52 protein-coding genes (2 of these 52 only partly in view) are annotated in these 56,845 nt (G+C 72.1%); 25 read left to right on the forward strand and 27 right to left on the reverse strand.

Going from position 1 to position 56,845, the window contains the following annotated elements:
* A protein-coding gene (locus CP975_RS32990; RefSeq protein WP_055534434.1) for a M13 family metallopeptidase crosses the window boundary here: on the forward strand, positions 1-552 show its end. Its footprint begins 1,413 nt before the window's first position; only the last 552 of its 1,965 coding nucleotides appear in the window; its start codon lies beyond the left edge, outside the window; it ends in the stop codon at positions 550-552.
* A 45-nt stretch (positions 553-597) separates the two neighbouring features.
* Here CP975_RS32990 and CP975_RS32995 read toward each other — a convergent pair whose 3' ends face one another.
* Positions 598-1,227, reverse strand: coding sequence for a PIG-L deacetylase family protein (locus CP975_RS32995; RefSeq protein ID WP_055534436.1), 630 nt, complete (start codon positions 1,225-1,227; stop codon positions 598-600).
* A gap of 52 nt (positions 1,228-1,279) precedes the next feature.
* Entirely contained in the window at positions 1,280-1,921 is a 642-nt protein-coding gene (locus CP975_RS33000) for a helix-turn-helix domain-containing protein (RefSeq protein WP_055534437.1), read from the reverse strand.
* 140 nt (positions 1,922-2,061) lie between these two features.
* Here CP975_RS33000 and CP975_RS33005 point away from each other — a divergent pair, with 140 nt between their 5' ends.
* The gene (locus tag CP975_RS33005) at positions 2,062-3,048 is read left to right on the forward strand and encodes an alpha/beta fold hydrolase (protein WP_150477655.1); all 987 of its coding nucleotides are present in this window, start codon (positions 2,062-2,064) and stop codon (positions 3,046-3,048) included.
* A gap of 347 nt (positions 3,049-3,395) precedes the next feature.
* Here CP975_RS33005 and CP975_RS33010 read toward each other — a convergent pair whose 3' ends face one another.
* The 6 genes from CP975_RS33010 to CP975_RS33035 form a co-directional block, all read right to left on the reverse strand.
* Positions 3,396-5,675, reverse strand: coding sequence for an FUSC family protein (locus tag CP975_RS33010; protein ID WP_246201712.1), 2,280 nt, complete (start codon positions 5,673-5,675; stop codon positions 3,396-3,398).
* A 136-nt stretch (positions 5,676-5,811) separates the two neighbouring features.
* The gene (amaB, locus tag CP975_RS33015; RefSeq protein WP_150477656.1) at positions 5,812-7,341 is read right to left on the reverse strand and encodes an L-piperidine-6-carboxylate dehydrogenase; all 1,530 of its coding nucleotides are present in this window, start codon (positions 7,339-7,341) and stop codon (positions 5,812-5,814) included.
* Positions 7,342-7,390: 49 nt separating this feature from the next.
* Positions 7,391-8,779, reverse strand: a complete 1,389-nt coding sequence (hglS, locus tag CP975_RS33020) for a 2-oxoadipate dioxygenase/decarboxylase (RefSeq protein WP_150477657.1) — start codon at positions 8,777-8,779, stop codon at positions 7,391-7,393.
* Positions 8,780-8,827: 48 nt separating this feature from the next.
* Positions 8,828-10,030 carry an NAD(P)/FAD-dependent oxidoreductase gene (locus CP975_RS33025; protein WP_150477658.1) on the reverse strand — a complete coding sequence of 401 codons (1,203 nt, stop codon included), beginning with the start codon at positions 10,028-10,030 and terminating at the stop codon, positions 8,828-8,830.
* 93 nt (positions 10,031-10,123) lie between these two features.
* Entirely contained in the window at positions 10,124-11,062 is a 939-nt protein-coding gene (locus CP975_RS33030; protein WP_150477659.1) for a CPBP family glutamic-type intramembrane protease, read from the reverse strand.
* Positions 11,063-11,207: 145 nt separating this feature from the next.
* Positions 11,208-12,587 (reverse strand): helix-turn-helix domain-containing protein, encoded by a 1,380-nt coding sequence (locus tag CP975_RS33035; RefSeq protein ID WP_150478040.1) that lies wholly within the window; start codon positions 12,585-12,587, stop codon positions 11,208-11,210.
* Between the two features lie 277 nt (positions 12,588-12,864).
* Here CP975_RS33035 and CP975_RS33040 point away from each other — a divergent pair, with 277 nt between their 5' ends.
* On the forward strand, positions 12,865-14,199 hold the full coding sequence (locus CP975_RS33040) for a M64 family metallopeptidase (protein WP_055536098.1): 1,335 nt from the start codon (positions 12,865-12,867) through the stop codon (positions 14,197-14,199).
* 66 nt (positions 14,200-14,265) lie between these two features.
* Here CP975_RS33040 and CP975_RS33045 read toward each other — a convergent pair whose 3' ends face one another.
* Positions 14,266-15,342: a LacI family DNA-binding transcriptional regulator gene (locus tag CP975_RS33045; RefSeq protein WP_150477660.1), complete on the reverse strand. Its 1,077-nt coding sequence runs from the start codon at positions 15,340-15,342 to the stop codon at positions 14,266-14,268.
* A gap of 279 nt (positions 15,343-15,621) precedes the next feature.
* Here CP975_RS33045 and uriH point away from each other — a divergent pair, with 279 nt between their 5' ends.
* Together uriH and uriT are read left to right on the forward strand one after the other, a co-directional pair.
* Entirely contained in the window at positions 15,622-16,569 is a 948-nt protein-coding gene (uriH, locus tag CP975_RS33050; protein ID WP_055536099.1) for a uridine-preferring nucleoside hydrolase UriH, read from the forward strand.
* Positions 16,566-18,020 (forward strand): uridine transporter UriT, encoded by a 1,455-nt coding sequence (gene uriT, locus CP975_RS33055; protein ID WP_055536100.1) that lies wholly within the window; start codon positions 16,566-16,568, stop codon positions 18,018-18,020. The genes uriH and uriT overlap by 4 nt, the downstream gene beginning before the upstream one ends.
* Here uriT and CP975_RS33060 read toward each other — a convergent pair.
* The 5 genes from CP975_RS33060 to CP975_RS33080 all read right to left on the reverse strand — a co-directional run bounded on the left by CP975_RS33060 (position 18,010) and on the right by CP975_RS33080 (position 23,559).
* Positions 18,010-20,268 carry a terpene synthase family protein gene (locus CP975_RS33060; protein ID WP_055536101.1) on the reverse strand — a complete coding sequence of 753 codons (2,259 nt, stop codon included), beginning with the start codon at positions 20,266-20,268 and terminating at the stop codon, positions 18,010-18,012. The genes uriT and CP975_RS33060 overlap by 11 nt on opposite strands.
* A 137-nt stretch (positions 20,269-20,405) precedes the next feature.
* On the reverse strand, positions 20,406-21,818 hold the full coding sequence (locus CP975_RS33065; protein WP_055536102.1) for a family 2B encapsulin nanocompartment shell protein: 1,413 nt from the start codon (positions 21,816-21,818) through the stop codon (positions 20,406-20,408).
* A 296-nt stretch (positions 21,819-22,114) separates the two neighbouring features.
* A complete protein-coding gene (locus CP975_RS33070; protein ID WP_055536103.1) occupies positions 22,115-22,384 on the reverse strand; it encodes a hypothetical protein in 270 nt (89 codons plus the stop codon).
* Positions 22,385-22,459: 75 nt separating this feature from the next.
* Entirely contained in the window at positions 22,460-23,332 is an 873-nt protein-coding gene (locus tag CP975_RS33075) for an MBL fold metallo-hydrolase (RefSeq protein ID WP_055536123.1), read from the reverse strand.
* Between the two features lie 26 nt (positions 23,333-23,358).
* Positions 23,359-23,559 carry a DUF4236 domain-containing protein gene (locus tag CP975_RS33080; protein ID WP_030775935.1) on the reverse strand — a complete coding sequence of 67 codons (201 nt, stop codon included), beginning with the start codon at positions 23,557-23,559 and terminating at the stop codon, positions 23,359-23,361.
* A 200-nt stretch (positions 23,560-23,759) separates the two neighbouring features.
* Between CP975_RS33080 and CP975_RS35235 the strand changes: the two genes are divergently transcribed.
* Both CP975_RS35235 and CP975_RS33085 read left to right on the forward strand, forming a co-directional pair.
* Positions 23,760-23,933, forward strand: coding sequence for a hypothetical protein (locus CP975_RS35235; RefSeq protein ID WP_167532771.1), 174 nt, complete (start codon positions 23,760-23,762; stop codon positions 23,931-23,933).
* A gap of 48 nt (positions 23,934-23,981) precedes the next feature.
* Complete coding sequence (locus CP975_RS33085) at positions 23,982-24,251, forward strand: hypothetical protein (RefSeq protein ID WP_055536104.1); 270 nt, start codon at positions 23,982-23,984, stop codon at positions 24,249-24,251.
* A 31-nt stretch (positions 24,252-24,282) separates the two neighbouring features.
* Here CP975_RS33085 and CP975_RS33090 read toward each other — a convergent pair whose 3' ends face one another.
* A complete protein-coding gene (locus CP975_RS33090; protein ID WP_167532772.1) occupies positions 24,283-24,936 on the reverse strand; it encodes a prenyltransferase/squalene oxidase repeat-containing protein in 654 nt (217 codons plus the stop codon).
* A gap of 174 nt (positions 24,937-25,110) precedes the next feature.
* Positions 25,111-27,954 carry an AfsR/SARP family transcriptional regulator gene (locus CP975_RS33095; protein ID WP_055536106.1) on the reverse strand — a complete coding sequence of 948 codons (2,844 nt, stop codon included), beginning with the start codon at positions 27,952-27,954 and terminating at the stop codon, positions 25,111-25,113.
* Between the two features lie 191 nt (positions 27,955-28,145).
* Here CP975_RS33095 and CP975_RS33100 point away from each other — a divergent pair, with 191 nt between their 5' ends.
* The 6 genes from CP975_RS33100 (at position 28,146) to CP975_RS33125 (ending at position 34,468) form a co-directional block, all read left to right on the forward strand.
* Positions 28,146-29,384 (forward strand): cytochrome P450, encoded by a 1,239-nt coding sequence (locus CP975_RS33100; protein WP_055536124.1) that lies wholly within the window; start codon positions 28,146-28,148, stop codon positions 29,382-29,384.
* A gap of 97 nt (positions 29,385-29,481) precedes the next feature.
* Positions 29,482-30,147, forward strand: coding sequence for an HAD family hydrolase (locus CP975_RS33105; RefSeq protein ID WP_055536107.1), 666 nt, complete (start codon positions 29,482-29,484; stop codon positions 30,145-30,147).
* Between the two features lie 420 nt (positions 30,148-30,567).
* Positions 30,568-31,413: a SigB/SigF/SigG family RNA polymerase sigma factor gene (locus CP975_RS33110; protein ID WP_055536108.1), complete on the forward strand. Its 846-nt coding sequence runs from the start codon at positions 30,568-30,570 to the stop codon at positions 31,411-31,413.
* A 99-nt stretch (positions 31,414-31,512) separates the two neighbouring features.
* Positions 31,513-32,982: an aminotransferase class I/II-fold pyridoxal phosphate-dependent enzyme gene (locus CP975_RS33115; protein WP_055536109.1), complete on the forward strand. Its 1,470-nt coding sequence runs from the start codon at positions 31,513-31,515 to the stop codon at positions 32,980-32,982.
* 41 nt (positions 32,983-33,023) lie between these two features.
* Positions 33,024-33,320, forward strand: a complete 297-nt coding sequence (locus CP975_RS33120) for a hypothetical protein (protein ID WP_246201713.1) — start codon at positions 33,024-33,026, stop codon at positions 33,318-33,320.
* Positions 33,321-33,439: 119 nt separating this feature from the next.
* Positions 33,440-34,468 (forward strand): PHP domain-containing protein, encoded by a 1,029-nt coding sequence (locus CP975_RS33125; RefSeq protein WP_055536110.1) that lies wholly within the window; start codon positions 33,440-33,442, stop codon positions 34,466-34,468.
* A 24-nt stretch (positions 34,469-34,492) separates the two neighbouring features.
* Here CP975_RS33125 and CP975_RS33130 read toward each other — a convergent pair whose 3' ends face one another.
* The 7 genes from CP975_RS33130 to CP975_RS33160 form a co-directional block, all read right to left on the reverse strand.
* Positions 34,493-36,598 (reverse strand): xanthine dehydrogenase family protein molybdopterin-binding subunit, encoded by a 2,106-nt coding sequence (locus tag CP975_RS33130; RefSeq protein WP_055536111.1) that lies wholly within the window; start codon positions 36,596-36,598, stop codon positions 34,493-34,495.
* A gap of 38 nt (positions 36,599-36,636) precedes the next feature.
* On the reverse strand, positions 36,637-37,632 hold the full coding sequence (locus CP975_RS33135) for an FAD binding domain-containing protein (RefSeq protein ID WP_055536112.1): 996 nt from the start codon (positions 37,630-37,632) through the stop codon (positions 36,637-36,639).
* Positions 37,629-38,162 (reverse strand): 2Fe-2S iron-sulfur cluster-binding protein, encoded by a 534-nt coding sequence (locus CP975_RS33140; protein WP_055536113.1) that lies wholly within the window; start codon positions 38,160-38,162, stop codon positions 37,629-37,631. The genes CP975_RS33135 and CP975_RS33140 overlap by 4 nt, the downstream gene beginning before the upstream one ends.
* Before the next feature lie 382 nt (positions 38,163-38,544).
* The gene (locus CP975_RS33145; RefSeq protein ID WP_055536114.1) at positions 38,545-38,802 is read right to left on the reverse strand and encodes a hypothetical protein; all 258 of its coding nucleotides are present in this window, start codon (positions 38,800-38,802) and stop codon (positions 38,545-38,547) included.
* A 285-nt stretch (positions 38,803-39,087) separates the two neighbouring features.
* Complete coding sequence (locus tag CP975_RS33150) at positions 39,088-40,635, reverse strand: alpha/beta hydrolase (protein WP_055536115.1); 1,548 nt, start codon at positions 40,633-40,635, stop codon at positions 39,088-39,090.
* A 79-nt stretch (positions 40,636-40,714) separates the two neighbouring features.
* Positions 40,715-41,128, reverse strand: coding sequence for an ATP-binding protein (locus CP975_RS33155; protein ID WP_150477663.1), 414 nt, complete (start codon positions 41,126-41,128; stop codon positions 40,715-40,717).
* Between the two features lie 136 nt (positions 41,129-41,264).
* Positions 41,265-41,957 carry a ribonuclease H family protein gene (locus CP975_RS33160; RefSeq protein ID WP_055536116.1) on the reverse strand — a complete coding sequence of 231 codons (693 nt, stop codon included), beginning with the start codon at positions 41,955-41,957 and terminating at the stop codon, positions 41,265-41,267.
* An 83-nt stretch (positions 41,958-42,040) separates the two neighbouring features.
* Here CP975_RS33160 and CP975_RS33165 point away from each other — a divergent pair, with 83 nt between their 5' ends.
* The 3 genes from CP975_RS33165 (at position 42,041) to CP975_RS33175 (ending at position 44,740) form a co-directional block, all read left to right on the forward strand.
* A complete protein-coding gene (locus CP975_RS33165) occupies positions 42,041-42,565 on the forward strand; it encodes a MarR family winged helix-turn-helix transcriptional regulator (protein ID WP_055536117.1) in 525 nt (174 codons plus the stop codon).
* On the forward strand, positions 42,562-43,848 hold the full coding sequence (locus CP975_RS33170) for an MFS transporter (RefSeq protein ID WP_055536118.1): 1,287 nt from the start codon (positions 42,562-42,564) through the stop codon (positions 43,846-43,848). Before CP975_RS33165 ends, CP975_RS33170 begins: the two co-directional genes overlap by 4 nt.
* A 151-nt stretch (positions 43,849-43,999) precedes the next feature.
* On the forward strand, positions 44,000-44,740 hold the full coding sequence (locus tag CP975_RS33175; protein WP_055536119.1) for an iron-containing redox enzyme family protein: 741 nt from the start codon (positions 44,000-44,002) through the stop codon (positions 44,738-44,740).
* A 23-nt stretch (positions 44,741-44,763) separates the two neighbouring features.
* Here CP975_RS33175 and CP975_RS35240 read toward each other — a convergent pair whose 3' ends face one another.
* Positions 44,764-44,919, reverse strand: a complete 156-nt coding sequence (locus CP975_RS35240) for a DUF6131 family protein (RefSeq protein ID WP_167532773.1) — start codon at positions 44,917-44,919, stop codon at positions 44,764-44,766.
* A gap of 101 nt (positions 44,920-45,020) precedes the next feature.
* The gene (locus CP975_RS36285; protein ID WP_281292896.1) at positions 45,021-45,149 is read right to left on the reverse strand and encodes an LPFR motif small protein; all 129 of its coding nucleotides are present in this window, start codon (positions 45,147-45,149) and stop codon (positions 45,021-45,023) included.
* Positions 45,150-45,432: 283 nt separating this feature from the next.
* Here CP975_RS36285 and CP975_RS33185 point away from each other — a divergent pair, with 283 nt between their 5' ends.
* A complete protein-coding gene (locus CP975_RS33185; RefSeq protein ID WP_055536120.1) occupies positions 45,433-45,660 on the forward strand; it encodes a DUF5133 domain-containing protein in 228 nt (75 codons plus the stop codon).
* Positions 45,661-45,918: 258 nt separating this feature from the next.
* Positions 45,919-48,138, forward strand: a complete 2,220-nt coding sequence (locus CP975_RS33190; RefSeq protein WP_055536121.1) for a catalase — start codon at positions 45,919-45,921, stop codon at positions 48,136-48,138.
* Between the two features lie 72 nt (positions 48,139-48,210).
* Here the strand turns inward: CP975_RS33190 and CP975_RS35245 are convergent, their stop codons facing one another.
* Positions 48,211-48,354, reverse strand: a complete 144-nt coding sequence (locus CP975_RS35245) for a hypothetical protein (protein WP_167532774.1) — start codon at positions 48,352-48,354, stop codon at positions 48,211-48,213.
* Between the two features lie 348 nt (positions 48,355-48,702).
* Between CP975_RS35245 and CP975_RS33195 the strand changes: the two genes are divergently transcribed.
* From CP975_RS33195 to CP975_RS33215, 5 genes are all read left to right on the forward strand, one after another.
* On the forward strand, positions 48,703-50,559 hold the full coding sequence (locus CP975_RS33195) for a sensor histidine kinase (RefSeq protein WP_150477665.1): 1,857 nt from the start codon (positions 48,703-48,705) through the stop codon (positions 50,557-50,559).
* Positions 50,560-50,678: 119 nt separating this feature from the next.
* Positions 50,679-51,098: a roadblock/LC7 domain-containing protein gene (locus CP975_RS33200; protein WP_030776012.1), complete on the forward strand. Its 420-nt coding sequence runs from the start codon at positions 50,679-50,681 to the stop codon at positions 51,096-51,098.
* Entirely contained in the window at positions 51,095-51,457 is a 363-nt protein-coding gene (locus tag CP975_RS33205; protein ID WP_055530981.1) for a DUF742 domain-containing protein, read from the forward strand. The genes CP975_RS33200 and CP975_RS33205 overlap by 4 nt, the downstream gene beginning before the upstream one ends.
* Entirely contained in the window at positions 51,438-52,052 is a 615-nt protein-coding gene (locus CP975_RS33210; RefSeq protein ID WP_030776018.1) for a GTP-binding protein, read from the forward strand. Before CP975_RS33205 ends, CP975_RS33210 begins: the two co-directional genes overlap by 20 nt.
* Entirely contained in the window at positions 52,049-53,317 is a 1,269-nt protein-coding gene (locus tag CP975_RS33215; protein ID WP_055530979.1) for a cytochrome P450, read from the forward strand. Before CP975_RS33210 ends, CP975_RS33215 begins: the two co-directional genes overlap by 4 nt.
* Positions 53,318-53,362: 45 nt before the next feature.
* Here CP975_RS33215 and CP975_RS33220 read toward each other — a convergent pair whose 3' ends face one another.
* Positions 53,363-54,589: a cytochrome P450 gene (locus CP975_RS33220; protein WP_055530977.1), complete on the reverse strand. Its 1,227-nt coding sequence runs from the start codon at positions 54,587-54,589 to the stop codon at positions 53,363-53,365.
* 188 nt (positions 54,590-54,777) lie between these two features.
* On the opposite strand from CP975_RS33220, the gene CP975_RS33225 reads away from it, so the two are divergent.
* Both CP975_RS33225 and CP975_RS33230 read left to right on the forward strand, forming a co-directional pair.
* Complete coding sequence (locus tag CP975_RS33225; protein WP_055530975.1) at positions 54,778-55,590, forward strand: alpha/beta fold hydrolase; 813 nt, start codon at positions 54,778-54,780, stop codon at positions 55,588-55,590.
* On the forward strand, positions 55,590-56,845 hold the 5' portion of the coding sequence (locus CP975_RS33230) for a PP2C family protein-serine/threonine phosphatase (protein ID WP_055530973.1). Its footprint extends 121 nt past the window's final position; only the first 1,256 of its 1,377 coding nucleotides appear in the window; it begins with the start codon at positions 55,590-55,592; its stop codon lies off the right edge, out of view. Before CP975_RS33225 ends, CP975_RS33230 begins: the two co-directional genes overlap by 1 nt.

Here is a 56,845-nt window from a genome sequence, read left to right on the forward strand (position 1 = left end):
TCGCCCGACGCCGACCCGGCGGAGAACTACGGCGGCATCGGCGCGGTCATCGGCCACGAGATCGGCCACGGCTTCGACGACCAGGGCGCGCAGTACGACGGCGCGGGCAACCTCAACGACTGGTGGACCGCCGCCGACAAGACCGCGTTCGAGGCCAAGTCGAAGGCCCTGATCAAGCAGTACGACGCCTTCTCGCCCCGCAACCTCCCCGGCGAGTTCGTCAACGGTTCGCTGACGGTCGGCGAGAACATCGGCGACCTCGGCGGCCTGACCATCGGGCACACCGCCTACCTCATCTCGCTCGACGGGGCGCCGATGCCCGAGAGCGAGGAGGGCACCGGCTCGCAGCGGCTCTTCAAGAACTGGGCCTACTGCTGGCGCACCAAGCGCCGCAAGGAGCAGGAGCAGCAGTACCTCACGATCGACCCGCACTCGCCGCCGGAGTTCCGCGCCAACATCGTCCGCAACCTCGACGAGTTCCACGAGGCGTTCGGCACGGCCGAGGGCGACGGCCTGTGGCTGGACCCGGCGGAGCGCGTGCGGATCTGGTGAGCCCCCGCGGGGCGCCGCGGCCCTCGACACGCGGCGCCCCGCGGTTCAGTCCAGTTCCGGCCCGGGCGCGGGGGCGAGACCGTGCCGGATGTACCACTCGGTGGCCAGGAGCCGTTCGCGGGCGGCCTGCGGGAGGCTCGCGATCAGGCCGGGTACGGCTCCGCGTGCCACCTCGGAGCGGTGGGACAGCACGGCGGCGATCTTCCGGTCCAGCCAGGGGCCGACGTCGATGGCCGTGGTGACCTGCTCGTCCGGGACGCTGCGCACCGCCTTGCGCGCGCCGACCACGGTCACCCGGTGGGTATGCACGTGGTCGGGGTGGCCGCTCAGCCCGCCGTAGGCGTCGTGGGTGACCACGATCTCCGGGCGGACGTCCCGGACGTGCGCCACCAGCCGCCGCACCGCCTCGTCGAGCAGCGCGTCGCACAACCGGGGCTCCCCCGGGGCCGATTCCGGCACGCGCGCGTCGGCGAAGCCGAGCAGGCGCGGCTCGCCCGAGCCGAGAATCCGTACCGCTTCCGCCAGTTCCGCGGCACGCCGCGTGCCCGGGGCCCAGGTCGCGGTCACGACGGCGGTACGGGCGCCCCCCGCCGCGTGCCGGGCGAGCACGCCGCCGGCGGCCAGGGATTCGTCGTCGGGGTGCGCGAAGACCGCGAGCAGACTGGGCGCCGTCATCGAGCTGCCACCTGCCGGTACGCCGGTACGGGTGTTGCCCTGTCGCACGGGCTCATTCGGCAGCCTTTCTGTCGCCAGTCCCGCCACCAGGGGCTGGAGCGGTGCGCGGCCGCAGACGTTCTCCCTGAGGCCCGAACATGATCAGATACTCGACCGGTCCGTCGGAACCGGCGTTCGCGACTCCGTGAGGGACGCGGGTGTCGAACTCGGCGACATCCCCGGCGGCCAGGACGAGGTCCTGATAACCGAGTGCGAGCCACAGCCGCCCGTACAGGACGCACAGCCACTCGTAGCCCTCGTGGGACACCTGCCGGGGCCGGCCGGGCGGCTCCTCGACAGCAGGCAGGACATGCTTGTGGGCGTGCAGGCCGCCGACGTACCGGGTCAGTGGCAACACCGCCTTGTCGTCGCCGAAACGCTGGAGCGCGGAGGTGCGGCGCTCGGTGGCGGGGGCGGTGGGGGCGACGGGGGCGGCGCCGGCCAACTCGTCCAGGGAGACTCCGTATTCCTTCGCCAACTGCAACACCACCTCCAGGGTGGGCTTGCGCCGGCCGGTCTCGATCCGCGAGAGCGTACTGGGCGAGATACCGGTCGCGCCGCTGACATCGGCGAGTGTGACGCCACGCCGCTCGCGCAGGACCCGCAGCCGGGCCCCCATCGCCGCCAGTGTCCGGGCCACGTCGTCCCCCGCCACCGTCCCTGTTCCTTTCCGCAGTGCCGCTTCACCTCGCTGTCCTGCAAGCTTGCCCGAATGGCAACGCCGATGGCGCCAAGTGACCGTTGCGCCGCATGATCGATCGGAACCCGGCCGCCCGCGAACCGAGGAGAAGCCCCATGCCATCCGAGCCGACCGCCGCGCTCCGCCCCCGCACCGTGCAGGCCCCTGCCGGGCGCCTGCACGTGGCCGAGCAGGGGGCCGGCCCACTGGTCCTGCTCGTGCACGGCTTCCCCGAGTCCTGGTACTCCTGGCGCCGCCAGCTCCCGGCCCTCGCCGCGGCCGGGTACCGGGCAGTGGCGATCGATGTACGCGGCTACGGTCGCTCCTCCAAGCCCGCCGCGACCGACGCCTACCGAATGCTCGACCTGGTGGAGGACAACGTCGCCGTCGTGCGCGCCCTCGGTGAGGAGAGCGCGGTGATCGTCGGCCATGACTGGGGCTCCAACATCGCCGCCGCCTCCGCACTCCTCCACCCGGAGGTCTTTCGCGCCGTCGGCTTGCTGAGCGTCCCGTACGCACCGCCCGGCGGCCCCCGCCCCACCGACATCTTCGGCCGGATCGGCGGCCCCGAGCAGGAGTTCTACGTCTCCTACTTCCAGGAGCCCGGCCGCGCCGAGGCGGAGATCGAGCCCGACGTACGGGGCTGGCTCGCGGGCTTCTACACGGCACTGTCCGCCGACACCATGCCGGCCGAGGGCGAGCCCGACCCGCACTTCGTCTCCCTGGGAGGTCAGCTGCGCGACCGTTTCCCCGCCGGCCCGCTCCCGGCCTGGCTGACCGAGGACGACCTCGACGTCTACGCCGGAGAGTTCGAACGCACCGGCCTGACCGGCGCCCTCAACCGCTACCGCAACATGGACCGCGACTGGGAGGACCTCGCTCCCCACCGCGGCGCCCCGATCACACAGCCCGCCTTGTTCGTCGGCGGCGCGCTGGACGCCTCCACCACCTGGCTGGCCGACGCCATCGACGCCTACCCCACCACCCTCCCCGCCCTGTCCGCCTCCCACCTCCTGGACGGCTGCGGCCACTGGATTCAGCAGGAACGCCCCGACGAGGTCAACAGCCTGCTGACCGGCTGGCTCGCCACCATCGAGGGCTGAACCAGGCGGGGCGCCCGGTCATCGCCCTGTGGTGCTTCCGCGGAGGACGTTCCCTGATCGCGCTCGTCCGCCGACGGCTCAGGCGCGGCCGATGAGTTCTGCCGGTGGGGGCAGGGCCCGCAGTCTGATGGGTTGGGCCAGGCCCTCGGCGTCGCCGGAAGCAACCCAGTGCGCTGGTGAGATCCAGTTCGACGCCGAGGGGCCGGGTTGCTGGACATCGTCAGCCCGCCGGTCCTCGGGAGCGGTGGCCCAGACGGCGCGGGTCGGCCGATCTGCACCGAACCCCCTGCCAGGCCGGAGCACGGCACCATGGCCGTGAAGGGGAACCCCGGCTCGCCCGGGGCGCCTCAGAGCCCCTTCCCCGCACCCCGCGCCCCCGCCGCCTTCTCCTCCCGCACCGCGAGCGGGACGCCCAGTGGGCGGGCCAGGCCGACGATTCCCTCGTCGAGGCGCTGGAGATGCCGCAGTACGCGGAACGTCACCGAGCCGGTGCGCAGCACCTCGTGGCGGCCGCTGTCCAGCATCGAGGCGATGCTGGCACCCGACTCGATCTCGCCGTCGGTCTCCTCGTCGCGCACGTGCGCGGCGATCAGATCGATGTTGTGCGTGATGCGCCGCCCCGCGAGGGCAAGGCGCGCGTCGGCCGCCACACTCTTGCTGGAGGGCACCAACTCGGCCGTCGCCGCGAGGGAACGCGCGTGGTAGGCGGAGGTCTCCAGGAGCGCCACCACATAGCGGGCGTTCTGCCGCCGCGCCCGCAGCGGAGCGATCGGATGGGTCAACGGCTTCGTGGAGCTGCGCAGAGCGTCCAGCGCCGTGTCCAAGTCCCGCGCCAGGTCCACGAGATCGACCGCGGGCCCGCCACTGAGCTGCGCCACCGCTGCCGAGACGACGTCCCGAAGGCGCGCGAGGACGGTGCCCAGTTCCTCGTCCGTACGGTGTGACGTCCGCACCGGCAGCACGAGGACCGCCGCGATGATCCCGCAGGCCGCGCCGAGCGCCGTCTCCTCCACGCGCAGCACAAGGACGTCGAGGCTGTAGGTGTTGAGCAGCGTGTAGAGCAGGCCCAGCATCGCCGTGACGAAGAACGACATCAGCGCGTACGACAGGGGCGCGGTGAAGAACATCCCGAAGACGCAGAGCAGGACCAGGGCGAACGCGATCCACGTATGGTTGCCGACGGCGCCGGCCAGCGCCACACCGGCCACCACACCGAGTACCGTGCCGAGCAGCCGGCGGTAGCCCTTGACCAGGATCTCTCCGGTGGACGCGGTGTTGAGGAAGACGACCCAGCAGGTCAGCACGGCCCAGTACCAGCGCTGCGTGGACAGGAACTCGCCGCCGACGATGGCCAGCGCCGAGCCCACCGACACCTGCACGGCCGCCCTGGTGGTGGGGCGCCGCAGCCCGGTCGGCTCGTCATCGGCAGCCTCCGCCGCCTCTCCCGCGATGGAGATCTCCTCCGCCTCGAACTCCTCGCGGGAACGGGCGGCTTCCGGGGTGTCGTACTCCTCGTCCCGCGAACCGTCCACCGCCAGCCGCAGACCCAGGATGGCGCGTGCCGCCTCGCCGACCGCGCGGAAACAGTCCTGGATCGCGGGCGAGCCCTGGGGGAGGCCCTGCTCCTCGCGGTAGCCGAGCAGCCTGTTGCGTACGTAGGGGAGAGCCGTGCCGCGCTCGTCGGGCGCCAGGCGCACCACGAGCAGGTGCAGGGCGCGCAGATCCCTGCGCAGTGCCGTGCCCGCGTCCTGGGCGATCCGAGCGCGGGGCGGCATGGACGCGGACGCGTTCGGCAGGTGCAGCGTGAGCGTCTCCACGCGCTCGGCACTGCGGGCGTTGAGCAGCAGCACGCCCAGGCGTTCGGCGGCGATCTCGGCGTCGGCGACCCTGCGTTGCAGCAGTGCCGCGGCCGACGCGTCGCTGGTGCCCTCTTCGAGGCGGCCCTGGATCATCAGCGCGGCCTCGTGCAGCCGGGCGGTGCTCCGCCGCAGGTCGACGAGGACCTTGTCCACGTCCTCGGCGTCGGCGTCGAGCAGGTCGGTCTGATGGGCGATGAGCTGGGCGAGCCGGGCGCGGAACGCCTCGCGCAGCCGCGCCAGGGTGCGTTCGGGAGTCTCCGGTACGAGGGCGAACCGCGCGACGGCACTGCACGCGAAGGCGATCACCAGGGTCAGGTACAGCTCCGGCAGGGCGGAGACGGACGCGTTCACGAAGAGCGACACGAAGTAGACCTGGAAGCCGATCAGGCCGAGCGCGGTGCCCCGGTCGCCGAACCGGCGCGAGTACACCGCCCCGAAGATCAGCATCACGAAGAAGATGTCACCGGCGATCACCCGGGAGTTGAGCAGCGCTCCCAGGGATATCGCGGCGAGCGCGACGGGCAGGCCGAGCGCCAGTGTGATCGCCTGGCCGCGCACCTCCTTCTCCTGGATCGCGAACGTGGCGACCATCGCCGCCATCGCGCCCGCGACCAGATGCGTCACCGAGGTGCCGACGAGGGCGAGCACGGCCAGGGCGAGGAGGATCGCCCCGACCGTGCGCAGCCCCGCCATGAGGCGCAGGAGTCCCGGATCGGATGCCGAGAACCGGTCCCAGACGCCCTTCGCTGTCCTTCGTGCCACTGCCATCGCGATGCCGTACTCCCCATTGCTCTCTCGGTGTCCTCCGGGCGCGTGACCCAGCATCGCACGAGCGCGTTCGAGGAGATCAAGGCTGGTCGGGGGCCTGTTGGCGGCACCGGGCGGCGGCTCGCAGGAAGAGACGTCACAGGAAGCTGACGTTCTGCGCGAGAGTGAGCCCGCCGGAGTAGTTGACCGTGTTGGTGGCCGACCGCATGTAGGCGCGCCACGCGTCGGAGCCGGACTCGCGCCCGCCGCCGGTCTCCTTCTCGCCGCCGAACGCCCCGCCGATCTCCGCTCCGGAGGTCCCGATGTTCACGTTGGCGATGCCGCAGTCGGAGCCCTCCGCCGACAGGAAGCGTTCGGCCTCCTGCTGATCGCGCGTGAAGATGCTCGACGACAGCCCCTGGGGAACGTCGTTGTGCAGCGCGATCGCCTCGTCGAAGGTGTCGTACGTCATGACGTACAGGAGCGGCGCGAACGTCTCCTCGCGTACGACGGGGGACTGGCCGGGGACGCGTACGACGGCCGGTTCGACGTACGCGGCGTGCGGCGCCGTCCGCGCCGTGCGACGGTCGCCGCCCGCGAGCAGCCGGCCGCCTTCCTCGCGTACGCGGCCCAGCGCGTCCCGCATGCCGTACAGCGCCTCGGTGTTGATGAGCGGCCCGACCAGGGTGGCCCGGTCGAAGGGGTCGCCGATGGGCAGCTTCTGGTAGGCGTCGGTCAGCCGCCCGACGAGCGTGTCGGCGATGTCCCGGTGCGCGATGAGGCGCCGCAGCGTCGTACACCGCTGCCCCGCCGTGCCGACCGCGGCGAACACGATGCCCCGCACGGCGAGATCCAGATCGGCGGACGGCGCGACGACCGCCGCGTTGTTCCCGCCGAGTTCGAGCAGGGAGCGGCCAAAGCGGGCGGCCACGCGCGGCCCGACCTCGCGCCCCATCCGGGTCGACCCCGTGGCGCTGACGAGCGCGACCCGCGGGTCGTCCACGAGCCGTTCCCCCACCGCACGGTCGCCGAGCAGCAGCCGGTGCACATCGCGGGGCGCGTCGGCCTCCTCGGCGGCCCGGGCCAGGAGCCGGTCGCAGGCCAAAGACGTCAGCGGGGTCAGCTCGGACGGCTTCCAGACGACCGTGTCACCACAGACCAGCGCGACCGCGGTGTTCCACGACCACACCGCGGCGGGGAAGTTGAACGCGGAGATGACCCCGACGACGCCGAGCGGGTGCCAGGTCTCGCAGAGGCGGTGCCCCGGCCGTTCGGAGGCGATGGTGCGGCCGTAGAGCTGACGGGACAGGCCCACGGCGAAGTCGCAGATGTCGATCATCTCCTGGACCTCTCCGAGCGCCTCGGAGCGGATCTTGCCCGCTTCGATGGTGATCAGGTCGGCCAGGTCCTCCTGGTGTTCGCGCAGCAGCACGCCGAGCCGCCGCACCAGGTCCCCGCGCCGGGGCGCCGGAGTCGTGCGCCAGGACAGGAAGGCCTCGTGGGCGGCCGTGAGGGCCTCCTCGGTCCCGTCCGCGTCCGCGGCGGCCAGGGCGAACAGATCCTCGCCGGTCACGGGGGTGCGGGCGAGCAGGCCCTCGCCGTCAGGGACGGTGACGTCGACGCGGTCGAGGGCGGCGAGGGCGCGGGCGCGCAGCTCGTCGGTGGAGGGGAGGACGATGCCGGTCATGTTGCTCCCTTGGGAGTGAGGGGGGTGGCCAGTTCGGGAGGCCTGGGGGTCAGCTGGGCACGGAGTCGAGGTCCAGCTCGCGGGCGACGCGCACGAGAGAGGCGTCCCGCTGACGCTCGTACAGCGTGAAGGGGTCGAGCACCTCGCGCTCCATGGCACCGGAGAGCCGCTCGGCGTCGTACACGCTGCCTTCCCGGGCGCCGTCCCTGGAACCCGTGGAGCTGAGGTTCGACTGGAAGATCCCGGCGGCGGAGCGGGGCAGGAAGTCCTCGTACACGATCGGCTCGGCCCGTACCCAGCCCTCCCGCAGGAGCGCGCCGAGGTCCGTGGCGGGACGGCCCTTCCGGGGACGGCCGGGGACCAGGTGGTACGTGAAGAAGCCGAGCCCCCGTTCGGCCAACTCCCGCTCGGTCGGCGGCAGATGCTCGGTCCACACGGCGCGGGCGACCTCTCCGCGCTCCGCGGCCGGCCGGTGAGCGGCCCGTTCGTCGACGAGCCCGAGCAGCCGGTCGTACAGGGCGCGGCCCTCGCGGGTCAGCGCGATGCCGCGGGCCTCGACCTCGCCGAAGCGCACCCGCAGCGCACCGCGGGTCACGGTGCCGTCCGCGGCGCGCAGGGCACGCGGCTCGGCGAGCGCCCGGAAGGACGTCTGGCGCAGCAGGACGTCGGGCCCCTCCCAGCGGGGCGGCCCCTGGATGGTGTCGATCATCTCGATGCCGCGCGCGGTCATCCGCCGGTACAGCTCGTCGATGTCCAGGACGCGCGGTGTGAGGTGGTTGATGTGGGTGCTGCGTACGCCGCCGATGTCCGCGGCGACGGCGGAGACCCGCTCCAGGGCGGCGTACCAGTCCCTGTCGATGGGCTCCGCCGACAACTCGAAGGCCTGGACGGCGAGTTCGAGGAAGCGTTCGGCGTCGGCCTCGGGCAGCTCCCGCTCGGCTTCGGCGCGGTCGGCGAGGCCGAGCAGTTCCGGCCCGAACAGCTCACGACCGTCGAGGAACGCGGTCAGCCGCGAGCGCAGGTCGGCGTCGAAGAAGCGGGGGTCGGAGACGGTGAGCATGGAGGTGAAGACCCGGAAGGGGTTGCGGTCCAGCTCGTCCTCCGCGACGGGCCGGAACGCGGTCGATACGACGGGCAGTGCGCTGGCGGCGGTGTCGCGCAGGTCGTAGAAGCCGACGGGGCGCATGCCTAGGGCGCCGAAGACGCGGGCGACCTGCCGCAGCTCGCCGGGGGTGCCGACGCGGATGGCGCCGTGCCGTTCGGCCGTGACGCGGCCGATGGACCCCAGGCGTTCGGCAGCGGCGCCCCGTGCGCGCAGGACGTCCTCGTTGACCTCGCGGGAGACGTCCACGAGCTCTGCGTAGGCGGGGACTTCACGCCCGTACATCCGGGAGAGCCGCGCGGTGAACGCGGCACGCAGCCGCCACTGCCCGATCATCGACGAGTTGTCCTTTCAGTGGGGGGCCGCGTCCGTCCCGGCGCGGATTCAGACCACATGGGCCTCGGGGCGGCTCGCGTACCCGGCGCTGAAGCGGTCCGCGCTCAGCGGGGCGATGTCGACGTACGGCCGTCGCCCCAGGTACAGATCGCGGACGATCTCGCCCACGGCGGGAGCCTGGAGGAAGCCGTGCCCGGAGAACCCGGTGGCGTACAGGAAGTTGGGGACGGCGGCGGAGCGGCCGATGAGCGCGTTGTGGTCGGGCGTGACCTCGTAGAGGCCCGCCCAGCCCCCGGCCGTCTCCATGCCGGCGACGGCGGGCGCGCGCCGCCGCAGGGCCGCCCGGAAGAGGTCGAGCCACTCCGGTGTCCACGTGGTGTCGAAGCCCTCCGCCTGGCGGGGGTCGGCGAGGCCGAGGAGCAGCCCGTCGTCGCTGTTGTGGAAGTACGCCGATGACGCGAAGTCGATGGTGAAGGGGATGCGCGGCGCGGCGGGCACGAGCGGGACGGTGAAGGCGAGTTGCCGCTTCACCGGACGCACCGGCAGCTCTACGCCCACCATGGAGCCGACCCGCGCCGACCAGGCGCCCGCGGCGCACACGACCGTCGCGCAGGAGACCGGGCCACGGTCGGTGCGCACGGCCGTCACGCGGTCCCCAGCGGTCTCCATGCCGACGACCGTGGTGTGCGTCGCGAACACCACCCCGGCGCGGGCCGCGGCGCGGGCATAGCCCTGGACGACGAGGGCGGGCCGCGCGTGCCCGTCGGCGGGGGAGTAGGCGGCGGCCGACAGCCCTTCGGCACTGACGTAGGGGCAGAGCGACCGCGCCTCGGCCGGGCCGATCATGCGGCTGGGGACGCCGAGTTCGTTCTGGGCACGTACGCCGGTCTCGAACCCCGCCACCTGCCCGGGGTCGGACAGCAGGAACAGATAGCCCACGGTGGCCAGTCCGACGGTGGCACCGGGGCGGCGCGGGAAGTCCCGGAAGGCGCGCAGGCTCCGGTGCCCGAGTTCGATGTTGAGCGGATCGGAGAACTGCGCCCGCACACCGCCGATCGGCTTGCCCGAGCTGCCGCCGCCGAGCGTGCCGCGCTCGATGACGACGATGTCGCGTACGCCCGCCTCGGCGAGGTGGAAGGCGATGCCGGCTCCCATCACGCCGCCGCCGACGATGACGACCTCGGCGGTGGACGGGAGCCCCGACGAGGAGGCGGACGGGACGAACGACGCTGTGGACACCGAGGACGTCAAGGGGCGGCTCCTTCCCGGGCGGTGGGCCGGGTGCCCGACATGGTGCGCCTTCGTGATGACCGGCGTCCATGAGCCGCGGGCGCGGGTGACCGATTACGACCCCTCGGCGGACCGGACGAGCACCCGGTCGGGCCCGCCCGCACTCCGACGCTCGATCCGCCGCCGGACCGTGAACGCGGCCATGGCCACCAACAGGTAGACGAGTACGAGGAGTTCCACATCCGGCGACGACAGCTCGGCGTGCCAGCCCGCGCCGCGCTTGCCGCCCTCGTACACCACTCGGTTGACGGTCAGGAAGGCCAGATGGGCGCCGATGGAGACGCACAGCGGGGCGCGCCCGACGGCCGTGCGGGCGGTGACGAGCATCAGGCCGAACACGGTCAGGAGGATCAGATAGCCGACCGGATCCTGCCCGCCGGGCGCGAGTCCGACGGGCCCGGCCTCACGGCCGAGAAGGCGCGCGGTCGCAGCCCCCACCACCGTGGAGAAGCCGGGCGCGACCAGGAAGACGGCGGTCGTGCCGAGCGCCGCGCCCACACCGCCGAGGCGCTCGCGCAGCGACGTCCACACGTAACCGCGCAGCGTCGTCTCCTCGGGCAGCGCCTCCAGCAGCAGCGCGACCACGCCGTTCGCCACCACGAACCCGGCCAGCGTCCCCAGGTCGGGAGACGACCAGCGCAGCAGCCCGGCGGCCGTCCCCGCGCCCAGTACGAGCGCGGCGGACCCCACGACGACGCCCGCCCCGATGAGCAGCGCCCGCAGGTTCTCCCCCGCGCCGCCGAACCCCAGGTCCTTGAGCGAGCCCTTCCGGCGGCGCAGCGCGAACACGACCAGCGGCACGGCTACCGCGCTGACCAGCGCGGCCGGTATGAGCCGGGCCACGAACCCGCCGGCTCCGAGGGCGTCGGCGATCACCGGCCCCAGCTCGGTGCCCACGCCCAGCGCCGAGCCCATGACGAGGCCGCCGCCCAGAGCGCGCCCCAGCGTTCCCGCGGGGGATGGGGTGGGTGAGTCGGGGTGCAGGCCTGCCATGTGTCTCTCCTCGCTGGACGCCCGTCGCGACGGGGTGTTTCCCTCATCGTCGGCGCCCGCGTGAGCACGGGAGTCGTAGCCGCGGATGAAATGCGGGTACATCCTTCGATGCAGGTCAGGGGTGGCGCGACGGAGGAGGACGCGCTCACATCGGGGGAGTGGCGGGCGCGGGGCCCAGGGTGGTCGTACCGGGCGCGGCCCGGTGTCCGAGCCCCGTGCGGTACGCGTCCATGGCGGCCTCCACCCGGCCGGTGCGCCGCAGCAGATCGCCCAGCAGCCGGCAGAGGTCCGCCAAGTCCCCTGCCGCGCTTGACCGTTCGAGCAGCGAGAGCGCGGCGCAATAGTGCTCCTCGGCGCCCTCCGTGTCGCCCCGCTCCTCGGCGATGAGTCCGAGCAGCCGGTGCGCGCCGCCCGCGTGCACCGCGCCCCGCCCGGCCCGGAGCGCCCCCGTGTCGCGGCCCGCGTCGTCCTTCTCGTCGGCCGGGGTCAGCAAGGGCCGCAGCAGCGCTTCGGCCTCGGCGGTCTTGCCGCGCCGCCGCAGCACGTCCGCCAGTTCCACCTCGACCTGCTCGGTGAAGAGCGCGGCCCGCTTGGAGGCGAGGATGGAGCGGGCCGTGCGCAGCTCGCTCTCGGCGTGCTCCAGGTCGCCGTCCTGGGCGTGGACGTAGCCGCGCATCCAGTGGCAGTGCGCCAGTTCGGTACGGATGTGCAGCTGGCGGTAGAGCTCCTGCGCTTTGGCGAGCGACGCGTCCGCCTCGGCGATGCGGCCTTCGGCGATGAGGGTGCGGGCCACTCCGCGGTGCATGCCCGCGACCAGTGCGGGGTCGCTCACGCGCGGGGCGAGCGCGAGCGCCAGTTCGGCGGCGTGCGCGGCCCGGGCGTGCGCGCCCATGTCCATGTAGGGCGCGATGGACGCCGTGTAGAGAAGCAGCAGCGCGTCCGGGTCGTGCAGCCCGGCGGCGCCGAGTTCGTCGAGGGTGCTCTCCAGGAGGTAACAGGCGTACCGCAGCTCGCCGGTGAGCAGATGGGCGGTGGCGCGGCCCCGGATGGCCGGAACCCGGCGCGGCAGCGGCTCGTCGGCGAGCAGTCGCTCGGCGGCGGCGAAACAGTCGCGGGCGCCGGTGAGTTCACCCGACTCCAGCAGACAGTCGCCGAGGCCGAGCAGCGCGGCCGCCTGCTCCTCGGCGAGCGCGTGCGTGACGGCTTCCTCGTGGAGTGCGCGAAAGAGCGCGGCCGCGTCCTCGGGGGCCCCGGTGGCCAGGGCGCGCCGGGCATCGGTGAGCCGCAGGCGCAGCCCGGTGCCGAGTGCGGCGGGGCGGCCGGTGGCCAACTCCTCGTAGCTGACGCCGAGCCGGTCGGCGAGGTGCCGCAGCGCGGCCTCGGAGGGCCGCACCTTGCCCGACTCCAGTGTGGAGATGTACGCGGGGGTGTAGGCGGGCTCGGCCAACTGCCGCTGAGTCAGGCCCAGTTCACCGCGCAGGCGCTGGACGCGCCGTCCGATCTCGGCCGGGTCGTCGGGCCGCACGGAGGCGGTCTTTCGCGCGTTGCCGGGTCGTACGTCGTCGGAACCGTTCTGTGCCACCACTGGCCTCTCCCTGCGTCACACCCGGGCGTTGGCGCTCCGGTGCCCCGGAGATTCGGGGCGGTCGGTGCTGCGGGGCTCTCGGAACCGTATGAACGAGCCCGCCCCACCAGCAACTTGACGCACACCCATTGCCTGGAATCCCACGAGCCTCTACGTTGAGCCGCGCCTTAACCGCACTTAACCCGCCATTTATATCGCGGACTTCGGAAGGACACCCATGCCCCCCACACACCGAATACCCGGCCGTGCCAGACGCACCTCGCTGGGGGCCGCCCTCGCCACCGGGGTCGCCCTCACCGCGGGGCTCGCCGCGACCGCCCCGGCGGGCACCGCCACGGCCGCGGGCCCGGACCCGGCGGACCGGCGGACCCAGAGCGTCGAGTACTTCACCGGCCCCGGCGCCCACCCCCGGCACGCCGAAATCCCCGCCGCCGAACCGCTCTTCACCAAGGAGCGCGCGGCGATCCAGGGCGACGGGGACGTCGTCCCCATCGTGCAGGCCGGGCCGACCGGCTCCAAGCTCGACGTCGTCTTCATCGGCGACGGCTACACCGCCTCCCAGCAGGAGGACTTCCACGCCGACGTGCGCGCCAAGTGGGCCAAGGTCTCCGCCGTCGAGCCCTACACCTCGTACAAGAGCCTCTTCAACGTCTGGGCCGTCGACGCGGTGTCCCGGCAGTCCGGCGTCTCCGGCGACCCGACGAACGGCACGGTCAAGGACACCGCCCTCGACTCGGCGTTCTACTGCGACGGCATCGAGCGGCTGCTGTGCGTCGACACCAACAAGGTCGAGTCGTACGCGAAGAAGGCCGCGGACCCCGACCTCGTCATCGTCCTCGCCAACTCCACCAAGTACGGCGGCGCGGGCTACAACGACATCACCTCGCCGTCCGGCTACGACGGCATCGCCACCGCCTCCTCGGACAACGCCCAGTCCGACCAGGTCCTCGTCCACGAAACGGGCCACTCGCTGGGCAAGCTCGCCGACGAGTACTGGTACGACGAGTACGGCACCTACACCGGCGCCGAGCCCTGGGAGACGAACACCAGCAAGCGCACGGCCGCCCAGCTGACGGCCCAGAAGAAGAAGTGGTACCGGTGGATCGGCCGGACCTCGCCGGACGGCGGGACCGTCGGCGCGTACGAGGGCGGCGGCTACTACCCGCGCGGTCTCTACCGGCCCACCCCGAACTCGATCATGCGTACGCTCGGCCGCGAGTTCAACCTTCCCGGCCGCGAGGCGATGATCGCCGGCTTCCACCGGCACGCGTCCGTCCTCACCCCCGTGACGCCCACGGACAAGGAGGTGCGGCGCGACGCGAAGGTCTCCGTGCGGGTGGCGGACGGCATCAGGCCGCGCTGGTACGTCGACGGCCGCGAGGCCAGGCAGGCCAGGGGCGACAGCACGGTGAGCCCCCGGGCGCTCGGCGTCCCCGCCGACGGCCGTGACCACGAGCTGACGGCCCGCGCCACGGACCGGACCCCGGCGGTCCGCGACCCGAAACTGCGCCGCTTGCTCACGGATTCGCTCACGTGGCGGGTCACACGCTGATCCGGTCCGCGTCCCGCGGGAGCGACTCGCCCCGTGGGACCGGGCTCGGCCCGGGGGGCGGGAGGTCTATGTGACGGGAGCCGACTCGCTCCGCCCACCCGGGACCGCGACCAGGGACGGGGCCAGGATCGCGACCCGCGCGCCGGTGCGCGCGCTCGACTCGCGTACGACGAGGTCCGGAGCGAGTCGGACCGACCGCTGCGGGCCGGTGTCCTCGCCGGACAGGCGCAGGCCCAGCAGGCGTGCCGCCTCCGCGGCCAGCTCGGCCACCGGCTGGCGGACCGTCGTGACGCCCGGCGCGGACAGCGCCGCCATCGGGATGTCGTCGAAGCCGGTGACAGCCACCTCGCCGGGCACCGCCACCCCCAGCTGCTGGAGACGCTGGAGCGCCCCGATCGCGATGAGGTCGTTGGCGCAGACCAGGGCGTCGGGCCGGGCGGGCCACACCTCGTCGACGGCGGCCCGCCCCCACTCCACGGAGAAGTCACCGAGGGCCACCCGCTCCGGGGCGCCGGGATCGAGCGCGCCGGCCCCCGCCGCGTAGGCGGCACGCCGCTCGGCGGCCGCCGAGGCCGTCCCCGCAGCCCCGAGGAAGCAGACGCGGCGGCGGCCGGTGGCGGCCAGATGATCGAGGACGAGGGCCACGCCCGCCGTGTTGTCGACGGCGACGGAGTCCGCGACGCCGGGCCCGCAGCCGCGGTCCATCAGGACCAGCGGCACCCTCGCGGCCGCGGCCGCCACGGCGTCCCGGCTGCGGTCCTCGTCCGCCGGGATCACCAGAAGCGCGTCGACCTGCCGGCTCAGCAGATCCGCCACGTACTCCGCCTCGGCCGCGGGATCGTCGTCGCAGTCGGCGAGCAGCACCGCCCGCCCCTCGGCGTGCAGGGCGTGCGTCAACTCCCGCACCAGCGCGGGATAGAAGGGGTTCGTGATCTGCGGCAGGACGAGGCCCACCGTGCCCGTGCGGCGGCCGCGCAGCGCCCGGGCCGCGTGATTGGGCCGGTAACCGAGCGCGTCGGCGGCCTCGCGGACCCGGCGGGCGGTCTCGGCGCCGACGGCGCGCGTACCGGACAGGACCCGGGAGACCGTGGCGACGGAGCAGCCGGACACCCGGGCCACGTCTCTGAGCGTCACGTCGGCCACGCCGTGCCCGTCCCTTCGACCAGCCGCCAGATTTCGGCAAACGTTATCAGCGGGCGTTCGTCACAACCAGACCCCTCGGTTTACGCCGGATTCCGGCAGTTGGCACCCTTCTGCCCCCTGCTCGACGCGTGCGGGACCGTGTCCGTTCCGGGCGCGTTTGGCAGGGTGTGGTTTCGGCCATTGACATAATTCGTCGCTGTGCACAAAGTCTTCGGAGAACGTTTTCCCGAGCCGTCCCCCCACAGTGGCTGCGGCTCAGCCGAACAAAGAGGTTCCGCGATGCCCCGAAAGATCATCCTGGACTGCGACCCGGGACATGACGACGCGATCGCCATGCTCCTGGCGCACGGCAATCCGGATGTGGAGCTGGCCGCCGTCACCACCGTGGTGGGCAACCAGACCCTGGAGAAGGTCACCCGCAACGCCCTGTCGGTGGCCCGCATCGCGAACATCACCGGCGTCCCCTTCGCCGCCGGCTGCTCCCGCCCCCTGGTGCGCACCATCGAAACGGCACCCGAGATCCACGGCGAGAGCGGCATCGACGGACCCGTCATGCCCGAGCCGGTCCTCACCCTGGACGGCCGCCACGCCGTCGACCTGATCATCGACACGGTCATGGCGCACGAGCCCGGCGAGATCACCCTCGTCCCCACCGCCGGCCTGACCAACATCGCCATGGCCGCCCGCAAGGAGCCCCGCATCGTCGAGCGCGTCCGCGAGGTCGTCCTGATGGGCGGCGGCTACCACACGGGCAACTGGAGCCCGGTCGCCGAGTTCAACATCAAGATCGACCCCGAGGCCGCGCACATCGTCTTCAACGAGAGCTGGCCCGTCACCATGGTCGGCCTCGACCTGACCCACCAGGCACTCGCCACCCCCGAGGTCGTCGAGCGCATCGCGAAGGTGGGCACCAGGCCCGCCGTCTTCGTCAACGAGCTGCTCGACTTCTTCGGCGCCATGTACCTGGAGGCCCAGGGCTTCGCCGCGCCGCCGGTGCACGACCCGTGCGCGGTCGCGTACGTCATCGACCCCGACGTCATGACGGTCCGCAAGGCCCCCGTCGACATCGAGCTGACCGGCACCCTCACCCTCGGCATGACCGTGACGGACCTCCGCGCGCCCGCCCCCGAGGACTGCCACACCCAGGTCGCCGTCGACCTCGACCACCAGCGCTTCTGGGACCTCATCGTGGACGCGCTCGAGCGGATCGGTGACGTCCCCGCATGAACGCCTCCTTCACCGAACCCTCCGCCGCCGCTCCCGGCGGCGCCCGCGGCTCCCGCCCCGTCCGCATCGGCGTCCTGGTCACCGCGCTCCTCGCGGCCTGCTTCGCCTTCCAGCTCAACGCGAGCATGCTCAGCCCCGCCCTGAAGAACATCGAGGACTCCCTCGGGGCGACCTCCGCCGAAGTCGGCCTGACCCAGACCGCCTTCTTCACCTCCGCCGCGCTCTTCTCCCTCTTCCTGCCGCGCCTCGGCGACCTCGTCGGACGCCGCAAGGTACTCGCCGGAATGCTGGCGCTCATGGTCGTCGGCTGCGTGGTCGCCGCGCTCGCCGAGAGCGTGCCCATGCTCTTCGCGGGCCGCGTCATCCAGGGCGTCTCGGGACCCACCGTGCCGCTCTGCCTGATCATGCTGCGCAACGAAGTCCACGAGCCGAAGAAGTACGGCACCCTCCTCGGCGTCATCACCGCCGTCAACGGAGGCATCGCGGGCGTCGACTCCCTGGCGGGCGGCTACCTCGCCGACCACCACGGCTTCCAGTCGGTGTTCTGGCTGATGGCCGGTGTGGCCGCCGTCGCGGCGCTCCTGGTCGCCACGCTCACGCCCGAGTCGAAGGCCGCTCACAGCACCGACAGCCGCATGGACTGGCCCGGCGTCACCCTCCTCGTCGTCTCGGTCGGCGCCGCCCTCATCGCCCTGAACGAGGCCGGAAAGCTGGGCGCCGCGAACTGGCCGCTCGTCATCGGTCTCCTCCTCGTAGCGGGCATCGCCTTCGCCCTGTTCTGGCGCACGGAGGACCGCAGCAGCCACCCCCTGGTCGCCACCCGTCACCTGCGCCAGCGCTCCACCTGGGCGCTGCTGCTCACCACCGTCCTCACCATGACGGGCGTCTTCGCCGTGATGAACGGCATGATCCCCGCCTTCGCCCAGGACGCCCAGGCCGGTTTCGGCATGGGAGCCGAGCAGTCCGCCTGGTGGACCCTGACCCCCTACGCCCTCGCGGGCCTCGCCATGGGCCCGATCGCCGGGCGGCTGGCCGCCACGTACGGATACGGCCGCATCCTGCGCCTCGGCCTCATCGGCTCGATCGTCACGGTGACCCTGATGCTGTTCACCCTGCACACCGATTCGCGCCTGCTGCTCCTGGCCGCGTCGATCCTCATCGGCGTCACCTACGCGGGCGTCGGCAACATCGTCCTCAACGGCCTCGGCATCGTGCTCTCCCCGAAGGAGAACCCGGGCTTCCTGCCCGGCCTGAACGCGGGCGCCTTCAACCTCGGCGCCGGCCTCAGCTTCGCCGTCCTGTACGCCGTGCAGACCGCCGCCGAACCGGCCGACAAGACCTCACCCGCCGGGTACGCGGCAGGCATGATCGCCGGGGTCGCGCTCATCGCGGCGGCCTTCGCGACGTCCTTCCTCATCCCCAAGCCGGTGGAGGCGGAGGCTACGGACTGACCGGGCGCCGGCCGGCGGAGACTTGTGCCGGCAGGACGTCGGCCGCCGATGTGCCCAGGCCGGTCGGGACCATCCAGGCGGGAGCGGGCACGGCTGTGCCCGGGGCGAGCGGCGTGCGCGGGATGGTGTGGTGGGGCAGGGCCGCGGGCAGGTCGGCGTCCTTGTAGCGCCGTACGCTCACGTGCCAGTGGAGGACGGCGGCGAGGAAGTCCTTCAGCTCTTCCATGTAGGCGTCGAGGGCGCCGCGTTCGCCCTCGGTGAGGCCCAGGTCGTCGCAGAGTACGGGCAGTTCATGGCGCAGCGCGTGCTGGAACTGGTCCATGCGGGCACGCATGAGGTTGTCGACGATGTGCAGGGCGGTGGGGTAGTCGCAGGCGAAGAAGTTCTGGACCACCAGGAGCATGTTGTGGAGCTCGCCCTCGTACTGCATCTCCTTCTGGTACGAGACGACGTCGTTGACCAGGAAGGCGTAGTCGGAGACGGCGCTCTCGACCGCGCGCAGGGTGCCGCTCTCATGGACGGCGGGCGGCAGTTTCCCCGCATGGCCCAGCCGGGACAGGCTCATGATCAGATCAGCGCCGAACGTCTTGCGGCGCATCTCGATGTAGTCGACCGGGTCGGGCACGCGGTGCTGGGCCTGGTTGTGCAGCTCCCACACCCAGCTCCGCACCATGTCGGCCACCGCGTCGCGGTAGGCCGCACGCTGCGCGGGGAGCATGCGCGTGACCGTGCGCTCCCAGAGATCGGCCAGGGAGCGTTCGAGCGGGCCGACCGCCCCTGCCGCACCGGCCGCGGGGTCCGCGCAGTCCATGCGGGCCAGCAGCCGCTCGGTGCACAGCCGGGCGCCGGCGAGGTCGCGGGTGCGGCCGAAGACGAGGGGGTAGTAGTCGTCGCCGTAGGTGCCCCAGGTCAGCCACTCCGCGCTCAGTTCGATCTGCTCGGGGGTGCCGTCGGGGTCGAGGGCCGCCGAGCACAGGGCGAGGTCGTACCCGGTGATCTTCTCCAGGTCCCAGATGCTGTCGAGCAGACCCATCCGCCCGGCCCAGTCGATGGAGGCCCGGCGCGCGTGCTCGAGGTGCGGACTGGAGCGCACCGGGAAGGGCATGGCGAAGTCGGGCAGCAGGGAAGGGCCGCGATGCTGGTTGAGCACCTGCGTATGGCCGCGGAGCCGGGCCCGGGCCGAGCGCCCGAACAGCCCCTCGATGTCCAGTGCCGAGGTGCCCAGGACCCCGCCGAACATCGACCGGCGCGCCGCGGCCTCCTCGTTCATGTAGCGGCTGGAGCGCATGTGCCACTCATGGCCGCCCGACTGCCAGTCCTGTAGCCCCTTCGTGTACGCGGTGACCCGCGCGCACTCCCCGGCCGTCAGCGCCTCCTCCAGGCACAGGGCCGGGACCTCGGTGACGGCGGTGTTCTCGAACTGCTGGAGGCGGGAGGTCAGCAGGTCGTTGACGGCCTCGGCCGCCTCCTGGGTCGTACACCCCAAGAACGTCTCCAGGACCAGGACGCCGTTGCTGAGTTCACCCTCGTCCTCCACCTCACGCTGGTAGGAGAAGAGGTCGTTGCGCAGGTGGACGGCGTCCGCGAAGGCGTCCGTCAGGACGCGCAGCGGCCGGGAGGCGGCCACGGACGGCGGGAGTTCGGCCTGTGCCGCGTACTCGACGAGCCCCGCCGACCAGGGCGCACCGCCCACCTTGCGGCGCATCTCGATGTACTCCACGGGGTTGGCGACCCGCCCCTCGTTGATGTGGACCAGCTCCCACATCGATTCATTGAGCAGGTTCCTCGTACTGAGCGCGAACCGCTCCCGCCACTGTCGCGACATGCTCGGCACGGTCCGCGCCCACAGATCCGCCAGACCGGCCTCCACCGGGTTGACCGGCTCCGGGAAGCCTTCCGCCAGGTCCATCGGCATGAATGCGGGCAGCCGGTCCAGATAGGCCTTTCCGCCCTCCCGGTCCGGGGTCCGCTTGAACATCTCCAGGAAGTGGTCGTCGAAGAAGAACACCCACACATACCAGTCGGTCACCAGCGCCAGCGCTTCGGCGTCACAGTCCGGATGCGTGTACGCGCACAGCAAGGCGTAGTCGTGCGCGTCGAGATCGCTCTGCTCCCAGATCCCGGACCCCTCCAGCATGCCCATTTGCCGCGCCCACGCACGCGAATGCGTTCGGGCGGACTCCAGGTGCGGATTCAGCCGGGCCGGATACGGCACGTAGAAGTCCGGCAGGACGAACGACTGGGACATTGCTGCTGCTCCTCTGCTACTGCTCATCATGGCGCCCGTGTTGCCCGGCCCGGCGAGTCCGCTGGTGTCACACGGGCGGCCGCGCCCGGGTCGCGTCGAGGCCCGGCCGCCCGTGTGAGGTCCTCCGTGCCGCTGGTTCAGTGCCAGCGGCTGACTTCCACGTTCTCCAGGACGCCGAGGGCGTCCGGGACGAGGATCGCCGCGGAGTAGTAGGCGGTGACGAGGTAGGAGATGATCGCCTGTTCGTTGATCCCCATGAACCGCACCGACAGGCTCGGCTCGATCTCGTCCGGGATGCCGCTCTGCTGGAGCCCGATCACGCCCTGTTCGTCCTCACCCGTACGCATGCAGATGATCGACGTCGTACGGGCTTCGGTCACCGGGATCTTGTTGCACGGGAAGATCGGCACTCCGCGCCAGGTGGGGATGCGGTGGCCGCCGATGTCCACGCTCTCCGGGACCAGGCCGCGCTTGTTGCACTCCCGGCCGAACGCGGCGATGGCGCGGGGGTGGGCGAGGAAGAGCTTGCTGCCCCGGCGCCGGGAGAGGAGTTCGTCCATGTCGTCGGGGCTGGGCACCCCGTGGTAGGGCTGGAGGCGCTGGCCGTAGTCGGCGTTGCTGAGCAGGCCGAACTCACGGTTGTTGATGAGTTCGTCCTCCTGGCGCTCACGCAGCGCCTCCACGGTGAGCCGCAACTGCTGCTCGGTCTGGTTCATCGGCTGGTTGTACAGGTCCGCCACCCGGCTGTGGACCTTCAACACCGTCTGCGCGACCGAGAGTTCGTACTCGCGCGGGGCCGCCTCGTAGTCGACGTACGTGTGCGGGATCACGGCCTCGCCCACGTGCCCGGCGGCGAGGTCGATCGCCGCTTCGCCGTATTTGTTGGTCCCCTGCTGCGGAATGGCCGCCCCACCGTCGAGGTGCGCGCGCAGCGTCGGCGAGCGCTCGGCGAGGTTGTCGACGTCCGCGCGGGACAGCGTCAGGACCGTGCAGGCCGTGGCGGTCCTGAACGAACTCTCCCAGGTCCGCGCGTCGCCGGTCAGCGCCGTCTCACCGAAGTAGGCGCCGTCCGCGAGGACTCCCAGGACGGCTTCGTTTCCGTAGGGCCCGGTCCCGACCTTCTGCACCCGGCCGTGGGCCAGGAGGAAGACCATGTCCTGCGGGTCGCCCGCGGTGGCCAGGACGGTGCCGGCCGGGTACTCGCGCTGCTCGCAGCGGTGGGCCAGCTCGCTCAGCACGGCGTCGTCCGCGTAGTCGCGCAGTGCGGGCAGTTCACCCAGTTCGGCCGGGATGACCTCGGCGCGGCCGCCGGTCTGGACGAAGGTGACGCGGCCGTCCCCCAGCTCGTAGGCGAGCCGCCGGTTCACCCGGTAGGTACCGCCCTGGACCTGCACCCAGGGCAGCATGCGCAGCAGCCATCTGGAGCTGATCTCCTGCATCTGGGGCACGGACTTGGTGGTGGTGGCCAGATTCCGCGCGGCCGCCGTACCGAGACTCTGCTGGCGGGGAAGGTCCCCGGCTCGCACTTCCTGGTCGGAATCGACTGACATTATGAGAATCCTCCGATGGCATTCGGGTTTACCTGCGAAATGTGCAGTTCCCAGAATCCATCGGATCGGCATTCCCGTCACCACTCGGGAGGATGAATATGACGCCCTTTCAGGGAGTGGGGAGCGAGCTATTTACCCCTTCGCCCGGAGGTTCGAATACGGGGCAAGGGTGCAGGTCGCGGCTGCGACCCCCGGCGGTTACGGGAATTTCCGAGGGGGGCTTTTTGGTAATGAAATAAATAATCCGAAGGGTTATTTATGAATAGGGGTGGAAGGTCGTCCTCGGTCAGGGGGATTTAGTCGCCCTGGACGTCCGCGACCCTCACCGACAGGCCGTAGTCCAGCTCGGCCCCGTCGACGAGCAAGGCCTCGACGGACCGGGTCGCGGGGTCGATGTCGGCCTCCATGCCGTCCCCGGCGTACCGGGGATAGCCGGAGGAGCCGGTCTCGCCGGTGGCCCTCACGATCGCGGAACGCAGGGCGCCTCCGGTGTCGCTGGTGCCCCTGCCGTCCTCGGCGAACTCGGGAACCAGCAGGATCTCGAAACTCTGCGGCTCGGTCTTCATATGAGTGACGCTAGACAGGAGTGGCCCCCGCCGCATGTTCTCGCCGCCCCGGACCGCCGCGCCGGCGTCACGCGGTCACCAGCGCAGCTCCGTGAAGTCCACGGGGCGAGGCCTGAGAGTGGCCGTGCGAGCGGTCAACGCCCGCATCCGCTCCGCCATTTCGGCCGCGGGCAGCCGCCTGCGGTCGCCGTGGCCGGGCAGCAGCCACTCGAAGCGGAGCCGTTCGGCCGTGCGGGCCAACGAGGCCGCCAGTACCTCGATGGAGTACCAGGTGACACTGTCGGCCACCTCGATGTCGCCCGTCGTACGGGACCAGTAGAAACTGTCCCCGCTGAAGCAGTACCGCTCGTCTGCGACGTACAACACGCTGCCCCGGGTGTGGCCGGGCAGCGGATGGGCGAGGACGCCGTCGGTGATCTCGGCGGGCTCGGTGCCGCGCAGGACGCGGTCGGCGTCGGGTGCCGCGTCCAGGTCGCCCTCGTGGATCCACAGCCGGGCGCGGAGGCGATCGGCGTACCGGCGGCCGTGCGCGGCGTGGTCCCGATGGGTGAGCAGCACATCGGTGACCGGCCCGATCTCCTCGTACTGGGCGGCCAGCGCCTCGCTCCAGCGCGGGGTGTCCACCATCATCAGGCTCCCCGAAGGGCGGCGCAGGAGGTACGCGTTGGCTCCCGCGGTGCGCTGGGAGTTGTGCCCGCAGAACAGCACGGCGTCGTCGAGGGCCAGGGGATAGGGGTCGTGCTCCGCCTCCAACCGCGCGGAGGCGGGCCGGATGGAGCGGGTGTGGCAGGCGAACGCGGCGGCGTAGAGGAGGCGTTCCTCCGCCGCGTCGCGCGGCTGGCGCACGATCTCGGAGCGGCCGTCGACCTCACGGATCAGGTCGGGCGCGAGCTGCCTGGCGACGTCGCAGTTCGTGCAGCGGTCGTCCACGGACCAACCGGAGGTCAGGGGCCGGCCGGCTAAGGCGTCGTTCGTCACCGGCGTCCGCCCCGCCGCGTCGTACGGCGCCAGCCGAAGGGACCGGGCAGGTCCATCGACGTGGTGCGCCGGCCCGTGCTGCTGTGGGTGCGGCGGGGCCCGGTGCGCCCGCCCGTGGTGAGGGACCAGGAGCGCTTGTTGATGTTCAGACGCACCCCGGGAAGTATTCGGAAACTCTTGCGGAACGTCAGCGGCATGGACTCCTCCTAGCGTCCCTTCGTAGGTACCCCGCCGGGGTCCGCCCTCACGTGCGGAAGAACCTGTGAAAGTCGTCACAAGCCCCGAACTCATGATCAGGGCCGGGTGCCCTTCACGCACCGACTTCGCGTAAGGTCGCGGGTCGGCCGCACTCGGCCGACCCGAACCACGCAGTCCACCGAACAAGGAGCCGCAGGTCATGCCGGCCAATGACGCCACCCAGGCGCCGATCTATCACACCCTCGTCCAGGAGCACGGCGACGTCCTCGCCACCGCTCGCCAGGCCGCGGAGGAGACCCAGCAGACCGCCCAGGACGTGCTCGACTTCAGCACGCCGCCCCGGGTGAGCGCACCCGCGGAGCCCGCCTCCTAGGGCCGTCCCGCCTCGCGCGGAGCGCGGCCGATCGGACAGGATGGCGCGATGGACTACGAGTTCTGGAAAGACCTTCACGACCGCGGCGGCATCCCGGCGGTCAAGAGCGCCCTGGCGGACCTCCCCGAGGACCTGCCCCCGCAGGAGGCGGGCGCCGCGGCCGAGCTGGCCCTCAAGGTCATCGAGGACGACATCGCCCGCATCAACGCCCGGGCGGACGAGGCCGAGGCGAGGGCCCAGGCCCTGGCCGAACAGACCGCCGAGGTGAACCGCCGGCTCACCGGCCACGCCGCCCGCGACGCGGACGAGGCCCCGTAGGGGTGGCATGTGCTCCGGGCTGGTTCCTGGTTCACATCGCTGACGACCACACCGGTGCCCGGCCCATCGGTGCGCCACAGCGCCTCGGGCCCCGGCTCGAGATCCCCCGGCCGCGGAATGCGCAGGATCGGTTCGCTGGCCCACGCCCCGTCCGGGCGCTGCGTGTCGTGCAGGTGACCGACCCCGTCGTGGACCGCGTCGTCGCGCTCCCCGCGCCCGCACAGCATGAGGGACCGGAGGGCCGGCGCGTTGGCGAACGCGGCCGGCCCGATGCCGGGATCGTCGGCCCACGCGCGGCGACGGGCGCCCGCAGGGCCATGGCGGTCGGATTGGCGATCCCGGGCCACCAGTAGCCGGACCAGCACCCGTCGTCGTTCCGCGTCTCCCGCACATAGGAGGCGGCACGGGCCAGCGACTCCTGGTCGGGATACCGGTGCGAGGCGAGGGCGAGCAGACCGGCCGCCGTGACACAGATGTGGGGCTGGGCCCATCCGGGAACGGCCTCGGGCGGTGCCGCGATGAAACGGTGGATGCCGTCACCGCGGTCGTATGTGCGCATACCGCCGCCCGCGTCCTGGTGCCGAGCGAGGAACCGCGTGCCGCGCAGCACGGCGGACGGCCGCCAGGTCGCGGCCGACGACAGGTCGACGAGCGCCCACGCGGTGCTGTCGGCGTCCGTCGGCACGCGCCGGTTGTATCCCCACCCGCCGTTGCCGCGCTGTCGGGCCCCGAGCCGCCGCGCGGCCAACGGAGCAGTTCCCGGCCGGCACCGGCATCCTCACCACAGGGTGGGACGGCCCGGGCCGACGCGCAGCGAGGGGCGGGCAAACAGGTGACACCGCACGGCGGCGGGCTTCGCTCAGGTCCGCGCCATGAGCCGGACCATCGCCGTGTCGTACCGCGCCTGCAAGCCCGCGTCCGCCGACACCCGCAGCAGCGCGCCGAGGGCCCTGACCGCGCCGTCGTCGTAGCCGCACGCCTCCGCCTCCAGCGCCGCGTTCTCCAGGCGCCGGATGCCCTCGGTCTCGTCGCCCATGCCCAGCAGCGCCTCGCCGATCGCGGTCAGCAACAGCACCCTGGCCGCCGCCGATGCCTCCGAGGGGCCGACGAGGTCCAGCGCCGCGATGGCCGTCTCGTGGGCCGCCTGCCACTCCCTGGCGTCCAGCCGGTGGCGGGCGAGGTGGCACAGGGCGAGGCGTTCGGTGTGCCGGTCGCCGACGCTGTGCGCCAGCTCCGCCGCGAGCGCGCACCCCTCGGCGGCCTCGTCCGGGCTGCCCAGCGCGGCCTGGGCGAGCGACAGGTTCATCAGCGCGGTCGCCTCGCCGCGCGTGTCCCCCGCCCGCGCGGCGAGCAGGGGCGCGGCCTCCAGGTGGCCGAGCGCCTCGTCGATGCGGCCCTCCTCGGTCAGCACCCACCCGAGGAGAGCCAGCACCCGCGACTCGGCGCGGGCGTCACCGTCGGCCCGCGTGGCCTCAAGTGCCGTCTTCAGCAGGGGAGCCCACCCGTCCTGCACCCGCCACACGATCTGCGGCCACATCCCGAGGATGATCCGCCAGGTCCTGTCGTGCAGCCCCGCGGAGTCGGCGGCGGTGGCGGCGAGCGTCAGGTCGTCGCGTTCGGCCGCGTACCAGGCCATGGCCTGCTCACGGTCGGCGAACTCCCGCGCCGCCCACGGCGGTCGGAAGTCGGCGGGCAGGGTGAAGCACGACTCGTCACCGGGCTCGGCCGCGTCGGCGGCGGCCAGCGCGGTCGCCACGGTCAGATCGAGCACCCGCAGCAGGGCGTCGGCCTCGGCGTCCAGGTCGCGCGCGTACAGGCGTACGAGATCGTGCAGGGTCCAGCGGTCGGGTCCGGCCCTCATGACGAGGTGGGCCGCGGTGAGCTTGTCCAGCGCGGCCTCGGCGGTGGCGGGGTCGGTGTCCGCGAGGGCCGCCGCCGCGTACAGGTCGATGTACATCCCCGGATGGCGCCCGAGGTGGGCGAACTGCCGCGCGGCGTCCGCGGGAAGGCGGCGCACGGTGAGCCGCAGCGCGGCGCGTACGCCCGTGTCCTCCACGTCGAGCAGGCCCAACCGGCGTGACTCGTCGGACAGTTCGGCGCACATCGTGCTCAGCGACGACTCCGGCTGGTCCGCGAGCCTGGCCGCGGCCACCCGCAGCGCCAGCGGAAGCCCCCCGCACAGCTCGGCGAGGCGCCGCGCGGCCACCTCCTCGGCGAAGACGCGGTCCGTACCGAGCACCGCGGCCAGCAGGGCGGTGCTGTCCTCCGGTTCCAGTACGTCCACGGGTACGGGACGCGCGGCGTCGGAGGCGATCAGACCACGCAGCCGATAGCGGCTGGTGACCACGGTGACGCAGCGGGCGCCGCCCGGCAGCAACTCCCTGACCTGGTCGGACGCCCGCGCGTTGTCGAGTACGACCAGCAGCTGGCGGTCGGCGGAGAGGGACCGGAAGAGCGCGGACGCGGCGCCGGCCGACTCCGGTATCCGGCGCGGCGCGACCCCGAGCGCCAGCAGGAACTCCCGCAGCACCTCCAGCAGGGCCGGCTCTCCGGTGTCGCTGAAACCGCGCAGGTCGGCATAGAGCAGCCCGCCGGGAAAGTGCTCGCGGTTGCGGTGCGCCCAGTGCGTGACGAGCGCCGTCTTGCCCACGCCCGCGGGCCCGGTGACCAGGCAGACGGGCGCCTCTCCGGCGGCGGCCCGGGACAGCGCCGTGAGTTCCCCCGCCCGCCCGTGGAAACCGCGGGGCATGCGCGGCAGGAGATCGATCGCGGCCGGGGGGAGGACGGGCCCCGACGCGGGAGACGCAACGGGAGCCGCGGGCACCACAGAACCCCCTGGGGCAGCAGGAGCCGCAGGGAGCGAAGCAGGGGCGGAAGCCGGAGGAGCCGCAAGCGCGACCGGCCCGCCGCTGGGTGGCACGTCCGCGACGGAGGCGCCGCCTCCCGCCCCGTCCGCCTCGTCGCCCGCCCCGCGCAGCGCGGCCGCGTAGGCGTCGGCCAACTCCCGGCCGGGGTCGACGCCCAGCTCGTCGGCGAGCACCCGCCGGGTGCGGTGGAACCAGTCGAGCGCCTCCGTGCGGCGCCCCGCCCGCTGGAGCGCCCTCATCAGCTCGGCGGACAGCGACTCGCGCAGCGGATGGGCGCCGGCCTCCGCCCGCAGCACGGCGGCGGCCCGGGCGTGCTCGCCCATCCGCGTGTACGCCCCGGCAAGCGACTCCACGGAGGCCAGGCGGAGTTCCTCCAGCGCCTGGGCGGCGGCCTGGAGCGGCTGGCTCGGATATGCGCCGGTCAGCGCCGGGCCCTGCCAGAGCGACAGCGCCTCCTGGTACATCGCCACCGCGTCGGCAGGCGCCCGCTGACCGCGGGCCAGCGTCACCAGCTCCTCGAAACGGTGGGCGTCCAGCAAGGACTCCGGCATCCGCAGGACGTACGCCGTGCCCTGCGTGACCAGCTCGACGCCGAACATCCCGGCCTCGGCCTCGGTGAGCAGGACCCTCAGCTGCGACACATGCCCCTGGATGACACCACGGGCGCGCGCGGGCGGTTCCTGGTCCCACAGGGCGGCCGTCAACCGGTCCACGGGGACCGGGTGGTTGGGCCGCAGCAACAGAGCGGCGAGCAGACTGCGCCGCTTGGCGGGGCCGAGCGGCAGTACGCCGACCTCGGTGGCGACGGAAACCGCTCCGAGCAGCCGGAACTCCACTGATGCAACTCCTCTTGGGGAAAAGATCCACTTTACCGGAGGAGCGCGACAAGTTTTGCCCCAATTTTATGTCCTTCGGGCTGATTCGTGGCGTCGGCCCGGGGCACCCGCTCGTCCAGACCGAGCTGTACGCCGACGGGGGACATGCGGACGGGGCCGTGTTCGGTCAGGATCCAACCAAGGAGGACCTCATGCTGGACAACACGCTGCCGCTGCTCACCCGAGGCTACGCGTGGCTCCCTGACCTGAGCCGCCGCACGGGCCCGGGACCCGTACGCACCCGCTTGCTGGGCAAGCCCGTCATCGCGCTGCGCGGCCCGGCGGCCGTCCCGTTCTTCTACGACGAGAACCACGTGCGGCGCCGGACGGCCCTGCCCGAGCCCGTCCTGAGCACACTCTTCGGCAAGGGCGCCGTGCACACCCTCGACGGCGAGGAGCACCGCCGCCGCAAGGCGCTGTTCATGTCGCACCTCAAGGACGCGGCCCGGATCACCGCGTTGGCCCAGCGCGTCACCGACGAATGGGAGCGGGCCCGCAAGGAGTGGGCCGACCGCCCCCAGGTGACGCTCTTCGACGAAGTGAGCGTCCTGATCACCCGGGCCGTGTACGCCTGGGCCGGGGTGCCCCTCGCAGAGCATCCGGACGACGAGTCGCGGCGGACCGCCGGCGACCTGGTGGCCATGGTCGACGGATTCGCCACCGCCGGACCCCGGCACTGGCAGGCCCGCGCCGCCCGTCGGCGGCAGGAGGAGCGGCTGGCCCGACTGATCGAGGAGATCCGGTCGGCCGACCGCGACCCGGCGGCGCAGGACGGACCGCCCTCCGTCGTCGAGGCCGTCGCCGCGCACCGCGAGGCCGACGGGCGGCTGCTCGACCCCCGCACGGCCGCCGTCGAACTCCTCAACGTCCTGCGGCCGACCGTCGCCGTCACCTGGTACACGGTCTTCGGCGCGCACGCGCTGCACCGGCACCCGGAGTTGCGCAAGCGGCTGGCCGGCGAGGGGGAGGGCTACGCGCGCGCGTTCGCCCATGAGGTGCGGCGCTTCTACCCGTTCGCGCCGTTCGTCGCGGGCCTCGCCCCCGCCGACCTGGACTGGCAGGGCGAGCCCATCAAGGAGGGCACCCTGGTCCTGCTCGACCTCTACGGACAGAACCACGACCCCGGTCTGTGGGACGCGCCGTACACCTTCGACCCCGAGCGGTTCACGGGGCGCGAACCCGGCCGCGACGAACTCGTCCCCCAGGGCGGCGGCGACGCCGCCGAAGGACACCGCTGCCCGGGCGAGGACGTCACCCTGGCGGTCCTGACCGCTCTGCTCCCGCGCCTCGCGCGGCTCGACTACCACGTGCCCGAGCAGGACTTGCGTATCCCGTTGCACAGGATGCCGACCAGGCCCCGCAGCGGCTTCGTCATGACGGACGTGCGCTGAAGCGCCGCAGAGGGTGTGTGCTCGACCGCCGTACAGGAAGTGTGCTCGACCGCCGTGAAGTACGGGCGCGAAACCGAGAAGGGAACGGTGTGAAGCCATGGCGCGTGCCGCGCTGTTCGACGTCGACGGAACACTCACCGACACCAACCACCTGCATGTGATCACATGGTGGGAGGCGTTCCGCCAAGCCGGCCAGAACGTCGCGATGCTCGACATCCACCGTGCCGTCGGCCTAGGTTCGGCCGACCTCATCGCCCATCTGCTCGGCGACGACCGCGACCACGAGCGGGACGACGAGATCAGTGCCGCGCACAGCACCCTCTACGGCACGTACTTCGACCGGCTCCCCGCGCTGAACGGCGCCCGCGAACTGCTCCACGCCCTCCACGGACACGGCTGGCGCGTCGTCCTCGCGACCTCGGCGGGCGGCGCGGAACTCGGCGCCCTGCGCCGGGCCATCGACGCGGACGACGTCATCGCCGGCATCGCGAGCGCGGACGACGTGGACTCGGGCAAACCGGCCCCCGACCCCGTCCACCACGCACTGGACATCGCCGAATGCGCACCGGACGAGGCGCTGTTCGTCGGCGACACCGTGTGGGACATGCGGGCGGCGGCCCGAGCGGGCGTACGGAGCATCGCGCTGCTCTCGGGAGGCATCCCCCGCCGTGATCTGGAGGAGGCCGGGGCCGGTGCCGTCTACGCGGACCCCGCCGAGCTGCTGGAGCGTCTGGACAGCGAGGTCCTCACCGACAAGAGGTAACAGCGCCCGCCGTGCGGCGCGCCGAGGAGGAGACCGACCGGCCGCACCCCAATGCGGCCGGTCGGTCGGGCGTGGCGTCCGAGGGCCGTTCCGACGCTTCGCACCCCGCGTCGCGTGTGCCCCTCACGACCCCAGGTATGCCCCGCCTCTACCGAACGAGCGACATGACGAACACGTAAGCGTGTCTTGTCGAGGCGGGGGAGTGGCAGTGGCGCGGCCCCTGACGGCGGCGACCCGCCCTCCCGCAGCCGCCTTGTGGCGAAGGCTGTTTGGCCCCGGATTCGAAGGGCAGGCGAATAACGTGCTTCGGACCGGAGGCGCGTTCGCGGGAGCGGTGTGCTCACTCCTGGTGGATGCCTGCCGGGGCGCCCCGTTTCTCGCGTGTCACTTGTTGGCGGCACCGTTGAGGAGCGAATTCTGATGCTTACCGACCTCACTGCATACTCCGCCCGTCGTCGTACGACGACCCGGCACCCCCACAACGACGCACCGGACACGGCGGCGCGATTCGCCCGCCTCGCCGCCCTGGAGGACGGCCCCGAGCGCGAACTGCTCTGCGAGGAGATCGTCGAGGCCTGGCTGCCCATGGCCCACCGGATCGCGGGCAGGTTCCGGAACAAGGGCGAGAGCATCGAGGACCTCCAGCAGGTCGCCGCGATGGGCCTGGTCAAGGCCGTCAACCGGTACGAGCCCGGCCGCGGCGCCTTCGAGAGCTACGCCGTGCCCACCATCACGGGCGAACTGCGCCGCCACTTCCGCGACCGCATGTGGGACGTGCGCGTGCCCCGCCGCGTCCAGGAACTGCGGAACAAGGTCCGCGTCGCGCGCCGCGAACTCCTCGACCAGCCGGGCAGCGGGCGCGAGCCCGGCATCGCCGAGATCGCCGCACACGCGGGCCTCACCGAGGACGAGGTCCGGGACGGCATGGAGGCCATGGAGGGCTACAGCGCCCTGTCGCTGGACGCCGAGATCTCCTCCGCCGACCCCGACGGCTTCAGCCTCGCCGACACACTCGGGGCGCCCGACCCCGCGTACGACTGCATCACCGACCGGGAGGCGGCCAAGGCGGGCCTGCGACAGCTGCCCGAGCGTGAACGGACCATCCTCTACCTGCGCTTCTTCGAGGACATGACGCAGAGCAAGATCGCGGAGGAGCTCGGCATCTCGCAGATGCACGTCTCACGTCTCATCAGCCGCAGCTGCGCCCGCGTCCGTTCCGCCGCCGACGTCGGACACGAGGCGGCCGAGCCCGCCCGCGCCGCGTGACCGGCCGGAGCCGGACGCGCGCAGGCACGGGCGAGGGGCCTTACGGCCGGTTGACGGACGTCCGGATTGGGCGGCGCGACTCCAGGGAACGCGTGTCCCATGTCGCATGATCACACCCGAGCCCCCGTACTGGAAGCCCTCGCCGAACACCGGAGCAAGGGCCGGATCGGCTTCACACCACCGGGCCACAAGCAGGCCCGCGGCGCCGATCCGGCCGTGCGCGAACTGCTGGGCGACGCGGCCTTCCTCGGTGACGTGCTGGCCTCGGGAGGACTCGACGACCGGCGCACGCGGGGACGGGTTCTCGAACGGGCCGAGCGGCTGATGGCGGACGCCGTGCACGCCGAGCACACCTTCTTCTCCACGTGCGGCAGTTCGCTCTCCGTCAAGTCGGCCATGCTGTCCATCGCCGGTCCCGGCTCGAAACTGCTCGTCGGCCGGGACGCGCACAAGTCCGTCGTCTCCGGACTGATCCTCTCCGGGATCCAGCCGGTGTGGGTCGAACCGAGGTGGGACGACAAGCGCCATCTGGCGCACGCACCGGGAGCGGAGGACTTCGAGGCCGCGTTCGCCGCGCACCCCGACGCGAAAGGCGCGCTGGTCACCAGCCCGACCCCGTACGGGGCCTGCGCCGATCTGAGCGGTATCGCGGCCGTCTGCCACAGCCGGTCACGGCCGCTCGTCGTGGACGAGGCCTGGGGCGCGCACCTGCCCTTCCATCCCGATCTGCCGTCCTGGGCGATGGACGCGGGCGCCGACATCTGTGTGACGAGCATCCACAAGATGGGCAGCGGACTGGAGCAGGGGTCCGTCTTCCACCTCCAGGGCGACCTGATCGACCCGGAGGTCCTGGAGAACTGCGCGGACCTCCTCGGCACCACCAGCCCGTCCACCCTGATCTACGCGGGGCTCGACGGATGGCGGCGCCAGATGGCGCTGCACGGCCACGAACTGATGGGCAGGGCGCTGGACCTGGCGGCCGAGGTGCGGGAGGCGATCGAGACGATCGACGGCCTGCACGTCAACGACCGCGCCGACTTCTGCGGACCCGGCCTCGCCGCCGACTTCGACCCCCTGCCGGTCGTCATCGAGGTCGACGGCCTCGGCACCAGCGGCTACCGGGCGGCGGACTGGCTGCGCCGCCACCACGCGCTGGACGCACACCTCAGCGACCACCGCCGGATCAGCGCCCAGATCACCCACGGCGACGACCACGACACGACGGGCCTGCTGCTCGCGGCCCTGCGCGACCTGGCCCACGCCGCCCCGCATCTGGAACCCGCCCCGCCGGTGGAGGTCCCCACCTCCGCCGAACTCCGGATGGAGCAGGCGATCCTGCCCCGCGACGCGTTCTTCGGGCCCACCGAGGACGTGCCGGTGGCGGAGGCGGCGGGGCGCGTCGCCGCCGAGATGATGACCCCGTACCCGCCCGGCATCCCCACGGCACTGCCCGGCGAGCGGCTCACCGAGCCCGTCCTGCGCTATCTGCGCAGCGGCGTGGCCGCGGGCATGAACCTCCCCGACGCCAAGGACAGCGAACTGAACACCGTGCGGGTAGTCGCCGAATAACCGCGCGAACCCCGCGGCAACGAAGGAACGGAGCACAGCACATGAGCGACCAGGACATGAACCAGCAGCACATGGACGAGCGGAATCCCCCCTCCCCGGGCCAGGACGGCCCGCCCGTCCCCAGGGACCTGCCCGACCAGCAGGCCTCCGACGACAACGACGCCTGGGACGTGGACGAGAAGACAGCCACGACGGGCAACGCCCCCGACAGCGACGACGACGTACCCGAGACGGACGAGGGCGGAACCGGCCGGCGCGGCGATTCGCGGCCCGACGCGTCGGGCTCCGAGCCGCCCGAGATGGAGGAGCATCCCGAACCGGACGAGCCCACCGGCTGAGCGACACGTCCAAGGGCTGAGGGACACGTCCGGGCCGCTCGCCGTGCCCCGCGCCCCGTCATGGGCGACGCTGGAGTGACACGCACACCGCCGGGGACCACCGGCGGCCGGAGGTGTCGATGGAGCCCGTGGAGGCGCTGGAACGGATCGCCTTTCTGCTGGAGCGCGGCCGCGCCCCGACCTACCGCGTGCGGGCCTTTCGCACCGCGGCCGCGGTGATCGGGGCGCTGGCCGACGGCGAGGCCGCGCGGCGCGCCGCGGACGGAACCCTGGAGTCGCTCAAAGGGGTCGGCCCCAAGACCGCGGGCGTGGTCCGCGAGGCACTCGCCGGAGAAGTGCCGGGATATCTGCAACGGCTTGAGGGGGAGGCGCACGACCCGCTCGCCGAGGGCGGCGCCGAGCTGCGCGCGCTGCTGCGCGGCGACTGCCACCTGCACTCCGACTGGTCCGACGGCGGCAGCCCCATCGAGGAGATGGGCCGGGCCGCCATGGCCCTCGGGCACGAGTGGGCGGTCCTCACCGACCACTCGCCACGGCTGACCATCGCCCGCGGCCTCTCCCCGGAGCGGCTGCGCGAGCAGCTGGACGTGGTGGCCGACCTCAACACCCGCTGGGCGCCCTTCCGGCTGCTCACCGGCATCGAGTGCGACATCCTCGACGACGGCTCCCTCGACCAGGAGCCCGAACTGCTCGACCGGCTGGACCTGGTGGTCGTGTCGGTGCACTCCAAGCTCCGCATGGACGCCGCCGCGATGACACGCCGCATGGTCACCGCCGTCAGCAACCCCCGGGCGAACGTCCTCGGCCACTGCACCGGACGGCTCGTCACCGGGCGCGGCAGACCCGAGTCGCAGTTCGACGCGGACAAGGTGTTCGCCGCGTGCGCGGCGGCGGGCACGGCCGTGGAGATCAACAGCCGTCCCGAGCGGCTCGATCCGCCGCGCAGGCTGTTGCGCCGGGCCGTGGACGCGGGGGTCCTGTTCTCCGTGGACACCGACGCGCACGCCCCCGGCCAGCTGGACTGGCAGATCATCGGGTGCGCGCGGGCCGAGGAGTGCGGCGTCCCCGCCGAGCGCGTGGTGAACACCTGGACGGCGGAGGAACTGCTGGCCTGGACCCGCGGGAGCCGGGCCGGGACCGCCACCTGACCCTGTGTCTATCGGCCGCGGTGGCTATTGGCCGCGCGCGAGGCCCGCCAGCACCCGGTCCGGCGTGAGGGGCAGTTCGCGCAGCCGTACGCCGGTCGCGTGGCGCACCGCGTTGCCGATGGCGGCGGCCGTCCCGACGATGCCGATCTCTCCGATCCCCTTGCTGCCCATGGGGTTCAGATGAGGGTCGTCCTCGTCGATCCAGTGCGCCTCGAGCGCGGGAACGTCCGCGTGCGCCGGGACGTGATAGGCGGCGAGGTCGCTCTCCACGAAGTCACCGAAGGCCGCGTCCATCGTGCTGTTCTCCGTCAGCGCCATCCCGAGGCCCATGGTCATCGCGCCGATGAACTGTGAGCGCGCCGTACGGGCGTTGAGGATGTGCCCGGCCGCGTAGACGCCCAGCAGGCGGCGTACGCGTACCTCGCCGGACACGGTGTCGACGCCGACCTCGGCGAAGTGCGCGCCGAAAGCGTGCCGCGCGTACTCGCTGTCCGCGTCCGCGGTGCCCGCCGTGTCGGCGGAGGCGCCCACCCCCTCCGGGGGCAACTGCTGGCCCTGCTGCTCGGCAAGCCGCTTGGCAAGGCGCGAGCACGCCTCGTGGACCGCCCAGCCCCACGACGACGTTCCCGAGGAACCGCCCGCGAGCGGCGCGTCCGGCAGATCGCTGCTGCCGACCACGGCCCGCACCCGGTCCACCGGGACACCGAGCGCGTCGGCGGCGACCTGCGCGAGCACGGTGCGGGCGCCCGTACCGATGTCGGTGGCGTTGACGCGCACCACGTAACTGCCGTCCGGGTAGGCGTGCGCGCTCGCCCGGGACGGCGAGGCGAGCGCCGGATACGTCGCGGAGGCGACCCCGCTGCCCACCAGGACGGGTCCCTCGGCACGGGAGCGGGGCCGCGGATCACGCTCGGACCAGCCGAAGCGGCGGGCGCCCTCGCGCAGACACTCGGCGAGATGCCGGCTGCTGAAGGGCCGGGAGCTGTCGGGTTCCGTGCGGGTGTCGTTGCGCAGCCGCAGCTCGACGGGGTCGATGTCGAGACGCTCGGCGAGTTCGTCCATCGCCGACTCCAGCGCGTACATGCCCGGCGCCTCACCAGGCGCCCGCATCCACGAAGGGCTCGGCACGTCGAGGGGCACGACCCGGTGGGTGGTGCGGCTGTGCGGCGAGCCGTACATGACGCGCGTGGCGGCGGCCGCGGTCTCGACGAACTCCTTGACGCGGGAGGTCTGCGAGGTCACTTCATGGACCACGGAGATCAGTGTGCCGTCCCTCTCCGCGCCGAGCCGCACCCGCTGGACGGTCGGCGAGCGGTGACCCACCACCGCCGCCAACTGGCGCCGCGGCAGGGCCAGTTTGACCGGCCGCCCGGTCACCCTGGCGGCCATGGAGGCGAGCACCACCTGCGGGCGAGGAGTGCCCTTGGAGCCGAAGCCGCCGCCGACGTGCTCGGAGACGACCGTGATCCGCTCCTTGGGCAGCGCGAACATGCCCGCGAGGACATCGCGCACCGTGGTGGCGCCCTGGCTGGAGTCGTACACGGTCAGCCGCCCGTCCTGCCAGCGGGCGGTCGCCGCGTGCGGCTCCATGGGGTGGTTGTGCAGCGGCGGCACCCGGTAGACGACATCGACACGGGCGGGCGCGGAGTCCAGCGCGCCGTCGGCGTCGCCGCGCACGTGCTCCCCCGAGGTGCCGTCCGTGTCCTCGGGTACGTACGCGTCCGCGTGATCGGCGCGCAGGGTGACGTCGTGCGGCTCCTCGGCGTAGTCGACCTGGACGGCGGCGGCGCCTTCGCGGGCCGCCTCCAGGGTCTCGGCGACGACGAGAGCGACGTACCAGCCGCGGTGCGGGACGCGGGCGTCCTGGAGTACGAGGAGGTTCGCGTCGTCCGGCTCGACCAGGCGCGGCGCGTTGAGATGGCTGAGGACGTCCAGGACCCCGGGCAGGGCACGGGCAGCCGTGTCGTCGATGGAGGTGATCTCGCCGCGCGCCACCGTGGCCGGGACCGGCCAGGCGTAGGCGCACCCGTCGGGCGTGTGCTCGGCTGCGTAACGTGCGGCCCCGGTCACCTTGTCGGGGCCTTCCCTGCGCTCGGTGGGTGCCCCGAGAGCGCTGCTGGTGTCCGGCATGGAGGTCTCTCCCTGGATAGCAAAGGGGCGGGGCCGATTCAGGTACCCGTGGGCGAGGCGGCCAGGCGCCCCAGCACGTCACAGGCGAGGTTGCGGGCCAGCGGCACCTTGAAGCCGTTGTCCCGCAGCGGCTCGGCTTCGGCCAGCTCGGCGTCGACGGCCCGCCGGAACGCCTCGTCGCTCGCAGCACCGCCCAGCAGCGCCCGCTCGGCGCGCAGGGCGCGCCAGGGCCGGTGCGCCAGACCGCCGAAGGCGATCCGTACGTCGCGTACGACGGACTCCTCGATGTTCAGGACCACGGCCACGGAGGCGAGTGCGAAGGCGTACGAGGCGCGGTCGCGGGCCTTGCGGTAGGCGGAGGGCAGCCCCGCGGCCGTGGGCGGGAGCAGGACGCCGGTGATCAGCTCGCCGTGTGCGATCTCGGTGTCCACGTCGGGGCGCTCGCCCGGCAGCCGGTGGAACTCGGCCGCGGGCACGGTCCGCCGGCCGCCCGCGCCGTACAACTCCACCTGGGCGTCGAGCGCGGCCAGCGCGACCGCCATGTCGGAGGGGTGCGTGGCGATGCACTGCCGCGACTGGCCGAGGACCGCGTGGTCGCGGTGGACGCCGTCGCGCGCGCCGCAGCCGGTGCCGGGCTCCCGCTTGTTGCACGGCTTGCCCACGTCCTGGAAATACGGGCAGCGGGTGCGCTGGAGCAGATTGCCGCCCGTCGTGGCCATGTTGCGCAGCTGGCCCGACGCGCCCGAGAGCAGCGCCTGGGACAGCACGGGGTAGCGCTCACGCACCAGCTGGTGGGCGGCGAGGTCGCTGTTGCGCACCGTCGCCCCGACCCGGAGGGACCCGTCGCCCAGCTCCTCGACCGAGTCCAGCGGCAGCGCGCTGACGTCGATGAGCGTCCGGGGGCGTTCCACGCCGAGCTTCATCAGGTCCACGAGATTGGTGCCGCCGCCCAGGTAGCGGGAGCTGGGCCGACCCGCGTGCGCGGCGGTGGCCTCGTCGACGCTGTGGGCGCGTACGTACATGAAGGACTTCACCGGATCACGTCCTCCACGGCCTCGACGATGTGCGGATAGGCGCCGCACCGGCACAGGTTTCCACTCAGCCGCTCCCGGATCTCTTCCCTGGTCAGCTCCGTGGGCGAGCCGGTGCCCGCCCCCGGGTCCGTCACGTGCGAGGGGTGGCCCGCCTCGGCCTCCGCGAGGGCGCCGACGGCCGAGCAGATCTGCCCCGGGGTGCAGTAGCCGCACTGGAAGGCGTCGCGCTCCAGGAACGCCCGCTGCACGGGGTGCATCCCCTCGCCGTCGGCGGGGCGCAGCCCTTCGACGGTGGTGATGTCGGCCCCTTCGTGGGCGACGGCGAGCAGCAGACAGCTGTTCGCGCGGCGCCCGTCGACGAGGACGGTGCAGGCACCGCACTGGCCGTGGTCACAGCCCTTCTTGGCGCCGGTCAGGCCCAGCTGCTCGCGCAGGACGTCCAGCAGCGTCGAGCGGTGGTCGACGGTGAGACGGCGGGACTCGCCGTTCACCGTCAGGGGCACTTCCGAGTGGAACACTTCGGTTCCCATGAGACTCTGCTCCCTCGTCCGACGTGGTCCGTGAGGTGTCCGCTTTTCCAGCCTGGGCCAGGACACACGTTCCGGCATGCCGGACGACGCCACATAGGGTCGCGGCCATGACCGACGACTGGAAGAAGGACCGGATCGGCAGTTGTGGCTCTATCCGCGCGAGCGGTGGAGCGACGACCGGTTCGCGCTCGGCCCGCGCCACGGTGAACTGCGGGAGGCGATCTGCCAGGAACTCGATCTGCTGGGTTCGCCGGAGTGACGGCGTGGGGCCCGTGGCGGTGACGGCGCGGGCCCGCCGGCCATCAGGTCGGCGGGCCCGGCGGTCAGGTGGGTCGGTCCGGCGTTCGGGTGGGTCGGGCCAGGGATCAGTGGCCGCTCACGTTCAGTTCCTCGGCATCATGCTGCCCTGTGTGGCCTCGAACCCCGCCTTGGCGATGGCGAGGCCCTGCTTGGTGCCCTTGATGACGTGCTTGCTGGTGGTGCCCGGGTCCGCCAGCGTCTCGCCGAGGGCCGTGCCCACGCTCTTGTCCTTCGCCGGGCCCTCGTGGACGGCGGTCGCGGCGGCCTCGGCCGGGCCTCCCATGGCGAGGGCGGCTGCGGCGAGGGTCAGGACGGCGATGGCTCGCTTCTGGTTGCTCATGACCTCTCAAACGGCCGTGAGCGGGTGAGGATGCGTCCACCCCGGCTACATACCGCCATCAGAGCGAACGGCGTCAGCTCCTGCCCGCCTCGAATTGACTCGAAGGACTCGAAGGACAGTTGTCGAAACCCGCCGCCCGTGGCAGGTGTGAGCGCCTCGGTGACGGGCAGGCGATGGGTGCAGGGGTGACAACCTGACAGGCGTCGCTGAATGGTCAGTGGGCGGCGCCACGTGTGAGCTGAGCGGCCGCGCCTTCGTGGGACAGGGTGCGGCCGCTCACGCGTCTCACCGCCCGCGGCACGTGACATCGCGCGCCGGCAGCTTGCCGGTGTCCAGGTAGGCGTTCACCCCCTTGTCCGCACAGGCGTTCCCGTAGTCGGCGTAGACGCCGTGCTGGTTGGCGTCGGGCACGGTGATCAGCCGGGACCGCGACCACTTCTCGCGCACCTGCCGCGCTCCGGAGTAGGTGGTACGCGTGTCACCGGTGGCGTTGACCAGTAGCGCAGGCACGTCGTTGTCGACCACGGTCGGCGCCTCGACGGGGCGGTCCCAGAACTCGCAGGTCGCGATGTTGTGCGTCAGGGGACTGGCGAAGGGCGCCCTGTCCCGGGCGGTCTGTATGTCACGCCAGTAGCTTTCCGTCCCGCGCCGGGTCGCGACGTCCCCACAGAGGATGGCCGTCTGCGCGCTGCCCTGGTGCGACCCCGCCTCGGTCGTGAGGCTTTCCAGCATCTTCGCCAGCCAGGGCCCCGGCTCCACGCGGTTCCGGTCGGCCGCGCGTGCGAGCGTGCGGGTCACGGAGGCGAGCTGAGCCCGTTGCGTGTCGAGGTCGCTGCCCAGGCCGGCGAAGTAGACGACGGGCAGGTAGTGCTCGTCCACCCGGAACCTCCCGACCCGCAAGGGCTTGTCGGCGGCGGCCTCCTGGATGCGTTCCACGGTGGCCCGCACGGCGGCGGGCGTGCTCCCGAGGCCGTAGGTCTCGTCGCGGGCGGCCGCCCAGGCCGCCCAGTCGTGGAGCGCTCGCTCATTGGCCGCGGTGGCGTCCGCGAGGAGCGTCTGGCTGTACCGGGCGGGGTCGATGACTCCGTCGAGCACCATGCGGTCGGTGCGGCCGGGGAACATCTTGGTGTAGACCGCGCCGAGGTAACTGCCGTAGGAGAAGCCCAAGTAGGAGATCCGCTTCGCGCCCAGGGCGCCCCTGATGACGTCCATGTCGCGGGCGGTGTTGCGGGTGGTGACGTACGGCAGCACATCACCGTTCGTGCGCCGGCACCGCTCGGCCAGCTCGCGCTGACGGGCCACCGACCGCTTGAATCCGGCGCGGTCGGAGCCGGCCGAGAAGACCGCCGACCCGACGTCCCAGCCGCAGTCCAGCGGTGTGGAGCGGCCCACGAACCGCGGGTCCATGCCGATGAGGTCGTACTTCCGGGCCACCTTGCCCATGGTCTCGCCGACGAGGAGCGGCATGTCGAGACCCGGTCCTCCCGGCCCGCCGTTGTTGAGCAGCAGGGGCCCGACGCGGTGCGCGGAGTCCGTGGCGCGCAGCCGGGACAGGGCGACGGTGATGGTCCTGCCGCCCGGGTCGGAGTAGTCGAGGGGCACGGTGGCGTCGGCGCACTGGACGCCCGCGGCGTCGAGCTTCTGTCCGGTGGTGTCGTCCGGACCGAGTGTGCAGGTGTGCCAGTCGAGGGTCTGGTCGTAGTACTTCCCGAGCGGCTTGGCCGCCGTGGCGGGCGTCCCGGCGGGTTTCGCCGTCGCGGGCAAGGCGCCCGCCCCCACGGTCAGCACCGCGGTGGCGGCGACAGCGGCCCGTAAAAATATGTTGGTTCGCATGCACCGCACGCTAGGCGTGGGCCACGTCCCGGCTCACTGCGGTCAGCCCCCCGATCCTTCCGGGGGCCAACCCCAGGGCCTACCTCGCCAGCTCCGCGCGGATGGTCTTGCCGGTCGCGCCGAGGGTCACGCTCACGGCCTCGGCCAGGTTCCGCACCATGGGCCAGCCGAATCCGCCCGTGCCCCCCACGAGGTCGGGCGTGCGCTCCTGAGGTGCTCGCGGGTCCGCGTCCGAGACCATGACGGTGATGACGTCGGCCCGCGCCTGGAGACGCAGCGAGCACAGGGCGCCACGGGCGTGGCGTACGACGTTCGTGATGAGCTCGGAGACGACGAGTTCGATGCTCGCGGCGGTCTGGTCGCCGACGGCCGGGGTCAGCCCGGCGATGAAGCCGCGCGTGAGGTCCCGGGCGTCGGTGACCGCTTGGGGCTCCTTGTCGAAGGTGGCCGTCTCAGGCGGCCCGTCATCGAGCCGGATCTGCTGCGTCCGCATGAGCCTCCCCTCCTTCGGTCCTCCTGTGGAATAGCTGTACGAGAGGTACCCCTGCCCGGAAACCGGCAGGTTTAATGCCCTCCGCATGGCCGGGAACAGCTGGTTGCCGAACCGTTGCAGAGAGCGTCGCCCGGTGTCAGTCGTCGGCGTCCCGGCACTCCACGTGTCCCCAGCCGTGCGCGTTCTTCGCGATCTTCTCCCCGGCGGCATACGGCTTCTGGCAGTGGCAGCGGCCAGGAAACTTCGCCTTGATGACGGCGCCCGACGCCCCCTTCCTCGCGCGGGCGGCGGCCTTCTTGGGCGCGCGGCCCGCGGGGGAGGCGGTCACGCGGTCCGCACGCGGTGCGGGGATCTCCCGCGCCCCGTGGGCGGTGCCGGCGGGCTGCTGGCTCGTCGCGACGTCGCTGGCCGCGACATCGGCGATCGCGTTGAGGTGATCGCCGTCCACCCGGTGGGCGGCCACGTGCCGGAACGTCACGGCGCGGCCTTGCAGCAGTGCGTCGATGCGTACGACGAGGTCCTTGTTGGCGACGGGCTTCTTCGCCGCGGTCAGCCAGCCGTTGCGCTTCCAGGTGGCGATCCACTTGGTGACCGCGTTCATCGCGTACTGACTGTCCATCCGTACTTCGAGGGGCACCGCCGGATCCGTGGCCTCCAACAGCTCGGCCAGCGCGGTCAGTTCGGCCACGTTGTTCGTGGAGTGGCCGAGCGGGCCGGCCTCCCAGCGCTGCGGGTGCCCCTCGGCGTCGGCGACCACCCAGGCCCAGGCGGCGGGCCCGGGGTTCTTCTTGGCCGCTCCGTCGCAGGCGGCAATGATCAGGTCAGACATTCCTCGATGATTTCATCCGCTGCCCGGCGCGCGGACACCGCCGGGTCGAGGAGGCATTATCCAAGCGCTGTTATATTAGCGCTGTGACAAATTCGGACCACGCGGCACAGGCCGACCCCACGGCTCCGCTCGACCCCACGGCCCAGCCCGACCCGTGGCAGTCGCTGCACGAGCTGCTCGCCGCCATGGACGCCGAGATCGAGCAGGTCTATGTCGAGCGCGGCATCGAGGGAGTCCGGCCGCGGTTCGCCTATCCGCTGATCCGGCTCGCCCACACCGGACCGCTGACCATCCGCGAACTGGCGGAATCCCTGAACCGCTCGCACTCCGCGATCAGCCAGACGATCGCCGCCCTGCGCAAGGAGGGCCTGGTCACCTCGGAGCCGGGGCCCGACGCCCGCACCCGGCGGATCGACCTGACCGAGCGCGGCCGGGCCCTGGTCCCGTTCCTCGAGAGCGAGTGGCGCGCCACCCACGCGGCCGTCGCCGAGCTGGACGCGGAGGTCCCGTACGCGCTGACCGTCGTCGTGGAGGAGCTGCGGCGGGCGCTGGAACACCGGTCGATGCGGCAGCGGATCCTCCACCACCTCGTCGAGCCACCGGGATGAGGGTGCGCGGCTGGTTCCTCGACACCCGCCCACTCCGTGCCAGCCGTACGTTCCGTGACCTGTGGGCAGGCTCCGCGGCTTCCCAACTCGGCGGGCAGATAGCCACCGTGGCGGTGCTGGCCCATGTCTGGGAGCTGACCGGCAGCCCTGTGGGCACCGGCGCCATCGGGCTCGCCACCGGCGTGCCCATGGTGCTCTTCGGGCTGCTCGGCGGCGCGTTGGCCGACCGCGCAGACCGCCGCGCGGTGGTGCGCGCCACCACCGCGGGTCAACTGCTGGTCGCGGCAGGGCTGTGCGCCCAGGCCCTGGCGGGCCATCAGAACGTGGTGCTGCTGCTCACGCTGGTCGCCACAGGGACGGCGTGCGGCGCACTCGGCGCCCCCGCCCGGCGTACCCTCCCCGTCCGGCTGCTGCCGTCCGACCAGGTGGCGGCCGGTCTGGCACTGTCCAACCTCTCCTTCCAGACGGCGATGCTGGCCGGTCCCGCGCTGGCCGGCCTGATCATCGCTCGCTGGGGCCTCTTCGCCGCCTACGCCGCTCAGGCCGTGGCCGTCGCGATCTCGATGCTCGCGATGATCCGCCTCCCCACCATGAAGCCCGTGGGGCCCGGCGCGGGAGGTGGCGGCCGTCGGGCCGAGCGCGGCGGCTGGCAGGTCGTGCTGCGCCGCCCGACCCTGTGGGGCTCGATGGCCACCGACCTGTCCGCGACGCTGCTCGCCATGCCGATCGCGCTCTTCCCGCTGGTCAACGAGGTCCGGTTCGGCGGCGATCCGCAGACCCTCGGTCTGTTCCTCTCGGCCGTCGCGGTTGGAGGCGTCAGCGCCGGCCTGGTGTCCGGCGCCGTGACGCGGCGGCGCCGCAGCGGGCAGGTGCAGCTGATCGCGGCCGCCACGTGGGGCCTGGCGCTGGCCGGCTTCGGCCTGGCGGGGCAGGTGTGGATGGCGCTCGCCTGCCTTGCGGTGGCCGGTGCCGCCGACACGGTGTCGGTGGTCACCCGCAGCGCCTTGATCCAGTTGGAGACGCCGGACGCGTACCGGGGCCGGGTCTCCTCGGTGGAGCACGTCATCGGGGTCGCGGGCCCTGAGGTGGGCAACTTCCGTGGTGGTCTGCTGGCGTCGGCCACCTCGGCGTCCTTCGCGCTGGTCTCCGGCGGCCTGTCAGCCGTCCTGATGATCGCAGCGGTGGCCGCGGTGAACCCTTCGCTCCGCGCCTATCGCACGCCGCCTGCCACCGAGAGGCCGACGCTCTCGCGGACTGCCGACGTGGCGAAGGCGGCCGGCTGAATCTCCCGAGGCGTCGGAGGGCCGGTCAGCGGGGACGGGGAGCGTCGGCCACGCGTCGCGGGGACGGGGAGCGTCAGCCACGCGTCAGAAGCTCCGCGCACACTGGACGGCCGCACCACCCGGCCCGTCCGACACGTGGAGGAGACCACACATGCCCTCTGTGTTAGATCAGTACGAAGCGCGCGCCGAGGCAGCCAGGAAGGGGTTCGCGGAACACCCCGCCGTCCTGGAGCTGGGGTCGCCGCAGACCGACGCCCGGCTGTTCCTGCAATGGCACTACCGCTACTGCCTGCACGGCGTGCACGTCACCCGTGACATGCAGCGCGTCATCGAGACGGCCGGCGCCCGTTCCCGGGACGCCGGCCATGACTCGGTGGGGGAGGGGCTGATCAAGCACGCCCGCGGCGAGACGGGCCACGACCGGCTGATGGTCGACGACGCCCGCTCCACCGCCGCGCTGCTCGGCGGCAAGGGCGGCGTCGTCCTGGACACCGAGGACATCCTCGCGAACACGCCGGCGCTCTCCTCCGCCGCCCGCTACAACGCGCTCTTCGAGCGCCTCAGCGGCGGTACGGAACCGGTGTGCACCGTGGCCGCGCTCTACGAGATGGAGCAGCTCTCGGCCGGATTCGCCGTCGACCTGGTCGTCAACTGCAAGCGCACCATGGGCGACGACGCCTCGCGGTTCACCTTCCTCGACGAGCACGTCGTCGTGGACGTCGGCCACATCGCGCTGGACCGACGCATGCTGGAGACCGCCCTGACCGACCGGCCCCCGCTCCTCGACGCCATGGTGGAGGCGGGTACCGAAGTGCTCGCCTCCTACGCCGAGTTCGTGGGCGAGTGCCTGGAACTGGCCCGCGCCGACCTCGCCGCGGACCCAGCTCGCTGACGCCCGTCACTCAGCCGCGGCTGTCACCAATAGTGCCGTCGGCCGCCGACAGCGTGGCCGACGGAGCCGAGGACCCACAGAGCCGCACCGATGATGACCAGTATGACGCCGATGGTCCACAGGATGGAGATACCGGCCACCAGGCCGATAACGAGCAGGATGATTCCGAGTGCGATCATTGGATCCTCCGACCCTCTGAATTATTTCAAGTATGCGCCTTAAGCGTGCTGGGCGACAGCCGCGAAGTCGGTCCCTTCCTGGGGCCGGTGCGGCAAGGACGTCAGTGGTGACCGTGAGCGGTGTCGGAGGCCCCGCCGAAGAGCCGCGCGATGGCGCGGAACGGGAGCGTGACCACCGTGGCGATGGCTCCGCCGATCGAGCGGAGAACGTCTGCAATGGCCTTCAGCATGTGTGGGCCTCCAAGGAATCTTGTGGTGCGAGTCGTGCGACGGGCAATTGCCGCGTGCTGTTCCGTGCGCTGCTCCTACCGGTTGCCCTGAGAGTGACGTCGAAAACACAGAGAAATTCCGACGACTCCGCGACACGGAGATACTCGGGCCACTCCGCCACCTTGCGAGCCCATTCCGGAATCTTGTGATTACCGATCGTTCGACGGGGCACAAGGGGACAGCCAAAACGGCGATTCCCCGTACAGAACAGAGATTCCTCGCCCCGGACGGAAGGATCACGACGTGCTCAGGCCCCACCCCTCGTTCCTGCGCGCCCTGCTCGAAACCCACACGACGCTCGGAGAGCTCCAGGCCAAGGAGGACTCCGCCGAGGTCCGCCGACGGCTGGACGACGTCTCGTACACCCTGTGCGTCTCCACGGGCACGCGGACCCTCGACGCGGCGCTCGCCTCGGCCCGGGCCCAGCTGGCGGGAGTGACCTCGCAGGAGGACTCCGGCCTGGCCGCCTGACCGGCCGAAGGCGGACGACCGCCCCGCCTTCGCCGCGGCCGGAGTATTCCGTTTCGCCCCGTGGCCCTCGGGCACACGGGGCGGCAGGCGTGGAAGGTCCACCTGGAACGTGCGGTCCTCACGCACGCGCGGTCCTCGCGCCCGGCCTCGTGCCGCCGCCCGGAGCGCCACAGAAGCACGGCTGGACGGCGTACGCCCTTGTTTGGGTCCGCCCTCACGAGGCCATGGCTGTGACACCCCCTCACCACTGGAGCCACCATGAGCGATGAGAAGCGGAACGACATCCCCGGAGCGCCGGCCCCGCAGCCACCGTCGGTCGCCGAGCCCACCGAGCCGCACGAGCCCCTGCCCGCGAAGCCGGACCAGGAGTCCCCCGAGGCCGTGTCCCCGACGGGCAAGCCCACGGGGGCCCCCGCTTCGGCCCGCGCCCAGAGCGGCGCCTACCTCACCACGGCGCAGGGCGCCCGCCTCTACGACAGCGACCACTCGCTCAAGGCCGGTGCCCGCGGGCCGGTGCTGCTCCAGGACCACCACCTGCGTGAGAAGATCACGCACTTCGACCACGAACGCATTCCCGAGCGGGTCGTGCACGCGCGCGGAGCGGCGGCCCACGGCATCTTCAAGGGATACGGAACGGCCGCCAAGGTCACCAAGGCGGCCTTCCTGGCCAAGGACACCGAGACGCCCGTCTTTGTACGTTTCTCCACGGTGCTGGGCTCCCGCGGTTCGTCGGACACCGTGCGCGACACCCGCGGCTTCGCCACGAAGTTCTACACCGAGGAAGGCACCTTCGACCTCGTCGGCAACAACATCCCGGTCTTCTTCATCCAGGACGCCATCAAGTTCCCCGACATCATCCACGCCGGCAAGCCGCACCCCGACCGGGAGATCCCGCAGGCCCAGAGCGCACACGACACCTTCTGGGACTTCGTGACCCTCCACACGGAGGCGACCCACCACACTCTGTGGAACATGTCGGACCGGGGGATCCCGCGCTCCTACCGCATGATGGAGGGCTTCGGGGTCCACACCTTCCGGCTCGTCAACAACGAGGGCGCCACCACCCTCGTCAAGTTCCACTGGAAGCCGAAGCTCGGCGTGCACTCCCTGACCTGGGAGGAAGCACAGATCACCAACGGCATGGACCCCGACTTCCACCGCCGCGACCTCGCCGACGCCATCGAGGCAGGGGCCTTCCCGCAGTGGGAACTCGGCATCCAGGTCTTCCCCGACAACGCCGAGCAGACCTTCGAAGGCATCGACCTGCTGGACCCGACGAACATCGTCCCCGAGGAGCTGGCGCCCGTGCAGCCCATCGGGCTGCTCACGCTGAACGCCAACCCGACCAACTACTTCGCCGAGACCGAGCAGGTCGCCTTCCACCCCGGCCACCTCGTCCCCGGCATCGACATCACCGACGACCCGCTGCTCACCGGCCGCCTCTTCTCCTACCTGGACACGCAGATCAGCAGGCTCGGCGGCCCCAACTTCGCGCAGCTCCCCATCAACCGCACCCACGCGCCGGTCAACGACATGCTGCGTGACGGCATGCACCAGACCGCCGTCCACGCGGGGACCGCTCCGTACCGCCCCAACTCGCTCGACGGGGGCTGCCCGTTCCTCGCCGGGGCGGACAACGGCGCGTACGTCGAGGTCCCCGTCGACGTACCGGCCGCGAAGAAGGTCCGCGAAGCCCCGGAGTCCTTCTCGGACCACTTCAGCCAACCCCGGCTGTTCTGGCGCTCGATGACGCCCGTCGAGCGGGAGCACATCATCGCCGCCTACACCTTCGAGCTGAGCAAGTGCTACGAGCAGGCCATCAAGGAGCGCGCGCTCCAGGTCCTGGCCAACATCGACCCGCAGCTCTGCGGCCAGGTCGCCGACGGGCTCGGCCTGCCCGCCCCGGAGCCGACCGTGGCCCTCGCGGACACCGAGCCCAGCCCGGCCCTGTCCCAGCTCGGGCAGACCTGGCCGGTGGAGGGCCGCATCGTCGGCATCGTCACCGACGGGGAGACCGACCTCGACGGGATCCGCTCGGCACGCCGTGCGGTGCTGGACGCGGGCATGGTCCCGCTCGTCATCGCCCCCACCGGCGGCCTGCTGGACGCGGGCAAGGACCCCATCGCCGTACAGCGGACGTTCGCCAACGCGCGCTCCGTCGAGTTCGACGCGCTCCTGCTCGCCGGTTCCCCGGCGCCGGGGGCCGACGCGTACGGAGCCCGGGACGCCAAGGCCGGTGAGCCGACGAGCCCCGGCACCGCCGTCGACCCGCGGGTCATGCTGATGGCGGCCGAGGTCTACCGCCACGGCAAGGCGATCGGCGGCTGGGCGGGAGCGGACGCGGCGCTTCGAGCGGCCGGGATCACCGACGCGGCGCCCGGTGTGGTGCTCGCCGGCAGCGGCGTGGAGGCCCTGGAGCAGGTGGCGCAGCTCCTCGGCAGCCACCGCGTGTGGGACCGCTTCCCCGCCGCGGTCTGAGCCGACGCACCGTCTGACACCCGGGCCCGCCCGGGGCCTTCACGGCCCCGGGCGGGCCCATGGGCTGTGTGGTCACCGTCGGCGCAGCCTGCCCAGGAACCGCTGAGCCTGGGCCCGCCGCCGCGGATCGGCGGAGGCGCGACGCACCTGTTCGACGGTGCGCCGGCCCTGCGGGCTCCGGACGAACTCCTTGATCTTCGTGATCATGCCGGGCATGAACTCCTCCTATGCGGCGGGGGCGAACGGATCAGTGCACCACTCCGTGTACCCACTGAGGCGCGGTGGGTGCGTACCGAGGCCGAGCAGACGCGAGCCGATGGGTAGCACGCCGACATCGCCGAACTCCTCTACCACTGACGTACGTTCGAGGGGGCGAGATCGCGACGAACTTCTCCACGAGACCGCCTGATCCACCTCGCTGACGTTTACGCCCGAACGGGTGGCTAGCATGGCGCGATGTGGCCCGGAAGATCGTCGTCCCCTTGGCGTGCCCCTCCGGGCCGCGACCGAGGCGTAACGATCGGCTCGTTGTTCTCCTGCACTCAAGGACCGAGGGACCGCTGAATGTCAGTGCCTGCTCCTCCCAGCCCGCGCCGCACAGCGAAGGCGGGGCGCCCCGCGTGGGCCGTGCCCCTCGGCGTGCTGGTGGTCACCGGCGGCGCCGGTGCCGCCGCGGCTGCCACGGCACCGGACGCCGCCCGTGGCTGGACGGCGGCCTCGATCACGGCCGGCTGGCTGTGCCTGGCCGTCTGTCTGCTCGTCAGCTCCGCGGCCGGTCAGCGAATACGCCGATCCGCCGCGGCGGACCGCGCCGAGGCCGACACCCTGAAGGCTCAGCTGGGCCGCCAGGGCGCCGAGTCCGCGCATTTCGTGAACGTCACGCTCCCCGTCCTCGTGAAGCAGCTGCGCGACGGCGCGGGCGCGGCGGAGGCCCTGGCGCACACGGCACCTCCGTCGGACGCCCAACTACGCCAGATCATCCAGACGTTCGCCTCCGTCGTAGAGGAATCGGTTCGGCACGCCGGTGCCCTTGAGGCCCAGCGCGGCCGGGCGCAGGAACAACTGGCGCAGGCCACAGAGGAGTTCGACCTCCTCACGAAGGTGACGCTGCCCACCGCGATCGAGCAGCTGCGCGAGGGTGCCTCCGCCGACACCGTTCTCGCGGGGCTCCAGTGGCCGCAGAACCCACTGCTGCGCCTGCCCGCGGAGTCGTTCGTGCGAGAGCTGGCCCACAGCGAGCGGCGCGCCGCCGCCGCGCAGGCCGCCTCGGCCAAGGCGCTCAGCCGCGTACAGGCCAAGTCCGTGAGCATGCTCGCCGACCTGCGGGACATGCAGGAGCGGCATGGCGTGGAGGTCTTCGGCGACCTGCTGCGCCTGGATCACAGCACGTCCCAACTGGGTCTGATGACCGACCGTCTCGCCCTGCTCATGGGCGGCCGCTCCAGCCGGGCGTGGAACAAGCCGATCGTCATGGAGAGCATCCTGCGGGGCGCCGTCGGCCGCATCTCCGCCTACCAGCGGGTGCGGCTGCACTGCTCGACGACCGTCGCGGTCGCCGGGTTCGCGGCGGAGAGCGTCATGCACCTGCTCGCCGAACTCATGGACAACGCGGCGAACTTCTCCCCGCCCATCGACGAGGTGCACGTCTATGTGGAGGAACGCAGCGCCGGCATCGTCGTGACGATCGAGGACAGTGGCCTGCGGATGGCCGACGCGGCGATGCGCCGGGCCGAGGAGTCCGTCTCCGGGCGGATGACGGACCTCGCCTCGCTCCAGGGCACCCGCCTCGGCCTCGCCGTGGTCGGCCGCCTCGCCGCCAAGTACGGCATGAGCGTCAACTTCCGCCCGTCCTCCCGAGGCGGCACGGGCGTTGTGGTCCTCCTGCCGCCGCAGCTCCTCGCCCAGCAGCGCGACCCCGCCCCGCAGCAGCCGGTACGCCGGAATGCCGCGCCGACGCCCCCGCCGGTCCCGGCAGCGACCGTCCCGGAGGTACTCGCCCCGGCGGCCGAGGAGACCCCCATCCTCTCCGAAACCCCCGAGGCGCCCCTGGCTCCCGCGGTGCCCCCGGCCCCCGCACGGCCCACCGCCGCGGACATCGCCTCCCCGCCGGCGCAGGACCCGCCCGCGGCCGCCCCCGCGGCCACGCCGAACGGCCTGCCGGTACGCGCCCCGGGCCGCACCATGGCCGAGGCGGACCGCGAGCGCCGCCAGCGCAAGGCGTCGTCCGATGCCGCCTCCGCGCCGGGCGCCGGGACGCTCCCCGGCGACGCGGACCGGCCGGCCCGCGACGCCGGATCCCGTTTCGGCGCCTTCCACCGCGCCCGGCGCGCCGGGGGCCACGCCCCGGGATTCCCCGCCACGCCCGACGCCCCGGACGCCCCCGGCTTCCCCGCAGACTCCGGGCCGCCACCGGCCCAGTAGACCGCAGCCCCCCGCACGGCGCCCGGGTCCGGCGCCCCTTCTTCCCCCCGCTCAAGATCGTGAGATTGGAGGCACGGGCCGGTGACCGGGCACGCCCGGCGCACCTCGCCCCACCCACCATGCAGACCACTGACAACAGCCTGACCTGGCTCCTTCAGAGCCTTCTCCAGCGCACCCCCGGCACGCGGCACGCCCTGGTGCTCTCCCGGGACGGCCTGAAGCTGTGCTGGAGCGAGCATCTGACGCTCGACCAGGCCGACCAACTGTCGGCGATCTGCTCCGGCATCCAGGCACTGGCCCAGGGCGCCTCCGCGGAGTTCGGTGACGGGACCGGCGGTGTCCGGCACTCCATGACGGAGTTCCACGGCGGGCTTCTCTTCATCGTCGAGGCGGGGCAGGGAGCGCACCTGGCGGTCGTGGCGGACGAGAACGCCGACCCGGGCGTCGTGGGCCACCAGATGACGGAGCTCGTGGAGCAGATCGGGGAGCACCTGCGCGCCGAGCCGCGCGCCGAGCGCGAAGGCAGCGCCTCCTCGTGACGCCGCGCGGGCCCGTGGACATCGGTGACCCCGACCGGCTCTATACGGTCACCGGTGGCCGCAGCCGGGCCGACGACGACTCGTTCGACCTGGTCACCCTGGTGGTGAGCGAGTGCGAGCCCACCGCGGGGATGCAGTCGGAGCACGCCCGGATCCTCGACCTGTGCCGCCACCCCACGGCCGTGGTGGAGATCGCCGCCGAGCTCAGACTGCCGATCACCGTGGTGCGGATTCTGCTGGGCGACCTGCTCGCGACGAGCCGGATCACCGCCCGCCACCCCCGCGCGGCCGACGCGGTCGCCTCGATCCCCGAATCCGCCCTTCTCAAGGAGGTGCTCCATGGGCTCCGCAACCTCTGAGCTGCCCGCCCGTACTCCTCTGTCCGACACCGCCGAGACCGGCCTGAAGATCGTGGTCGTGGGCGGATTCGGGGTCGGCAAGACCACGCTGGTGCGGTCGGTCAGCGAGATCCGCCCGCTGAACACCGAAGAGGTGATGACGCAGGCCGGTATCGGTGTCGACGAGACGTCCGAGGTCGCCGGCAAGACCACGACGACGGTGGCGTTCGACTTCGGCCGGATCAGCCTCAACGAACGCGTGGTGCTCTATCTGTTCGGCGCACCGGGCCAGGAGCGCTTCTGGTTCCTGTGGGACCGGCTCTTCGCCGGCACGCTGGGCGCGGTCGTCCTGGTCGACACCCGGCGGATGGACGACTCCTGGTACGCGATCGACCGTCTCGAACACCACAGGACGCCGTTCGTAGTGGCGGTGAACAGGTTCGACGACGACACCTCCCGGCACTCGCTGGAGGAGATCCGCCAGGCCCTCGCGCTGCCCGGCCATGTGCCGCTGATCGACTGTGACGCGCGGGTGAGATCGTCGGGCAAGGACGTCCTGATCACCCTCGTGGACCACCTCTACAAACTGGCCATGGCCCAGGAGATGACACCGTGACCGAGCCGACCGGATCCCCCTTCGAGCAGAGCGCCCCGCCCCCGGGATGCCCCGCTCACGCGGGCGGCGTACGCCTGGGTGGCCTGGAGTACCAGCAGACGCCCGCGCAGCTCTACCGCAGCCTGCGCCGTGAGCACGGCGCGGTCGCGCCGGTGCTGCTCGACGGCGACGTGCCCGCGTGGCTGGTCCTCGGCTACTCCGAGGTCAGCTATGTGACCGGCCACGACGAGCTGTTCGCCCGGGACTCGCGCCGCTGGAACCAGTGGGACCGCATCCCCGCCGACTGGCCGCTGATGCCGTTCGTCGGCTACCAGCCGTCGGTCCTGTTCACCGAGGGTGAGGAGCACCGGCGGCGGGCCGGCGTGATCACGGAGGCGCTGGAGGGGGTCGACCAGTTCGAACTCGCCCGGGACAGCGGCCGGATCGCCGACCGGCTGATCGCGGCGTTCGCCGGCAGCGGGCAGGCGGAACTGATGAGCGCGTACGCCCACGCACTCCCCATGCGGGCCGCGGTACAGATGTGCGGCATGCCCGAGACGGGCACCGACACGCAGCAGCTCGTGGACGACCTGCGGATCTCCCTCGACGCGGCGGAGGGGGACGACCCCGTCGCGGCGTACACCCGTGTCGGCGAGCGGATCCAGCTCCTGGTCAAGGAGAAGCGGGAGAGGCCCGGCGCTGACGTCACCTCGCGGATGCTGCTGCATCCCGCGGGGCTCACCGACGAGGAGATCGTCCAGGACCTGATCTCCATCATCGCGGCGGCCCAGCAGCCGACGGCCAACTGGATCTGCAACACGCTGCGGCTGATGCTGACCGACGAGCGGTTCGCCCTCAACGTGTCCGGCGGGCGGCTGAGCGTCGGCGAGGCGCTCAACGAAGTGCTGTGGCTGGACACGCCCACGCAGAACTTCATCGGGCGCTGGGCGGTGCGTGACACCCAGCTCGGCGGGCGGCAGATCCGGGCGGGCGACTGTCTGGTGCTCGGTCTCGCGGCGGCCAACACCGACCCGCAGATCTGGCCCGATGCGCACGTGGGTCCGGAGAACTCCGCCCACCTCTCCTTCAGCCACGGCGAGCACCGCTGCCCCTACCCGGCGCCCCTGCTCGCCGATGTCATCGCCCGGACCGCGGTCGAGACGCTCCTGGAGCGCCTGCCCGACCTCGTCCTCGCGGTGGAGCCCGAGGAGCTGACCTGGCGCCCGTCCATCTGGATGCGCGGCCTGATGTCGCTGCCGGTGCGGTTCACGCCGGTGACGCACTGAGTCCGGGCGGGGCGCCGCCCGTGCGGGTGGCGCCCCGCCCCGGGGTCAGGCGGTGACGGGGGTGAACCGCACCGGCAGCGACTGCGGTCCCCGGGTGAACACCCCCTGTTCCACCGGATCGAAGCTCTCGGCGAGCCGTACGTCGGGCATGGCGTCCAGGAGCTGACCGACACCGATCTCCACCTCGGCCTTGGCCAGCAGCGCGCCGACGCAGAAGTGGCGGCCGAGCGCGAAGGAGAGATGGTCCGCGGCGGCGGAGAACGCGGTCGTAGTGGTCAGGTCGTCCCGGAAGATGTCGAAGCGGTCCGGCTCGCGGTAGCGCCGCTCGTCGCGGTTGGCGGAGCCGATCAGGCAGGTCACGGTGGCACCGGCGGGGACCGTACCGCCGCTGAGTTCCACATCGGTCGCCGACTGCCGCATGATCATGTGGACGGGCGGCGTGTGGCGCAGCGTCTCGGCGAACGCGCGGGCGATCAGCGTACGGTCCTGCCGGACGGCGTCGAGTTGTTCCGGGTGGGTCAGGAGGTTGGCGAAGATACTGGCGATCGCCTTGTCCGTGGTCTCGCCGCCGGCGGCGAGCAACAGGCTGCAGAAGGCCTTGATGTCCTCGTCGCTCATCCGTACGCCGTCGACCTCGGCGGCGCACAGAGTGGACAGCAGATCGTCGCCGAGGTGCTCGCGGCGCTCCTGGATGATCGGGATCATGTACTCGGCGAACTCCACCCGGGTCCGCTCACCGGCGGCCGCGACCTCCGGATCGCCCGCCAGGTTGCCGAGGAACGCGATCACCGTGGTGTACCAGCCGTGGAAGCGCGCGTGGTCGGCCTTGTCGAGGCCCAGCATGTCGGCGATCACGTTCACGGGAAAGCGGGTGGCGTAGCCCTCGACGAGGTCCACGGCGCCGGTGTGCCGGAACGTGTCGATGAGTTCGCGGGAGTTGCGCTCGATGACGGGCAGGAACTTCTCCTGGAGATCGCTGCCGCGGAAGGCGGGCGCGACGAGAGCGCGCCGCACGGCGTGCTCCCGGCCGCTGAGCTGGAGGATGGTCTTGCCGTGGACGGGCTCGATCTGCCAGTCGTAGTTGTCGGTGGTGAACTGCGAGCCCTTGTCCTTGAACACGCGCTCGACATCCTCGTACCGCGAGACGACCCAGCTCTGTGTCGCCTCGTGCCAGAAGAGCGGTGCCTTCTCCCGCATCGCCCGATAGGCCGGGTAGGGGTCCTTGGCGAACTCGGGCGAGAGGATGTCGGGGACCTGCTGCGCGGCGGACATAGAGCTCCTTGGTCGGTACAGGCAACGCGCATCAGGTTATTGATCACCTTCGAACCCAGCCAGACCGGTCCTGGCCGACTGTTGAGCGCTGCACTAACGTTGGCTGAAAATCGCCCCCGAGAGTGCGGCTCGGCCCCCGCCCGCGGCCGCTGAGGCCCGCGGGGGAGGCGGATGCGAGGATGACTGGTATGGACATTCGCCACAGGAACAACGTGACAGTCACCGGCCCCGCTGACGCACCGGCGGTGGTCCTGGCGCACGGGTTCGGCTGCGACCAGAACATGTGGCGGCTCGCGGTGCCGGCGCTGGCGAAGCGGTACCGGGTCGTGCTCTTCGACTACGTCGGCTCGGGGGGCTCGGACCTGTCGGCCTGGAGCGAGGAGCGGTACTCCTCGCTCCACGGCTACGCCGAGGACGTGGTGGAGGTCTGCGAGGAGCTGGATCTGGAGCGGGCGGTGTTCGTCGGTCACTCGGTGAGCGCGATGGTCGGGGTGATGGCCGCGCGTTCGGCGCCGGAGCGGATCGGGGCGCTGGTGATGGTGACTCCCTCGCCCTGCTACATCGACGACGACGGGTACCGCGGTGGTTTCACCGCGGAGGACATCGACGAACTGCTGGGCTCGCTGGAGTCGAACTACCTGGGCTGGTCCGCCACGATGGCCCCGGTGATCATGGGCAACCCGGAGCGACCGGAGCTCGGGGAGGAACTGACCAACAGCTTCTGCGCCACCGACCCCGAGATCGCCCGCGTCTTCGCCCGGACCACCTTCCTGTCCGACAGCCGTGCGGACCTGCGGAGCGTGACCGTGCCGACCCTCGTCCTGGAGTGCGCCGAGGACGTGATCGCCCCCCGCGAGGTCGGCGCGTACGTGCGCGACGCGATTCCCTCCTCCCGGCTGGTCACTCTGGACGCCACCGGTCACTGCCCGCAGCTGAGCGCTCCGGAGGCCACCGTCGAGGCGATCCTCGATTTCCTCGAATCCCTGGAGGACCCGCGGTGATGTGCCGCTCGGGCGGAGAGCCGACGGGAGCCGGAGGCGCGGCCGGTACCAACGCCGCGTTCACGGCGCTGCTGGAGGACAGTGCCGAGGACCTCTACGAGTCGGCGCCCTGCGGCTACTTGTCGACGCTGATGGACGGCACCATCGCCAAGATCAACGCCACGCTGCTGGACTGGCTGGGCATGGAACGCGAGGCGGTCGTGGGCGAGGCGCGCTTCGCCGACCTGCTGACCGTCGGCGGGAAGCTGTATCACGAGACGCACTTCGCGCCGCTGCTGCGCATGCAGGGCGAACTGGGCGGCATCGCTCTGGAGATGAAGACCGCCGACGGCCGACGGCTGCCGGTGCTGGTCTCCTCCGTGATCAAGTACGGCGGCCAGGGCGAGCCCCTGCTGATCCGCACCACCGTCTTCGACGCCTCCGACCGGCGCGCCTACGAGCAGGAGCTCCTGCGCCGCCGCGAAGAGGCCGAGCAGGCGCGCGCGGAGGCCGAAAGGGCGCGTGCCGAGGCCGAGCGGTCGCGCGCGGAGGCGGAGCAGGCGCGCCGCCAGGCCGAGGCCGACCGCGAACGGCTCGCCGACGCGCTCGCCGCTCTCCAGCAGACGCTCGTCCCCTCCTCGCTGCCCGTCGTACCGGGCCTGGAGACAGCGGTCTACTACCACACCGCGTCCCCGGACCTTCTGGGCGGCGACTTCTACGACCTGTTCCCCCTGGGCGAGGGCCGCTGGGCGTTCTTCCTGGGAGACGTGTCGGGCAAGGGGCCCCAAGCGGCCTCGCTCACGTCGCTGACCCGCTACACCCTGCGGGCGGCCGCTCTCCACGACCCCGAACCCGCCGTGGCGCTGGCCACGCTGAACGCCGTCCTGCACGACCGGTACACCGCAGGCGGCGACCCCCGCTACTGCACCGCCATCTTCGGCGTCATCGAACCGGGCGAGGGCCGCACCACCATCCGGCTCGCTTCCGGTGGCCATCCTCCGGCACTGGTGGTACGCGGCGAAGGACGCGCGGACTACCTCCCCACACCTGGCGGCCTGCTCGTGGGCGCCCTGCCGGATGCGTCCTTCAGCACGGCGGAGACCACGCTCGGTCCCGGCGATACGATTCTGCTCTACACCGACGGCCTTACCGAGGCCCGCGCCGGGCGAAGCCGCGAGAGTATGTTCGGCGATGACGCGCTGCGCGCCTTCTTCGCCGACCCGGCCTCTGCCTCCCCGGCAGCTTCCTCGGCGGGGGAGGTGGTCGCCTCGCTGAC

The sequence above is a fragment of the Streptomyces alboniger genome (assembly GCF_008704395.1).
Lineage (GTDB): Bacteria > Actinomycetota > Actinomycetes > Streptomycetales > Streptomycetaceae > Streptomyces > Streptomyces alboniger.

Bases quoted from the DNA above. Each gene is read 5' to 3' on its own strand.
- CP975_RS32995 (WP_055534436.1), bottom strand. From the start codon at position 1,227: ATGACGGCGCCCAGTCTGCTCGCGGTCTTCGCGCACCCCGACGACGAA.
- CP975_RS33005 (WP_150477655.1), top strand. From the start codon at position 2,062: ATGCCATCCGAGCCGACCGCCGCGCTCCGCCCCCGCACCGTGCAGGCC.
- CP975_RS33010 (WP_246201712.1), bottom strand. From the start codon at position 5,675: ATGGCAGTGGCACGAAGGACAGCGAAGGGCGTCTGGGACCGGTTCTCG.
- amaB (WP_150477656.1), bottom strand. From the start codon at position 7,341: ATGACCGGCATCGTCCTCCCCTCCACCGACGAGCTGCGCGCCCGCGCC.
- hglS (WP_150477657.1), bottom strand. From the start codon at position 8,779: ATGATCGGGCAGTGGCGGCTGCGTGCCGCGTTCACCGCGCGGCTCTCC.
- CP975_RS33030 (WP_150477659.1), bottom strand. From the start codon at position 11,062: ATGGCAGGCCTGCACCCCGACTCACCCACCCCATCCCCCGCGGGAACG.
- CP975_RS33040 (WP_055536098.1), top strand. From the start codon at position 12,865: ATGCCCCCCACACACCGAATACCCGGCCGTGCCAGACGCACCTCGCTG.
- uriH (WP_055536099.1), top strand. From the start codon at position 15,622: ATGCCCCGAAAGATCATCCTGGACTGCGACCCGGGACATGACGACGCG.
- uriT (WP_055536100.1), top strand. From the start codon at position 16,566: ATGAACGCCTCCTTCACCGAACCCTCCGCCGCCGCTCCCGGCGGCGCC.
- CP975_RS33060 (WP_055536101.1), bottom strand. From the start codon at position 20,268: ATGTCCCAGTCGTTCGTCCTGCCGGACTTCTACGTGCCGTATCCGGCC.
- CP975_RS33065 (WP_055536102.1), bottom strand. From the start codon at position 21,818: ATGTCAGTCGATTCCGACCAGGAAGTGCGAGCCGGGGACCTTCCCCGC.
- CP975_RS33070 (WP_055536103.1), bottom strand. From the start codon at position 22,384: ATGAAGACCGAGCCGCAGAGTTTCGAGATCCTGCTGGTTCCCGAGTTC.
- CP975_RS33080 (WP_030775935.1), bottom strand. From the start codon at position 23,559: ATGCCGCTGACGTTCCGCAAGAGTTTCCGAATACTTCCCGGGGTGCGT.
- CP975_RS35235 (WP_167532771.1), top strand. From the start codon at position 23,760: ATGCCGGCCAATGACGCCACCCAGGCGCCGATCTATCACACCCTCGTC.
- CP975_RS33085 (WP_055536104.1), top strand. From the start codon at position 23,982: ATGGACTACGAGTTCTGGAAAGACCTTCACGACCGCGGCGGCATCCCG.
- CP975_RS33100 (WP_055536124.1), top strand. From the start codon at position 28,146: ATGCTGGACAACACGCTGCCGCTGCTCACCCGAGGCTACGCGTGGCTC.
- CP975_RS33105 (WP_055536107.1), top strand. From the start codon at position 29,482: ATGGCGCGTGCCGCGCTGTTCGACGTCGACGGAACACTCACCGACACC.
- CP975_RS33110 (WP_055536108.1), top strand. From the start codon at position 30,568: ATGCTTACCGACCTCACTGCATACTCCGCCCGTCGTCGTACGACGACC.
- CP975_RS33115 (WP_055536109.1), top strand. From the start codon at position 31,513: ATGTCGCATGATCACACCCGAGCCCCCGTACTGGAAGCCCTCGCCGAA.
- CP975_RS33120 (WP_246201713.1), top strand. From the start codon at position 33,024: ATGAGCGACCAGGACATGAACCAGCAGCACATGGACGAGCGGAATCCC.
- CP975_RS33125 (WP_055536110.1), top strand. From the start codon at position 33,440: ATGGAGCCCGTGGAGGCGCTGGAACGGATCGCCTTTCTGCTGGAGCGC.
- CP975_RS33130 (WP_055536111.1), bottom strand. From the start codon at position 36,598: ATGCCGGACACCAGCAGCGCTCTCGGGGCACCCACCGAGCGCAGGGAA.
- CP975_RS33140 (WP_055536113.1), bottom strand. From the start codon at position 38,162: ATGGGAACCGAAGTGTTCCACTCGGAAGTGCCCCTGACGGTGAACGGC.
- CP975_RS33145 (WP_055536114.1), bottom strand. From the start codon at position 38,802: ATGAGCAACCAGAAGCGAGCCATCGCCGTCCTGACCCTCGCCGCAGCC.
- CP975_RS33150 (WP_055536115.1), bottom strand. From the start codon at position 40,635: ATGCGAACCAACATATTTTTACGGGCCGCTGTCGCCGCCACCGCGGTG.
- CP975_RS33155 (WP_150477663.1), bottom strand. From the start codon at position 41,128: ATGCGGACGCAGCAGATCCGGCTCGATGACGGGCCGCCTGAGACGGCC.
- CP975_RS33160 (WP_055536116.1), bottom strand. From the start codon at position 41,957: ATGTCTGACCTGATCATTGCCGCCTGCGACGGAGCGGCCAAGAAGAAC.
- CP975_RS33170 (WP_055536118.1), top strand. From the start codon at position 42,562: ATGAGGGTGCGCGGCTGGTTCCTCGACACCCGCCCACTCCGTGCCAGC.
- CP975_RS33175 (WP_055536119.1), top strand. From the start codon at position 44,000: ATGCCCTCTGTGTTAGATCAGTACGAAGCGCGCGCCGAGGCAGCCAGG.
- CP975_RS35240 (WP_167532773.1), bottom strand. From the start codon at position 44,919: ATGATCGCACTCGGAATCATCCTGCTCGTTATCGGCCTGGTGGCCGGT.
- CP975_RS36285 (WP_281292896.1), bottom strand. From the start codon at position 45,149: ATGCTGAAGGCCATTGCAGACGTTCTCCGCTCGATCGGCGGAGCCATC.
- CP975_RS33190 (WP_055536121.1), top strand. From the start codon at position 45,919: ATGAGCGATGAGAAGCGGAACGACATCCCCGGAGCGCCGGCCCCGCAG.
- CP975_RS35245 (WP_167532774.1), bottom strand. From the start codon at position 48,354: ATGCCCGGCATGATCACGAAGATCAAGGAGTTCGTCCGGAGCCCGCAG.
- CP975_RS33195 (WP_150477665.1), top strand. From the start codon at position 48,703: ATGTCAGTGCCTGCTCCTCCCAGCCCGCGCCGCACAGCGAAGGCGGGG.
- CP975_RS33200 (WP_030776012.1), top strand. From the start codon at position 50,679: ATGCAGACCACTGACAACAGCCTGACCTGGCTCCTTCAGAGCCTTCTC.
- CP975_RS33210 (WP_030776018.1), top strand. From the start codon at position 51,438: ATGGGCTCCGCAACCTCTGAGCTGCCCGCCCGTACTCCTCTGTCCGAC.
- CP975_RS33220 (WP_055530977.1), bottom strand. From the start codon at position 54,589: ATGTCCGCCGCGCAGCAGGTCCCCGACATCCTCTCGCCCGAGTTCGCC.
- CP975_RS33225 (WP_055530975.1), top strand. From the start codon at position 54,778: ATGGACATTCGCCACAGGAACAACGTGACAGTCACCGGCCCCGCTGAC.